A 42,870-nucleotide genomic window follows, 5' to 3' on the forward strand; every position below is an offset into this window, starting at 1 on the left:
ATGACCGCTTGTCCGGGGCCGGTCTTCTCCACGCTCCAGCCCGCAGTGTGGATGCGGCCGTGGTGGAACCGGCACAGCAGGATCAGGTTCTCAGCCGTGGTCGGCCCGCCATCGGCCCAATGCTGGATGTGGTGCGCTTCAGTCCATGCCACCGGCCGGTCACAGCCCTGCCAAGCGCAGCCCTCGCTCTGTTCGAGTTCGAGCTTGCGGCGCAGGGCCGCATTCGGCAGGCGCTCAGCACGGCCCAGTTCGACCGCTTCGCCCTTGGCGTAGTCGAAGACCGAGGGGATGATGGCGGCTTCGCAGGCCAGGAGGCGGGCGCGGGCGACCGAGATGGGCTGGCCCTCGAGGAGGGGCAGGCGGCCGGTGTCCTTGCCCTGCAGGGTCTCGATATCCACGGTCAGGTCGAGGGTGGCGGTGTGGCCGTGGCGGGTCGCGGCCTGCGGGGAGGACCCGTACCCGGCAAGGAGCTGATGGAGAGCCTCGGCATTGCGGTTGGCCTGCGCGGGCAGCAGACCCCCACCGTCGGCGTCCTCGTCCTCGCTCTCCTGGTCTTCTTGGCGGGGTGGCGGGCAGGCGGTCTTCAGGTACTTGTCGAGCAGGCGGCCGGTCGCCTCGCACAGTTGGCCTTCCAGAGCCCACATGCCGTTGCCCTGCGGGGTGAGTTCGAGGCGCTGCATCGACTGCTCGCCCAGTGCATCGAACAGTTCGGTCGCTTCGGCGATCGAGGCCCAGAGTTCATCGAGGTGACGGCGCAGCTCGGTGAAGGTGGCGTGCGCGCAGTACTGGGCGACCATGGCCTCAGGCGTCGCACACAGGGTCTCAGGGTCGAAGGGGGAGGGGGCCGGGGTCTGGAAGGGGGTGCGGGCGAACAGGCGCATGGCCGGGGTCTGCTCGAGCTGGCGGATAGCGTAGGCGACCTGGTCGATCCTCGCTGTCCCGGACACCGCCGCTTGGGTCAGGAGGCGGAACTTGCCTGACAGGCGGGCGATGGCCGCGATGTCGGCGGCGGTGCGGTTGTGGAAGTCGAACTGGGAGACCAACAGATCCCGCAGGGCGGAGAACCCGAACGCCGAGCGGTGCAGGCCCTGCTCCTTCATCTCGATCACCGAGGAGAGGACCTGGGCGTGCTGGGCGTTGATCAAAGAGGCGGCGTCATCGAGAGCGGAGCGGATAGCGGCGGCGCGTTCGGAGCCCGGGGTGTGGGTGTGGGTGCAGCTGTTCATCGGGGGCTCGCCTCCTTCCACTGTTCTCGAATGGACTGCTTGTTTTCGCTTGCGTGTTCGTAATTCAATGATGACAGGCGAGCGTATCGGTGTCATCACTCAAAGGGGTGATTTATCCATGAGGGACACTCACGAGGCGCGCCGGACCCGCTGCGGCCCAGGGTGAATCGCGGGGAGGCGCGCGCTGCCTGGCGGCCGCACTGCAAACCCGCGCCTCCCTCAGACCCTTTTGTCGCTGCCCGCCTGAACCGCGTCCGAATCAGGGCTGGCAGCCGGAACAGCGCCTCGATCTGGTGCTGCCTCGTTGTCGCTGCCCGCTTGAACCGCGTCCGGATCGGGGCTGGCGGCCGGAATGGTGGCCCCAGTGTGGCGCTGCCTCGTTGTCGCTGCCCGCCTGAACCGCGTCCGAATCAGGGCTGGCAGCCGCACTACCGGCCGAGGCCGCCCAGACCCTTTTATCGCTGCCCGATTGAACCTCGAAGGCATCCGACCAGACGGCCGCATGCAGGCAAAGCGAAATGTGACCCCCTTTGTCGCCGCCGCTTGAACCCCGGCCGAGAACGGCCGCATACAGATTCAGGCCGGGCCTTGTGTCGGCCCGGCCCGTCTCTCTCGGTTCTCGATCAGGTGATGGTGACGTTGTCCAGCTCGGCGTAGCCGGTGCCGCCGCTGAAGTACGGCGAGCCCTTCGCCAGGCGGATCACGTTGTAGCCCGCCTTCAAGTTCACCGTGACATTCACCGTGCCGAACTGGCCCCAGCCCGCCGTCGGCGGATAGGTCACTGTGGACCAGGCGCTGCCGTTGTAGGCCAGGCCGTGCGTCGAGTTCGCACCCGTGCCGTTCGCGTACCGGATGGTCATCGTGTACGAGCGGGCGGTGGGCACGTTCACCGTGAAGTCCACGAAGGACTGCGAGCGCATGTCGGCGCTGCCGTCGATGCCGCCCACGTAGTAGCCGTTCGACGCGCCGCTCGAACCGCGCGTCTGCGCGTTCACCACGGTCTGGTTCTCCGCCTCGTACACCTGCTGCCACGAGGTCGTCGGACCGCCCACGGGCGTGACGATCAGCTGGTAGGCGGCCTCGGCGCTCATGTTGCCGACCGGCACCGAGACCGCGCCGTTCGACACCGCCATCGTCGTGGTCGAGATCGCGGTCGGCGCCGCCACCGCCGTGTGCCGGCCCGAGCCCGGGGTCGACAAGAGCTGCACCTGCACCTGCGAACCGAACGAGCCGAGCCCTTCGACGCGGACCGTGTTGTTCCCCGAGTCGCCGCCGAAGACCGTGTTCACGATCTTCCGGGTCGAGTCATAGGAAGCCACACCGTCCAACCAGGACTGAGGGGTGGTCTCCACGATGTTGCCCGTCATCGCGCCGTACCAGCGGTACAGCCAGTACGAGGCCGTCGGCTGGTTCTGCAGCGTGAACAGGCCGTCGAACGTGCCCGCCTCGAACCAGTAGGCGCGGTGCGCCTCGCGCGCGCCGTGCCGCTCCAGCACCGCCATCCAGTGCAGCGCGACGGAGGGGATGTCCATCTGGTTGAGGCTGTTGTACTCGTTGATCGCGATCGGCCGGTCCGCGATCCCCAGCGAGTCCTCGATCGCCCGGTAGTCGGCGACGTGCTCGTCGAAGCTGTTCCAGTCCATGTCGCCCAGCTCGTGCCACACGATCACGTCCGGCACGGTGTTCGTGTTCTTGGCGTGCGTCATGAACGACAGCATCCGGTCGTGGTCGTACCATGACCAGCTCGGGCCCACGATCGGCGTCACCGGGTCGAGCGAGTCGACGAGCTTGTACGTGCGCGCCCAGCCCTCGTTGAACGACCCCGCGGCACTGGTGTTCCACGTCCAGTCCGGCTCGTTCCACAGCTCCCAGCCGTGGATGTTCGTCATGTCGGTCTCGGCCAGCCGGGCCTGGACCTGCTGACGCACCTTCGACTCCCAGTCCGCCCAGCCCTGCCACTGGTAGGGGAAGGACGGGTAGATGTCGGGCATGCGGATGAACTGCTGCGCGCCGGCCCGGATGAGGTTGTCGCCCACGTCGAGCGAGTCGCAGCACGGCTCGGTCGCGCCGTTGCCCAGGTGCGTCGTGCCCGGCGCGGGCTGCGTGAAGCTGGTCGGGTTGAGCGGCAGCAGCATCGCGGTGGTCGGCTGCGAATCGGAGCCGACGCCGTAGAGGCCGCCCGCGGCCACCTGCGTGGCCGGGCGCACGACATCGGCGATGTTCACCGTGAGCGTGAGCCCCGCGGCCTGGGACGGGACCGCGGTCCCCGCGATCACCGCGCCGAGGGCGAACGCGATCACGCCCGCCCGCGTCGCGACTTTTCTGAGGGTGGATGGCATGAGTGCTCCTAGTCGAAAGGTCGAACCGGTTCGACATGACAATGGAGGTCCGACGCTAGTTTCGAACCCCGTTCGATGCAAGATCTTCGATATAACAAAGGCGTATACACGGGAAACATCAACATCGGTCACTTGCGTCAGGCGTGTCACCGGGTTATGCTCCGAACCGGTTCGACAATCAACCCGACGATCGAACCGGTTCGGAGGAGAGAGCACATGGTCAACATCGGCGACGTCGCCCGCGCCGCGGGCGTGGCCCGCTCGACCGCGTCGTACGCGATGACCGGCAAGCGCGCCGTCTCCGACGAAGTGCGGACGCGGGTCCGCCAGGCCGCCAAGGAACTCGGCTACACCCCCAACGCCGGCGCCCGCGCCCTCGCCACCTCGCGGTCGAACGTCATCGGCCTCCTCGCCCAGTTCCTCCCCGACGAGTTCGCGCCCGCGATGCTCCAGTACCTCCAAGGCGTCACCGACACCGCCCGCGACCTCGGCTACGACATCCTGCTCAGCACCGACGCCGACGGCCGCAGCGCCCTCAAACGCATCACCGACTCCCGCATGGTCGACGGCGTCGTCCTCCTCAACGTCGCCGAAGACGACGACCGCCTCCCCGTGCTCCGCGCCGCCGCGCAGCCCGGCGCGCTCGTCGGCCTCCCGCGCGACTGCACCGGCGTCGACGTCTTCGACCTCGACTTCGAAGAGGCCGGCCGGTTCATGGTCGAGCACCTCGCCCGCCTCGGCCACCGCGAAGTCATCCTCGTCTCCCAGCCCGAGCACGTCGTCGAACGCGGCGGCGCCTACGTCTGGCGCCTCCAGAACGCCGCCGTCGAGACCGCCGCCAAGCGCGGCGTCACCCTCCACACCGTCTTCGGCGCCGCCACCCAGCCCGACATCGGCCGCGACCTGCACGCCGTCCTCGACGCCCACCCCGGCGCGACCGGCCTGCTCCTCAACAACGAGGCCGCCGCCGCCGCGCTCCCCACCGTCATGCGCTCCCGCGGCCTCGAATCCCCCGCCGACCTCTCGGTCATCGGCCGGTACTCCGACGAGTTCGCGCGCACCTTCTCCCTGCCCTACTCCTCGATCGAGAGCGCCCCGGACCGCCTGGGCAGCATGGCCGTACGCCAGCTCGTGCGCCGCATCGAGCAGCAGATCCCCGAAGGCGACCCGTACGTGGTGCGGTTCGTCAACCCCGAACTCGTCGACCGGGGCAGCACGTCCCGCCCCGCGGCGGCCGAGACCCGGCAGTAACCCATCCCTCAAGCACCGCAACTGTTCAAGGAGGAACACGAAATGCAACAAGGAAGACCCCTCGTCAAGGCCGCGGCCGCAGGCGCCGCCTGCGCCGCCCTGGCCCTCGCCACCGCCTGCTCGTCCGGCGGCGGCACCGACCAGGACGCCGACACCTACACCTGGTGGGACCCCTACCCCCAGCACGCCGAGGACTCCGACTGGGCCGAGCGCGTCGCCGCCTGCGGCGACGCGGCCGGCGTGACCATCGAACGCACCCCGTTCGACACCACCGCCCTCACCAACCAGGCGCTGCTCTCCGCCCAGGAGGGCACCAGCCCCGACGTGATCCTCCTCGACAACCCGGCCGTCTCCACGCTCGCCGACACCGGGATGCTGACCACGGTGGACGAACTGGGGCTCGACGTCTCCGGCGTCGACGAGAACCTGCTCGCGGCCGGCGCCGTCGACGACCAGACCTACGGCATCCCCGTGGGCGCCAACACGCTCGCGCTCTACTACAACGCCGACGTGCTCACCGCCGCCGGCGTCGACCCGGCCTCCGTCACCGACTGGGCCTCGCTCACGGCCGCGCTCGCGCAAGTTACCGATAACGGCGCCAAGGGCATCACCTTCGCCGGCATCGGCACCGAGGAAGGCTCCTTCCAGTTCCTGCCCTGGTTCTGGGGCGCCGGCGCCGACCTCCGCCAGCTCGACTCGCCCGAAGCCGTCGCCGCCCTCGAACTGTGGACCGGCTGGCTCGACGCGGGCTACGCGCCCGACTCCGTCATCACCAACTCCCAGAACACCACCTGGGAAGAGTTCCTGACCGGCGAGTACGCCTTCGCCGTCAACGGCACCTGGCAGGTCAACAGCGCCGCCGAAGCCGGCTTCGCCACCGGCGTCATGCCGCTGCCCGCCCAGAACGGCGGCACCGCACCGGCCCCCACCGGCGGCGAGTTCATCGTCGCCCCCGTCCAGACCGACACCGAGCGGTACGACGTCACCCGCCAGATCGTGGAGTGCATGACCACCCCCGAAGGGTTCGTCGAGACCGCCACCACCTTCGCGTACTACATCCCGCCGACGGCCGACGGCCAGGCCGCGCTCCTCGAAGCGCAGCCCGAACTCCAGCCGTGGGTCGACGCCGTCCGCGGCGCCAAGGGCCGCACCAGCGACAACCTCGGCACCGACTACCCGATCATCTCCGAGGCGCTCTGGACCGCCGTCCAGAACGCCCTCTCCGGCGCGGCCACCCCGGCCGACGCCCTGGCCCAGGCGCAGGCCGACGCGGCCGCGGCCACCGAATAAGACGGAGACGCCATGACCACGACCTCGGTCACCACGACCGGGCGTGCGTCCGGCACCGGTGCGGCGGGCCCCAGGCCCGCCGCACCCGGCCCGGGCGCCCGCCGCCGGCCCCGAGGGGCCTCACGCTGGACCGCCCTCGGCTTCGCCGCGCCGCTCCTCGCCTACCTGCTCGTCTTCTACGCGTACCCGCTGTGGCGCAACATCGAGCTCAGCGTCCACGACTACACGGTGCGCGCCTTCGTGCAGGGCGACCCCGAATTCGCGGGCTTCGCGAAGTACGCGGAGGTCTTCGGCTCGGACTCCTTCGGCACCGCCGTGCTCAACACCGCGCTGTTCACCGTCGTCTCCATCGCGTTTCAGTACGCGATCGGGCTCGCGCTCGCGGTGTTCTTCCGCAACAACTTCCGCCTCTCGGGCGTGCTCCGCGCCCTGTTCCTCGTGCCGTGGCTCCTGCCGCTCATCGTCTCCTCATCGACATGGGCATGGATGCTCAACAGCGAGAACGGCATCGTCAACTCCGTGATCGAGGCCTTCGGCGGGCAGCAGGTCAACTGGCTCACCTCGCCCGACACCGCGCTCACCGCCGTCATCATCGCCAACATCTGGCTCGGCATCCCCTTCAACCTGGTGATCCTCTACTCAGGACTCCAGCAGATCCCGTCCGAGACCTACGAGGCCGCCTCGCTCGACGGCGCGAACGCGCGGGAGCAGTTCTGGCACATCACACTGCCCCTGCTGCGCCCCGTCTCCGCCATCACCCTCCTCCTCGGATTCATCTACACCCTCAAAGTCGTCGACGTCATCTGGATCATGACCACCGGCGGCCCCGGCGACGCCTCGCTCACCCTCGCCGTGTGGTCCTACCGCGAAGCCTTCGGCACCGGGCAGCCCGACTTCTCGCCCGCCGCCGCGATCGGCAACCTGCTCATCGTCATCGCGCTCGTCTTCGGCTTCGTCCACCTGCGCATCCAGCGGAACGGAGCACCACGATGACCGCGTCAAGGGCATGGTGGAAGACCGGCCTCGGCCTCGTCTTCACCGCCGTCATGCTGTTCCCCGTCTACTGGATGGTGAACGTCTCCCTCACACCCACCGGCGAACTGCGCCAGACCAACTGGTTCCCCGCCCACCCCACCCTCGAAGGGTTCGAATCCGCGCTGGCCCAGCAGCTCCCGGCCCTCGGCACCAGCCTCGCCATCGGCGCCGGCTGCGTCCTGCTCACCATCGTCATCGCCGCACCGGCCGGGTACGCGCTCGCGATCCTCAACCTGCGCGGCGGGCGGGCGCTGAACTTCCTGCTCCTGGTCGCCCAGATGATCCCCGCGGTCGTCATGGCCATGGGCTTCTACGCCATCTACGTGCGCCTCGGCATGCTGAACACCGTATGGGGACTCATCATCGCCGACTCCACTGTGGCCGTGCCGTTCGGCGTCCTGCTGTACACGACCTTCATGGCGGGCATCCCCAAGGAGCTCATCCAGGCCGCCCGCGTCGACGGCGCCGGCGCCTGGGGCACCTTCACCAGGATCATCCTCCCGGTGAGCCGCAACTCGACGCTCACCGTCTCGCTCTTCGCGTTCCTGTGGGCCTGGTCGGACTTCATCTTCGCCTCGACCCTCAGCCGCTCCAGCGAGTACGTCCCGATCACCCTCGGCATCTACCAGTACATCGGCAACAACACGACACAGTGGAACGCGATCATGGCCACCGCCGTCGTCGCGTCGCTCCCCGCGGCGATCCTCCTGGTCGTCGCCCAACGCTATGTGGCCGCCGGCGTGACCGCCGGAGCCGTGAAGGACTGAACCAGTGCTCGACGACACCGCGACCGTCCCCGTCGACCCGCCCGGCGGCCCGCGGGGCCTCGGCCTCGGCGAATTCCGCCTCGACGGCGGCTTCTGGGGCGGCCTGCAGGACACCAACACCGCCGCCACCCTCCGGCACTGCCTGGACTGGATGGAACGGCTCGGCTGGATCGCGAACTTCGACCGCGTCGCCCGCAGCGACACCGGCGGCGAACGGCCCGGCTGGCAGTTCTCCGACTCCGAGATCTACAAGCTCATGGAGGCGCTGGCCTGGGAGCACGGGCGCACCGGCGAAGCCTGGGCCGACGAGGCCCTCACCGCCCTCACCGAACGCGTCGCCGCCGCGCAGGACGACGACGGGTACCTGAACACCTGCTACGGCCATGCGGGCCAAGCGGACCGGTACACCGACCTGTCCTCCGGCCATGAGCTGTACTGCACCGGCCACCTGCTGCAGGCCGCCGTCGCGCGCCTGCGCACGGTCGGCGAGGACAAGCTCGTCGAGGTCGCCCGCCGCGCCGCCGACGAGGTCTGCCGGACGTTCGGCCCGGACGGGCGCGACGGCATCTGCGGCCACCCCGAAATCGAAGTCGGCCTCGCCGAATTCGGCCGCGCCCTGCGCGAACCCCGCTACACCGAACAGGCCCGCCTCTTCATCGAACGCCGCGGCCGCGGCACCCTCAGACCCGTCACCCTCCTCGACGCCTCCTACTTCCAGGACGACATCCCGGTCCGCGAAGCCGACGCCTGGCGCGGCCACGCGGTGCGAGCGCTCTACCTCGCCGCCGGAGCCGTGGACGTCGCCGTCGACACCCGCGACACCGGACTGCTCGACGCCGTCGCGCGCCAATGGGGGAGCAGCGTCGAACGCCGCACCTACCTCACCGGCGGCATGGGCTCCCGGCACCAGGACGAGGGCTTCGGCGAGGACTGGGAACTCCCGCCCGACCGCGCCTACTGCGAGACCTGCGCCGGCATCGCCTCGAACATGGTGTCCTGGCGGCTCTACCTCGCGACCGGCGACGTGAAGTACGCGGACCTGATGGAACGCACCTTCTACAACGTCATCGCCGCCTCCCCTTCCGAAGACGGCAAGGCCTTCTTCTACGCGAACCCGCTCCACCAGCGCAGCGCCGCAGCGGCCATGCGCCCCGACGACGTCAACCCGCGCGCCGAAGGCGGCGTCCGCGCGCCCTGGTTCGACGTCTCCTGCTGCCCGACCAACCTGGCCCGCACCCTCGCGAGCTGGCAGGCCTACGCCGCCTCGGTCGACGGCGACCAGGTAACCCTGCTCCAGTACGCCAACGGCGACATGCGCATCGCCGTCGGCGGCGCAGCGCTGGCACTGCGGATCACCACCGCGTACCCGAAGACCGGTGCGATCCGCATCGAGGTCCTCGCGGCCCCGCCCGGACCGGTCGAACTGCGGCTCCGCGTCCCGAACTGGGCCGAAGGCGCAACGCTGACCGCCGACTCGACCACCGCCGCGGTCGAACCCGGCTGGGCGATCGTCCACGCGCCGCTCAGGCCAGGCGCGACCGTGGTGCTCGATCTGCCGGTCGCACCGCGCTTCACCTGGCCCGACGATCGCATCGACGCCGTGCGCGGCTGCGTCGCAGTCGAACGAGGACCCCTGGTCCTCTGCGTGGAGTCGATCGACCTCCCCGAAGGGCACGTGATCGAGTCCCTGCGCGTCGACCCGGCGCACCCGCCCCGCCTCGAAGCGGACGGCGCGGTCGTCCGCGCGAGCTCGGGTCCCGGACTCGCCACATCGGGGCTCCCGTACCGGTCTGCCATGCGGCCCAGAGCGGTTGTGCCGGAGACGGATCTCCGGCTCATCCCGTACCACCGCTGGGCCGGGCGAGGGAGCACAGCTATGCGGGTCTTCCTGCCCGTGGCGTGAGACGAGCGGCCCTTGGCTGGACGACCCCGCGGCCAAGGGCCGCTACAACGGCTCGTGCTCGGCGTCCCAGTCGGCGCGAGCGGTCGCGATGGCGTCCTTGTGCTCGCGCGACCAGTCGGCGAGGCCCGTGATGACGCCCGCCAGGCTGCGCCCCGTCGGCGTGAGCCGGTATTCGACCTGCGGCGGGATCGTCGGGTGCACGGTGCGCTCGACCAGGCCGTCGCGCCACAGGCGCTTCGTGGTCAGCGTGAGCATGCGCTGCGAGATGCCCGGGATGGCCCGCTCGAGCTCTCGGAAGCGGCGCACGCCCTTCGCGAGCTCCACGACGACGAGCACACTCCACTTGTCGCCCAACCGGTCGAGCACGTCCCGGATCCCGCAGTCGTCGTCGCCACAGGGGCCGTGGGGATCAGGGGCCGCGACCTGGGTGCTTACCGCCGTGTTCGTGGCTGACACCGAAGTGCCTCCTTTCGGAACCGCAGTCTCCCGCCGATACTCGGACTGCACCCGAACCCTACCGCGCAAGGAGCACCCCGATGATTCTCGTGACCGGCTCGACCGGCGGCCTTGGCAGCCTCATCCTCAAGGGCCTCAACGATATCGACGACGTCAAGGTCGTGGCCGGAACGCGCGGCGGCGACGGCGTCGCGGCCCGGCGCATCGACTTCGACGACCCCGCGTCCCTCTCCGAGGGCTTCAAGGACGTCGACGTCCTGCTCTTCATCTCGGCCGGATACGCCGAAGACGACGTCGTCCTGGACCGCCACGGAGCGGTCCTCGGCGCCGCCGCCGCGGCCGGGGTGAAGCACGTGGTCTACACCAGCCTTGCGGCCTCCGGCGAGCGCATGACCATCGCGCTCCCGCACCGCTGGACCGAGGAGCGCCTCGCCAAGGCGCCGTTCGATGTCACGATCCTCCGCAACGGCCTCTACACCGAGATCCCCGTCGGTCTCGCCGTGGCCGGGGCGGCGGCCGCCGCGGCGACCGGCGTCTTCGCGGCCCCGTTCGGCGAGGGGCGGATGTCGGTCGTAGCCAAGGAGGACCTGGCCGACGCCGCGGTCCGCGTCGCCGCCGAATCCGACCGCGACCTCTCGACCGGCACTCGGAGCCGCCACGCGGACCGGACCTACGAGCTCGAAGGCCCGGCCGCCGTCGGCGGGGACGAGCTCGCCGAAGCGCTGGCCGCATCGCTCGGCCGCCCCGTCGAGTACCGCTCAGCGTCGCTTTCGGAGGCACGGGCGGGCCTGCAGGGCACCGGACTTCTGCCGTACCAGGCCACCCACACGATCTCGATCTTCGCCAACATCAAGGCCGGATGGGCCGAGGCCTCGCACACGGACCTGCGCGCCCTCCTTCCGGCCGGTCCACGCCCGATCCGCGACGCCATCGCGGCCGCCGTCCAGGCGGGCTGCCGATCCCAGTCGCTCGACGCCGGGGCGAGATGAACCGGCGCCGAGACGACCGCGACGGCCATGCTCGTCCACCCGACGGCGCAACCGGTCTCGCCCGGCCGCCGCGCAATCCGGCGCGACGCCGCGGTCCTGTCCCGCCCGGAGACCGCCCGCGGGGATTGTCCGCCCGCGAGACGGGAGGACCTCCGCGCCGCATCCGGGCCTCAGGCCCCGAAGGCCGCCTCGACGGCGTCGAGATTCGCTGTCCACCAGGACATCAGGAGGTCGTCGCTGAAGAAGAGGTCGTCGCAGGAGCCGTCGCCGCGGTCGTAGTGGAAGTCCAGGTGCCAGCAGTGGGAGAGCATCTTCCACCAGCGCCGACGCGCCGCCTCGGCCAGCGCCGCCCCGTCGATCGGCTGCACCGAGCGGTACCCGGCCAGGAACGCTGCGACCTTGGCGAGGTCGATGCGGCCGTCAGGCTCATTGAACTGCCAGGTCGCCGCCCGCACCAGTTCCTCCGCATAGGCGCCGAAGCGGATGCGGTCCCAGTCGATCACGGCGCGGACGCGGTCGCCGCTCCAGATGAGGTTCCAGTCCTGGCAGTCGCCGTGCGTCCAGCCGTGCGGTCCCGGCACGACTCCCGGCTCCGGGCGCAGCGGCGCGCTCGCGGCGATGAGGTCGAGGCGGCGTCGCAGCACCGGGGCCGCGGCGCGGTCGAAGCCGTCCTGGTCGGGTCGCTCGGCGGCTTTGAGGAAGCGGCCGGTTTCGGCGAGCGCGGCGTCAGGGTCGTTGACCGGCGCTGAGCCGGGTTGCAGCGCAGGGAGTCCGAGTCCGGGATCGGCCAGCGCCCGGTGGACGCGGGCGATCACGGTGCCCATGTGCTCGGCCTGCGCGAGGCTCATCTCCGCGCCGACGTGCTCGCCTTCGATCCATTCGCACAGGTAGTAGTGGTTGCCGCCGGTCTCGCACACGAGGTCGCCGCCGGCGGTCGCGATCGGTGCGGCGAGGGGGATGCCTTTGGCGGCGAGGTGTCGGAGGAGTTCGAGGTTGCGGCGGACGGTGCCCGGGTCGCGGTCGGTGAGGTGCTTGAGGGCGAAGCGGCCGCGGTCGGCGGCGACCTTCCAGTTCCGGTTCATCCGGCCGTCGGGCAGGTAGCGGATCGCGTGGATCTCGCCGAGCCGGTAGGCGTCGGTCAGGGCGTCGAGGTCGACGGGGAGTCGCGGATCGGGTGTCACCGGGGGAACCTACCGGGAGGCGCGGGCGGGCGCAACGGATATCGGTTTGCGGCGCGGCGGTGGGGGTGCCAGGCTGCGGTCATGGCTTCCCAGTACGAGATCCGCGCCGACTTCGACGCCCGCACCATCGTGGTGTACCAGGCGTATTCGTCGGCGATCGCCGACGCGGCGCTGGGGGCCGGGCGGTTCATCGCGCCGTTCTCGTTCAACCGGATGACGTGGATCAAGCCGTCGTTCCTGTGGCTGATGCACCGCAGCAACTGGGCGCGCAAGTCCGGGCAGGAGCGCATCCTCGCCGTGCGGATCACCCGGGAGGGCTGGGAGAGGGCGCTCGGGGAAGCGGTGCTCACGACCGGGGATCCGGCGGCGCTGGCGCATGCCGCGGTGCATGTGCAGTGGGATCCGGAGCGGTCGGCGCGCGGGGCGGCGCTCAACCACTACTCGATCCAGGTGGGGGTGGGCCGCCATCTGATCCGGACGTTCGCCGAGGAGTGGGTCGTGGAGTTGACCGACCTCACGCCGCGGGTGCGCCAGGCCGCCGATCTGATCCGGAAGGGCGGCGCGGCGAAGTCGCAGCGGCTGCTGCCGCCCGAGCGGGTGTATCCGCTGCCGAAGGAGCTCGAGCGGCGTATCGCCCGGCCCTAGTGGGCGGCGGCGCGGTAGCGCTCCAGGGTTTCGACCGCTTGGCGCAGCGACTTGGGCTTGCCGAACCAGCGCAGGCATTTGAGTGCGCTCGGCCGGTGGTTCGCGGTCGCGGTGCGGACCTCGACTTCCCAGGTGTGGGAGTCGCCGCCGACTTCTATGGCGGTGATCTCGTTCCAGGCGAGGCGGATCTCGCCCGCTGATTGGACGAAGGTGACGCCTTCGTCGTCGAGGATCATCTTGCAGCGCAGACCGAAGGCGTTGCCGATGGCGGCGGCGGCGATGACCAGGTAGAGGCAGCCGCCGAGGAGCGTCTCGATAATGCCTTCGTCGTTGCCGTTGAGCACCAGGTAGACCGGGACGGCGATCGAGAAGTAGCCGAGCAGGACCACGGCGGCGAGCTTGCGTGCGAACGCGGCGCGGCAGCGCAGGGTGAGAGGTTCGTTCACAGCCCCGAGCCTAGGTGCCCAAGGTGAACGGCGCCGCCGGCCGCGCTCTCCAAAGCGCGGCCGACAGCGGTTTCCCGGTGTTGCGTGCAGTCTGCACGGTCAGACGTCGGAGCGCTTGAGGCGCCAGGCGGCCGCGCCGATCAGGGCGGCGACGTAGCCGGCGAAGACGCTCAGCCCGGCCCAGGGGGAGAGGTCGCCCTCCTGCTGGGTCACTTCGGTGAAGGCGCTGGCGGCGCTCTGCGGCAGGTACCGCACGACGTCGCTCCAGCTCTCGGGGATCAGCAGGGCCGCGATCCCGCTGAGCAGGAACATGACGCCGAAGTGGGTGGTGATCGCGCCGGGTGTGGAGCGCATGAGCGCGCCGAGGCCGATGCCGAGCAGGCCCGAGCCGGTCAGGACGACCGCGGTGCCGATCACGGCGCGGGCGACGCCCGGATCGGACCAGGACGCGCCGTTGTCGCCGATGATGGCCTGGCCCGCGGTGAAGACGACCGCGGCACCGGCGAGCGCGACGGTGAAGACCACTGCGCTGAAGACCGCGATCTTGGCCCACAGCACCGGGAGCCGCTTCGGGACGGCCGTGGCCGAGGAGCGGATCATGCCGGTGCCGTACTCGCCGGCCATGAGCAGCACTCCGAGGGTGCCGAACGCGAGCATCGCGAAGTTCGTGCCGGTGAGACTGGCGCTCACCGGGTCCGTGGGCTCGTTGCCGGGAGGACCGCCCGGCTCGGAGCCGTCGCCGAACATCGACGAGGCCAGGAGGCCGAAGCCGACGAGCAGGAGGACCCCGACGACCAGGGTGATCCAGGTGGAGCGCACGGACCAGAACTTGATCCATTCGCTTTTTACGACGCGGGCCTGGCTGACCCGCTTGCGGGGACGGGCGGCGACCCCGACCGGTTCGAGCGTTGCTGCAGTGGTCATCGTGCTTCTCCGATCAGCGTGGACTGGTATTCGACGGCGTCCTTGGTGAGTTCCATGAAGGCCTCCTCGAGCGAGGGGCGGACGACGGTGAGTTCGTGGAGGGCGATGCCGGCGGCGGCGGCGCGGTCGCCGATGGTCTCGGCGGTGAGGCCGGTGACCTCGAAGAGGCCGCGGTCGACGCTGAGCACGGTCGCGCCGGGCCCGGCGAGGAGGTCGTGGAGGGCGTTGGCGTGGGGCGAGCGGACGCGGACGCTCTCGTTGGCGGCGTTCTCGATGAAGCCGCTCACCGAGGTGTCGGCGATCATGCGGCCCTTGCCGATCACGATCAGGTGCTCGGCGGTGAGCGCCATCTCGCTCATCAGGTGCGAGGAGACGAACACGGTCCGGCCCTGCGCGGCGAGGTCCCGCATGAGGTTGCGGATCCACAGCACGCCTTCGGGGTCGAGGCCGTTGGTGGGTTCGTCGAGGATGACCACGTCGGGGTCGCCGAGGAGCGCCGAGGCGATCCCGAGCCGCTGGCCCATGCCGAGCGAGAACCCGCCGACCCGCTTGCGGGACACCTGGTGGAGGCCGACGATGTCGATCACTTCGTCGACGCGGGACTTCGGGATGCCCGTGGTGGCGGCCAGCGCGTGCAGGTGGCGGTACGCGGACCGTCCGGTGTGGACGGCCTTCGCGTCGAGGAGCGCGCCGGCCTGGTGGAGCGGGTCCGCGTGGTCGGCGTAGGGCCGGCCGTTGACGGTGGCGGTGCCGGAGGTCGGCCGGTCGAGGCCGAGGATCATCCGCATGGTGGTGGACTTCCCGGCGCCGTTGGGGCCGAGGAAGCCGGTGACGATGCCGGGCTTGACGGTGAAGGTGAGACCGTCGACGGCGGTCTTGTCGCCGTAGCGCTTGGTGAGGTCGTGTACTTCGATCATGCGGTCAAGTCTCGGATCCGGCGGTCGTAATCGTCGTCCTCCGGCGGCGGGCCGTTGGCCTACTGCGGTTGCGGTAGTCGCGCGGCCCGGCGTTACTGCGTGCGGACGATGACCTGCGTGTAGGCGGGCGGATACGATTTCGCCATGGCATGGGGGCAGGTTCGGGCGTGGACGCGCAGGCACGCGGCGCTCGTCGACGCGGTCTTCTCGGTCGTGTTCACCGGGCTGTTCTTCCTCGGTTACTTCCTCGGGGACGAGAAGGGGGAGCACGGTCCCCGTCCCGACCAGATCGACTTCCCGATCGCAGTGCATGTGATGGTGGGCGTGACGGCGGTGGTGTGCCTGTCGCTGCGGCGGCGCTGGCCCGAGCGGCTCCTGATCGCCGACACCGTGGTGCTGCTGGGGATCATCGCGGCGACCGGGAACCGTCATCCGCTGCTGCTGTTGACCTGGTTCATCGTCGGGTACACGTTCGCGCGGCGCACGAACCGGCGCCGGGCGTGGCTGGTGGCGGGCGCGTGCATCGCGGCCATGTACGTGGCGGCGGGGCTGTTCGGCGACGCCGCCTGGACCGCGCCGGACAATCTCGGGTTCGCGGCCTGGTCGATCGCGGTCATCGCGGTCGCGGACGCGACCCGCAGCCGCCGCGCCTACATCGACTCGGTCGAGGAGCGGGCCCGCCGCGCCGAGGAGTCCCGCGAGGAGGAGGCGCGCCGCCGCGTCGCCGAGGAGCGGCTGCGCATCGCGCGGGAGCTCCATGACGTTGTGGCCCACCACATCGCGGTGATCAACGTGCAGGCCGGGGCCGCCGCGCACGTCCTGCGGACCCGGCCCGAGGCGGTCGGGCCCGCGCTCGCGCACATCCGCCGCGCCGCCGACACGGTGATGCAGGAGCTCGGCTCGGTCGTCGGGGTGCTCCGCGGCGAGGACGAGCCGGACGCGCCCACCGAGCCGACCCGGGGCCTCGCGCGCCTCGCCGAACTCCTCGACTCGTTCGCGGCCGCCGGGCTCCAGGTCGAGCACCGCCAGAGCGGCACCGTCCGCGACCTGCCCGCCGTGGTCGACCTGGCCGCGTACCGCATCGTCCAGGAGTCGCTGACGAACGCGCACAAGTACGGCACGGGCCGCGCCGCGCTCGACGTGGCGTACACGCCGAGCGCGGTCACGATCGACGTCGGCAACGCGATCGGCCACGGCGCCGAGGCGACCGGGTCGGGGTACGGCCTGGTCGGCATGCGCGAGCGCGCCGCCGCCGCGGGCGGCACCGTCACCGCCGGACCCGTGGACGGCCGCTTCGCCGTCCACGCCGAACTGCCCGCCACCGCGAAGGAGACGCCGTGACCATCCGAGTCCTGCTGGCCGACGACCAGGCGCTCATCCGCGCGGGCTTCTCCATGATCATCGGCTCCGAGCCGGATCTGGAGATCGTCGGCGAGGCCGCGAACGGCCGCGAAGCGGTCGAGCTCGCCCGCTCCGAGCGCGCCGACGTCGTCCTCATGGACATCCGCATGCCCGAAGTGGACGGCATCGAGGCCACGAAGCGGATCGCCGCCGACGAGGACCTCGCGGGCGTGCGCGTCCTCGTCCTGACCACGTTCGAGAACGACGACAACGTGGTCCTGGCCCTGCGCGCGGGCGCGAGCGGGTTCCTCGGCAAAGGAGTCGAGCCCGCCGACCTCGTGCGCGCCATCCGGGTCGTCGCGGGCGGGGAGGCGCTGCTGTCGCCCAAGGCGACCCGCGGCATGATCGGCCGCTTCCTCGGCCAGAACGGGCCCGGCCCGCTCCCGAGCCCCGAACCCCTTGCGGCCCTAACCGAACGCGAACGCGAAGTCCTCGCCCTCGCCGCCCACGGCCTCTCCAACGACGACATCGCCGCCAAGCTCTACCTCTCGCCGCTCACCGCGAAGACCCACGTCAACCGGGCCATGACCAAGCTCGGCGTCCGCGACCGCGCCCAGCTCGTCGTCATCGCCTACCAGACCGGCCTGGTCCGCCCCGGCGACCCGCTCCCCTAGGACGGTCCGACCCCGGCGGGGAAGCGGTGGCGGACTTCAGCCGAGAACGCATTGACGTGTCGGTGGCCTGTGGCAAGGTCTGGGCAGCGATCCTCGACGAAGGAGCCGAACATGGCCGCGACAATGCCGAACGGCGCACCTGCGTGGGTGGATTCGGTCTCCACCGACTTCAGGCGCGACCGCGACTTCTACACAGGGCTGTTCGGCTGGTCCGCGGTCGGTTTCGGAGCTGAGGTGGAGTACTACGTCGACTTCCACCTCGGCGACACCGGAGGGAGCGGTCGGGCGATCGCCGGGCTCGTAGGCGCGTCGCCTGCGTTTCTGCCGGGCGTGCCCAGCCGCTGGACGGTCTACTTCCGCGTCGCCGAATGCGCGGACGCCGTTGCGCGCGCGATCGGACTCGGTGCCACCGTCGTCATGCCCGCTTCGCCGGTGGGTGAGGACTTGGTATACGCGCTCCTCGAAGACCCGGCGGGCTTCCACTTCGGACTCTTCGAGATCCGTTCCGACGGCGCTGGTCTGCAAGCATCGGGAGTGCGGGACGCACCGGTGTGGTACACGTTCGCCGCGGCCGACCTCACCGGTCCGCTCGACTGCTACCGGCGCCTGCTCGGCTGGACGATCAGCGGAGGGGAGGACGCGGACGAACCCCTCGCCGCTGCCTCCATAAGCGCACCGGGAGCCAGTGCCCCGTTCGCCGGCGTGAGTTCCGAGGAGGCGCCTGTGGGGTGGACCGTGTTCTACGGGGTCGACTCGGTCGAGGCGACCACTGCTCGCGCGGTCGCGCTCGGCGGAGCAATCGTCAAGGGCCCGTACGAGTCCGCAGGCCGCAACCTCGCCGAGATCGCCGCGCCCTCAGGTGCCCGTTTCGGCGTCGCCGCCAAGATCTGAGCAGCGGACCTTGCCGAGGGTCGGGAACGCCGGTGCCGCGCCCGATCCGGGCCCACGACTCGTCATCGATCTCCCATGGCTTCGCACTCCTGCCAACGAGGAAACCCGCGACCGCGCTTCGGCCAACCAGCCGGACCGCTCCGGAATGGAAGCGAGCGCTGGGGCGCAGCGGTGCCGGCCGCGGCTGTCAGGCCGCGGCCGGCGCTCGCTGCGGCGGGCGTCAGACGGCCGCGAGCTCCGGCTCCGGCGCGTCGGCCTTGCGGCGCAGGTTGAACGAGCCGATGACCACGGCCGTGACGGCCGCCGCGAGGGGCACCAGCATCGCGGCGCGGTAGCCGTCGAGGAGCGCCCCGGGCCCGCCCGAAGCGGTCGCGGCGACGTTCACCGCCGCGACCCCCGCGAGGCCGATGGCCGCGCCGAACTGGAACGACGTGTACAGGAGCCCGCCGGCGAGGCCCTGCTCCGACTCGTCGATCCCGTTGGTGGCGATGATCGTCAGCGGCCCGTAGGCGAGCGTGAACGCCATCCCGGTGGACACCAGGCTCGGCAGCAGCTCGAGGTACGACGCGTCTGCGCCCGCGGTCAGGAACAGCGCGTACGACAGCGCCGCGAACCCGAGGCCGGCCAGCAGCACCGGGGCGTTCCCGAAGCGCCGCACCAGCTTCGGCGTCAGCATCGGGGCGAGGACCACGTCGACGCCGAGGACCAGCATCGCGAGGCTCGCCTCGATCGTCGACCAGCCGCGCAGCTCCTGCAGGTACAGCACCACCAGGAACTGGAAGCCGAAGAACCCGGCCATGAACAGCATCCCGACCAGGTTGGCGCGCAACAGCGACGGCGAGCGCAGGATGCCCAGGCGCACCAGCGGCGCCGGGTGCCGCCGCTCGACCGCCCAGAACAAGGCGAACAGCACCAGGCTCGCCGCGGCCGTCCCGGCCGTCCATGCCAGCCCCACATGGGAGGCGCGTTCGACGCTGAGCACGAGCAGCACCACCGCCGCCGTGATCGTCAGGCCCCCGAGCAGGTCGAAGCGCCGGCCGTCCCGTTCCGGGCGGGCCGCCTTCGGGATGAGCAGCGCCGCCGCGACCAGCAGCACCAGCGACAGCAGCACCGGCATGAAGAACACCCACCGCCAGTCGAGCGCCGTGAGCAGGCCGCCGATGACCATGCCGAGTGTGAAACCGCCCGCGCCGATCGCGCCGTAGATCATCAGCGCCCGGTCGCGCTTCGGCCCCTCCTCGAACCCGGTGGTGATGATGGAGAGGCCGGCCGGGGTCATGAACGCGGCGGCCAGACCGGTCACGAACCGGGCCGCGATCAGGGTCGCCCCGTGCTCGGCGAGCCCGCCGAGGCCCGAGAACAGCAGGAACACGAACAGCGCGGCCAGGAACACCCGGCGGCGGCCCAGGATGTCCGCGGCCCGGCCGCCCAGCAGCATGAAGCCGCCGTAGCCGAGGACGTACGCGCTCACGACCCACTGCAGCGACCCGGTGGACAGGCCGAGGTCGGTGCGGATCGAGGGCAGGGCGATGTTGAGCATGGCGATGTCGATGCCCTCCAGGAAGATCGCTCCAGAAAGGACGAGCAGCACACCCCATTCACGGGCTTTCACAGGACACTCCTCAGGTCGGTTGCAGTGGCCCGGCAATCGTCGGCCCTGAGGCGGGCGGGAACAACGGCGAAGGCCGCAACGTTCGGTAAGTCAGGCTTACCGATGCGGAGGAACCCGATGGAACGCGACGAACTCGAGTGCTTCCTGATCCTGGCCGAGGAACTGCACTTCGGCCGCACGGCGACGCGCATGCGCCTCTCCCGCGCCCGCGTCAGCCAGCTCGTCCAGCGCCTCGAACGCCGCATCGGCGCGCCGCTGTTCGAGCGCACCAGCCGCACCGTGCGACTCACCGACCTCGGCGCGCGCCTCCGCGACGACGTCGAACCCCACCACCACGCCATCGAACGCGCCCTCGCCCGCACCGCCGCGGCCGCCCGCGGCCTCGGCGGGACCCTCCGCGTCGGATTCGCCGACTCGCTCACCGGCGAGATCGCCATCCGCGCCGTCGACGACCTCCGCGCCGCCCACCCCGAACTGGCCGTCGAGATCTGCGAGATGTCCTTCACCGATCCGTTCGCGCAGCTGCGCGAACGCTACTACGACGTCCAGTTCATGGAGCTCCCCGTGCGCGAAGGCGACCTCGCCAAAGGCCCGACCCTGCTCACCGAGGCCCGCGTCCTCGCCGTCGCCGCCGGCCACCCGCTCGCGTCCCGCCCCTGGCTGACCATGGACGACCTCGCCGAGACCCCCCTCCTCGCGATCGAGGGCGACATCCCCGACTACCGCCGCCCGCCCCGTACCACCCCCGACGGCCGCCCGATCCCCGCCGGACCCGGCATCACCAGCCTCCAGGAAGCCCTCATGCTCACGGCCGCGGGCAAAGGCGCGCTCCTCACCGGCGCCCACACCGCCGCCCACCAGCCCCGGCCCGGTATCGCCTACCTGCAGATCCTCGACGCCCCGCCGGTCCGGTACGGCCTGGCCTGGCGCGCCGACGAGCGCACCGCCGCCGTCGAAGCCTTCGCCGCCCGCGTCGCCACCGCCATCGAGGCACGCGAGCGGCCGCAGGCGCCCCAGGGACTCTCGGCGGCCGCCGCCTGAGATCGGCCGAAAGACCGAGGCCCCGGCCCCGGAATCGACCCGAAGGCCGACGCGGCCCGCCCGCGCCGGTGCCAGAATCGGGCCGGTGACCGAACCGATCCCGGGACCGAGCATGTCCCCCTTGGAGATCCTGGCCGTGCTCGGGGCGCTCGCCGTCGTACTCGCCCGCTGGCTCCCGCACCGGACCGCCGTCCTGCTCAACGGCGCGGCGACGGTCGCGGTCGCCGGGACCGCGCTCGCGGCCACCGGCCTGCGCTGGCAGCTGTACCCGGTCCTCGCCGTGGCCGCGACCGTCGCGGCCGTCGCGGTGGCACGACGCGGCCGCAGGCGGGTGCGCCGCCGGTTCGCGATCCCCGCGACGGCCGCCTGCCTGCTCGTCCTCGCCGGCGCGCCCGTCGCTGCCTGGGCGCTGCCCGTCCCGGTCTACCCCGAGCCGACCGGCGCGTACGCGGTCGGCACCGCGGTCTACCAGTGGACCGACGACACCCGACCCGAACCGCTCTCCGCGGACCCCGACGACCACCGCGCCGTGGTGGTCCAGCTCTGGTACCCGGCCGAGCCGCGGCCCGGCGCCGCGACGACCATCGGCGGCAGGCCCTCACTCGAAGCGTCCCAAGCGGTCACCGCGGCCTCCGCCGACTTCTTCGGCATCCCCGCGTTCCTCCTCGCCGAGGCCGCCGCAGCCCCCTCGCACGCCGTCGCCGACGCGCCGGCCGCCCCCGGCGACTTCCCGGTCATCGTCTTCTCGCCGGGCCTGAGCGCCACCCGCACCGCCAACACCGTCCTCGCCGAGGAATGGGCCAGCCGGGGGTACGCCGTCGCCGCCCTCGACCACCCCTACGACGCGGCGATCACCTATCTCGACGGCGAACCCGTCCACTCCCGCAACATCCTCACCACCACCGACGAGGACGAGATCGCCGCGATCAACCGCGCCAACATCGAGACCCGCGCCGCCGACCTCAGCTTCGTCCTCACCCGGCTCGAGACGATCGGACTCGCCGACCACCTCGACACCGACCGCGCCGCCGTCGCCGGCCACTCCCGCGGCGGCGCCGCCGCCCTCGCGGCACTGGCCGCCGACCCCCGCTTCGACGCCGCCGTCCACATCGACGGCGGCCTCGAACCGACCCTGCCGCCCGGCCCCTTCTCCCAACCGGCCCTGTCGATCACGAGTCCGATCTCCGCGGCGCGGAACCCCGACTACCTGCCGACGCTCGACACCGCCCTCGCCCTGGGCCCCGCCGGGACCTACCGCCTCTCGCTCCCCGGCGCCGGCCACTTCTCCTTCACCGACGCCGCCCTCTACTTCCCGCCGGTCCCTTCGGCGGTCGGCACCATCGGCCGCACCGAAGGCCTCCGCGCCACCGCCGACGCCGCCATGCTGTTCCTCGACGCCGTCCTCCGCGACCGGCCCGCGGACCTCCCCGCAGCCCTCGAGCGGTACGGCGACCTCGCCTTCCCCGCGTGAGGCCGCCGCGGGTCCCGTTCGGCCGCCTTGGGAAGCATTGACTTGAAATTGATTGAAATCTATACTTTCTCTCGTGTGAGCGCTACCACAGTTGGCGTGCGCATGTACCGAAAGGGTTGGGACTCAAGCAAACACATCTACCGGCGGGGTGACCTATGCCTGCAATCGACTACACATGGCAACAATACGACTACGTCAAGCAATCGAACGGAACGGCGCTGCTCGGCGCCCGCGGGGCTCCAATCGGATTGGAGGAACGGGACCAGCGCCTGTTCCGCCAGTTCGGATGGGGCCCCGCCCGCGCCGTGCCCCGAGTCGCGATGCACCAGCGCATCGAGCACTACGCGGCGACCACGCCCGACGCCGCCGCGGCGGCGCACCGCGGCCGCCGCCTCACCTACGGAGAACTCGAACGGCACGCCAACCGGCTCGCCGCCCACCTCATCGGCGACGGCGTCCGCCCCGGCGACCGCGTCGCGCTCGTCGTGCGCCGCGGCCTCCCCATGGTCGTCGGCATCCTCGCGATCCTCAAGACCGGCGCCGCCTACGTGCCGCAAGACGCCAAGATGGTCCGGACCCCGGCACTCCGGCACATCCTCGCGACCGCCCGCAGCACCATCGTCCTCACGCAATCCGATGCGCCCGTGGAGCTGCCGCAAGGCTGCACCGGCATCGACATCGACGAGGTCATGGCCGAGACGACCGACGTCCCGGCCCCGCGCGTGCCCGCCGACCCTCACGGCGCCTGCTACGTCCTGTTCACCTCGGGCACGACCGGCGCCCCCAACGGCGTCGCGGTCACCCACGCCAACCTCGCGAACCTCCTCCTGACCGACCCCGGCGACCTCGGCATCCGGCCGGGGACGACCGTGGGCCAGATCCTCAACATCGCCTTCGACATGGCCGCCTGGGAGATACTCGGCTGCCTCACCCACGGCGGCACGCTCCTCATCCGCGGCGACGACATCGCCGCCACCGCGCGCGAAGCCGAGGTCATCATCGCGACCCCGACGATCCTCTCGCGCCTCGATCCCGAAGCGTGCGAACGGGTCCGGACCGTGGCCGTCGCCGGAGAGCCGTGCCCCCGCGCGCTCGCCGACCGGTGGGCGCGGCGGTGCGCGTTCTACAACGGGTGCGGTCCGACCGAGACCACCATCGTCAACACGATGCAGCGCCACCACCCCGGGGCCGAGCGGCTGACCATCGGCCGCCCCACCCCCAACAACACCGTCTACATCCTCGACGAGCACGGGAAGCCCTGCCCCATAGGGGAAGTGGGGGAGATGTGGGCCGGCGGCGACGGCGTCTCCGCGGGCTACCTCGCCAACCCCGAGCTCAACGCCGAGCGGTACCGGCCCGACCCGTTCCTCGGCGGCGGCCGCACCATGTTCCGCACCCGCGACCTCGGCCGGTGGACCCCCGACGGCGAACTCGAGCACTTCGGGCGCACCGACGACCAGGTCAAGATCCGGGGCTTCCGGGTCGAACTCGACGCCGTCTCCGCGGTGCTCGAGAGCGTGCCCGGATGCGCCAGGGCCGCGACGGTGAAGCTCGACGACCGCTCGCTCGCGGCGTTCGTCCAGCCCGCCACCGTGGACGCCGATCTCGCGCGCAAGATCGTCGCCGAAGCCCTCCCGTACTACTGCGTCCCGGCCGCCATCCACCTGCTGGAAGCGCTCCCTCTCACCGATCGCGGCAAGATCGACAAAGCCCGGCTGCTGCGCCTCGCCCGGCTCGGGCGGGAGGCCACGGCATGACCCAGCTCAAGCACGCGCCGCTGGACGACGTCACGCTCCCGCCGCTCCTGCCCCTGGCGCGCCGCGTCTTCAAACACCCGGTCCTGATGCACTTCAACCGGCTCGCCGCCGCCGTGATCGCCGTCAACGCGATCGTCCTGGCGACCGCGCTGCCCGGCGTCGACGCCGAGTTCGCCTCGCGCGCGGCGCTGTTCAACTTCGCCCTGGCGATCCTCATCCGCCGCCAGCGCCTCATCAACCTGCTCTTCCGCATCGCCACCTCGGCGCCGGTCACCTGGCCGCTGCGGGTGCGGTGGACGCTGGCGAAGGTCTACCACTTCGGCGGCCTGCACGTCGGCGGCGCTGTGGCGGGCTCGCTGTGGTTCGCCGCGTTCGTCGCACTCGCCACAGTGGAGCGCGCTACGGCGGACGTGCTGCTCTTGGCGTATGCGCTCGTGGGGCTCTTCGCGGCGATGCTGGTGACGACGATCCCGAAGCTGCGGGCCGAGAACCACAACCGGTTCGAACTCGTGCACCGCTTCGGCGGGTGGTCCTCCCTGGTCCTGCTCTGGGCGCTCACCGTCGCGCAGATCGGACACCGGGAGCTGCTCGCCTCGCTCGAGTTCTGGGTGCTCGTCGCGCTCACCGCGGCGGTCGTCGCGCCGTGGACCCGGCTGCGCCGCGTCCCGGTCGACATCAAACGGCCGTCCTCGCACGTGGCGATCGCCCGGTTCACGCACGGCCGCAAGCCGTTCGCGGGCTCCTCGACGGCGATCAGCCGGTCGCCGCTCCTCGAATGGCACTCGTTCGCGAACATCCCCTCGCCCGACGAGCACGGCTTCCGCCTCACGATCTCGCGGGCGGGCGACTGGACCGGGAGGTTCATCGACGACCTGCCGTCCCACGTGTGGGTCAAGGGCATCACGACCGCGGGCGTGGCGAACATCGAGGTCCTGTTCCGCAAGGTCGTCTACGTCGCGACCGGCAGCGGCATCGGCCCCTGCCTGCCGCACCTGCTCGCGCAGGAGGTCCCGGCGCTGCTGGTGTGGTCGACGCGGTCGCCGCGCCAGACGTTCGGCGACGAGCTGGTCGACGAGATCCTCGCCGTCCAGCCGGAGGCCCGGATCTGGGACACGGCCCTGCACGGCAAGCCCGACATGGTCCGCCTCGCCGCCGCCGCCCACCGCGACTTCGGCGCCGAGGCCGTCATCTGCATCTCCAACAAGAAGCTCACCTGGCAGGTCGTACACGGCCTCGAGCGCCGCGGCATCCCCGCGTACGGCGCGATCTGGGACTCCTGAGAAAGGCGCGCGACATGCGACTGAAGATCGAACGCACCGGCCGGGTCGTGCGGGTGCGCCTGCACCGGCCCGAGGTCCTCAACGCCCTCGACACCGCGCTCATGACCGAACTGGTCGGCGCGCTGACCCCGCTCGACACCGACCCCGACGTGGGCTGCATCGTGGTCACCGGCTCGGAGCGGGCCTTCGCGGCGGGCGCCGACATCAAGGAGATGAGCGGGAAGTCGGCGGCGGACATGATCGCCGAGGACTACTTCGCGGGCTGGGAGGCCTTCGCCGCCCTGCGGACCCCGAAGATCGCGGCCGTCTCGGGGTACGCCCTCGGCGGCGGCTGCGAACTGGCGATGATGTGCGACATGATCATCGCGGCCGACACCGCCAAGTTCGGGCAGCCCGAGATCACGCTCGGCGTCATCCCCGGCATCGGTGGCACGCAGCGGCTGACCCGCCTGGTGGGCAAGGCGAAGGCGATGGACCTCATCCTCACCGGCCGCCTCGTCGACGCCGAAGAGGCCGAGCGGATCGGCCTGGTCTCCCGGGTCGTGCCCGCCGACCGGCTCGCGGACGAGGTCAACGCGGCCGCCGAGCAGATCGCCGGCTACGGCAAGCTCGCCGCGATGGCCGCCCGCGACTGCGTCGACCGGGCGCTCGAGACCGGGCTCGCCGACGGCATCCGCTACGAGCGGCGGGCGTTCCACGCCCTCTTCGCGACCGAGGATCAGAAGGAGGGCATGCGCGCCTTCCGCGAGAAGCGGCAGGCGGTCTTCACCGGGAAGTGAGGCACGGGGGCGGCGCTCACCGCGCCGCCCTCACCGCCGCAGGTACGCGTCGACCAGGCCCCACTCGTGCAACTGCGCGACCTGAAGCCGCGACCACGGCGAGAGGTCCGAGTCCGGGCGCGCCGCGCGGGCGACGTACGCGGCCCAGTCGACCCACGCGCACTCGCCGACCTCGCCCGCGTCGGGCGCGGGCTCGCCCTCGACGCGGCACAGGTACACCGGGCAGATCTCGTTCTCGACCACGCCGTTCGACTCGGCCCGGTACCGGAAGCTCGGCAGCGCGCACACCAGGTCCCGCGCCTCGACGCCCAACTCCATCGCGAGGCGCCGCCGGATCGCCGACTCCATGAACTCGCCCGGCCCCGGGTGCCCGCAGCACGTGTTCGTCCACACCCCCGGGAACGCCCGCTTGACCGCCGCCCGGCGGGTCACGAGCAGCCGCCCCGCGGCGTCGAACCCGTAGCAGGAGAACGCCAGGTGCAGGGGCGTCGCCGCGCCGTGCACCCGGTCCTTGCGTTCGCTGCCTATCGGCGCGCCGTCGTCGCCGAGCAGCACGACCATCTCCGTCGCTTCCCCCACACGAGCCCCCGTAGTCGATCGAGCACCGATGGTATCGCGGCCCGGAGATCAGCGCCTCCGCCAGAACGGGCCGCTCGGCGAACCCGGAGCTAGCATTGGGGGCCTTGCCCTGGTTCCTTCAGAAAGACGCCCGCCCATGCGCCGCCTGTTCAGCTTCCCCAACCCCGTGAACGAGGTCTCCGCCCGCCTCGTCGCCGCCGGCGTGGTCGCCATGAGCGCGGCCGCGCTCGTCTTCCAGCTCGAATGGCTCGTGGTCGTCATCGCGCTCGGCTTCATCGCCCGCGTCGCCACCGGCCCGAGCCTCAGCGTCCTCGGCCAGGTCGTGACCCGCGTCGTCACGCCCCGCCTCCCCATCGCCCCCAAGCCCGTCCCCGGCCCGCCCAAGCGCTTCGCGCAGGGCATCGGCGCGGCCTTCTCGATCGCCTCGGCGCTGCTGCTCCTCGTCTTCGACCTCGACCTCGCCGGCTGGATCGTCCTCGGCGCCCTCACCGCGGCCGCCGCCCTCGAGGCCTTCTTCGCGTTCTGCCTCGGCTGCAAGATCTTCGCCCTGCTCACCCGCGCCGGGCTCATCCCCGACACGGTCTGCGAGGCCTGCAACGACATCCGGGCCCGCACCGACGCCGCCCTCGAACGCGTCTGACCTCAGCCCGACTTCTCGGTCGTGTCGTGCGAGGTGCCGACCGGCTTCGAATCGGGTGAGCCGCGCTGGCGCCAGTAGACGCTGAAGACCGCGAGCGAGCCCACGGCCAGCAGCTCCGACTGCCAGTTCTGCAGCGTGCGGTTCCAGAACTCCGCCACGCCCAGGTACGCCGGCCAGCTCACCGGGTCCTGGAGCTCGGCGATCTGCTCGGCGTTGTACACGCTGAGGCCGGCCACCGACTGGGCGAACCACGACAGCAGGAAGATCACGGCCATCGCGATGCCGAGCGAGCGGGAGAACACCGCGGTGCGCCAGCCGCCCGCCTGCGCCCACTTCGGGGAGTCCTCGTCGGCGTACCGCCCGATCTCCTGCTGCTCGTCCGACTCGGTGCCGATCTGGTCCATCGGCTTCGACTCGGGCGAGCCGCGCTGGACGAGCCACACGGTCGCGAACACGTACAGGAAGAACTGCAGGTACTCCGACTGCCAGTTCTCCGCGACGTTCACCGCGAAGTCGCTCGAGGCCAGGTACTGCAGCAGCGTGACCTCGGGGCCGCCCTGCGAGAGCTGCCGGTCGTTGAAGTCCGCCTGCCCGGCGAAGGCCTGCCCGACCAGTGCGGCGAGGAACATGGCGCCGAAGCCCACGCTCAGGCCGTTGTCCCGCAGGAAGCGCTTCATTTCCCCTCCTCAGAGTCGCAGGAGGCCCACGGCGATGAAGTACGCGAGCCCGCCGAAGACCACGACCAGGTAGGCCGCGAACATGCTGCGCCGGTCCATCAGCCACCCACCTCGCACATGTAGGGACGCTCGCCCTGCGGCTCGCATCCGGCGGCGACGACCTTCCAGCCGTCCTCGAGTTCGACGAGGAACAGCACGTCCGAGTCGGTGCGCACCTGGGCGCGGTCGCCCCACACCTGGACTTCGCCGACCTCGCCGCTCGGCAGCTCCTCCGGTTCGAGCGAGGCCTCGCACGCGTCCCCCTCCGAGGCGACGAGCGCCGCGACGGTCTCCGGCGCGAGCGCTTCGCACGCGGCGGCCGCGTCGCCCCGGCCGACCGCTGCCGAGAACGTCTCGGCCGCGGCGGCCGCGCCCGACTCCCGCTGGCCGGTCCCGCAGCCCGCGGCTCCGGTGAGCATCACCAGGCCACAGACGGTGGCCAGCGTCGCGCGAAACATCTCCCCATTGTTCCCTCTGTCCGGCTCGCGCAAACGCCACTTGACGCGACCGCTAGATATTGACAAACTCCGATATAAAGTTGGGAGCGCTTCCCATCGAACCGGCATTCGACGAAGGGCAGAACATGCAACCCGGTAGAAGACGAAAACTCACCGCGATCATCGGCGCGGCCGCCGCGGCGCTCAGCGCCGGGGCCGTCAGCCTCGTCGCGTCCCAAGGCGCGAACGCCGCCCCGGGCTGCGAGGTCGACCTCAACGTCGTCAGCAGCTGGGGCTCGGGCTTCCAGGCCAACGTCAGCATCACCTCCGCCGAGGCCGTCGGCGACTGGACCGTCGAATGGGACTTCACCAGCGCTGTCTCCGGCATCAGCGCCTGGAACGTCACCGGCCAGACCCTCAGCGGCTCGCACTTCACCGCCGCCGATGCGGGCTGGAACGCACGGATCGAGGCCGGCCAGACCCGCGAGGTCTTCGGCTTCACCGCGAGCGGCGCCCCCGGCGACATCGCCAACGCCGAGGTCAACGGCATCGCCTGCGGCGACGGCGACGGCGAGCAGACCACCGAGCCCGAGCCCACCGAACCCACCCCGACCGACCCCGACCCCACCGACCCCGCGCCCGAGGGCACCCCGGTCCAAGAGCACGGCAAGCTCAGCGTCTGCGGCACCAAGATGTGCGACGCGTCCGGGAACCCGGTGCAGCTCAAGGGCGTCTCGAGCATGTGGCTGCACTGGCAGACCCAGCCGTACGCCCAGAACCTCTCGGCGCTCGAATGGATGCGCGACAACTGGAACATCGACGTCTTCCGCGTCGCCATGGGCGTCGAGCCCGAAGGCGCCTACCTCGACGACCCCGCCCGCTGGAAGTCCGAGGTGGAGACCGTGATCGACAACGCCGCCACCGCCGGCGTCTACGTGATCGTCGACTTCCACGCCCATGCGGCGCACCAGCACCAGTCCGAGGCCGTCGAGTTCTTCAGCGACCTCGCCGACCGCTACGGCCACCTCCCGAACATCATCTGGGAGACCTACAACGAGCCCGAGCAGGTCTCCTGGAGCGGCCAGGTCAAGCCGTACCACCAGGCCACCGTCGCCGCCATCCGGCAGCACGACCCTGACAACCTCATCATCCTCGGCACCCCGACCTGGTCCCAGGACGTCGACGTGGCCGCCGCCGACCCGGTCGCGGGCACCAACCTGATGTACACGCTGCACTTCTACTCCTGCACCCACGCCCAGTGGAACCGCGACAAGGCGAACACCGCCATCAGCCGCGGCCTCCCGATCTTCGTCACCGAATGGGGTGCCAGCGCCGCCGACGGCGGCCTCGACGGCCGCCTCTGCCTCGACGAGGCCCAGCGCTGGGTCGACTGGATGGAGGCCAACGGGATCTCCTGGGCCGCATGGAAGCTCGACGTCGGCAACGACTCGACCAACCTGCTCTCCGCAGGAGCGCCGCTGAACGGCGGCTGGAACAACCACCTCCACGGCCACGCCCCCTTCGTGGTCGAGAACCTCAAGTAGACAGGGAACGCGGCCCGGACCGAGCGGTCCGGGCCGCGTCGCGCCCCGCGCGGGACTTGACAGCACCGGGTCGGGAACGAGTAGAGTGATGCGACTTTACCGATAAAGACGCCGGGAAGGCGAGACACCATGACCCAGCGAGTCGACCTCCGAGTGGGCGCCGCCGTAGCCGACGCGGCCCCCGAGCTGTGGGGCCTGTTCATCGAGGACCTCAACGACGCCCTCGACGGCGGCCTCAACGCCGAACTCGTCCGCAACGGCGACTTCGAGTTCGCCCCCACCGACCGCGAAGGCTTCCACCCCCTCACCGGCTGGACCGTCGAAGGCACCGCCGCCGTCGCGACCGACGACCCGCTGCACCCCAACAACCTGCACTACACCGCCCTCACCGGCCCCGCCGCCATCACCAACGAAGGCTGGGACGGCATCGGCGCCACCGCGGGCCGGCGCCTCCGCCTTACCTTGTTCGCCCGCACGGCGGCACCCGTCCGCATCGGCGTCCAGTTGGGCGACCTCGCCGAAGCCGAACTCGAGGTGGAGGCAGGCGGCTGGCAGCGGCTCGAGACCGACCTCACCGCCACCGCGACCGGCCGAGGCGAACTGCGCCTCAGCGTCCCCGACGGCGCGGCCGTCGACATCGACGCCGTCTCCCTGCGCCCCCTCGGCGACGACGGCGAACCCCTCACCTTCCGCCCCGACCTCCTTGCGGCCCTCCAGGACCTCAAGCCCAGCTTCATCCGCTTCCCCGGCGGCTGCCTCGCCCACGGCCACGGACTCGACAACGTCTACCACTGGAAGCACTCGGTCGGCCCCCGCCACGAACGCGTCCACGCCCGCAACACCTGGAACTACCACCAGAGCCGCCAGATCGGGTACACCGAGTACTTCGAGCTCTGCGAGGCCACCGGCGCGACCGCCATCCCGATCGTCGCCGCCGGCGTCTGCTGCCAGAACTCGCCCGGCGGCCAGCACGCCATCCTCGAGTCTGAAATGGACGACTACATCCAGGACGTCCTCGACCTCGTCGAATACGCCAACGGCGGCACCGACACCCCTTGGGGCGCCAAGCGCGCCGAGCACGGCCACCCCGAGCCGTACGGCCTGCGCCACCTCGGCCTCGGCAACGAAGACCAGATCACCCCGGGCTTCCGCGACCGCTCCGCCCGCATCGAGGACGCCCTCCGCGCCGCCCACCCCGAGATCACCGTCATCGGCACCTCCGGCCCCATGACCTCCGGCGCCGACTACGACGCCGGCTGGGCCTACGCGCGCGAACGCGGCTTCGCGGTCGTCGACGAGCACGGCTACCAGAGCCCCCGCTGGCTCCACCAGAACCTCGACCGCTACGCCGCCTACGACCCCGACGGCCCCGAGGTCTACCTCGGCGAATACGGCAGCTGGTCCAGCAAGATCCGCTCGGCCCTCGCCGAGGCCGCCTACATGATCGGCCTCGAACGCAACCCCGTCGTCCGCCTCGCCTCCTACGCGCCCCTGCTCGCCCGGGTCGGGCACTCGCAGTGGACGCCCGACCTCATCTACTTCACCGCCGAGGACGTGCGGCTCACCGCCTCCTACTACGTCCAGCGCGCCTTCGCCGCCGAACGCGGCGAGCGCATCCACGAGGTCGAACTCGAAGGCGCGCAACCCGTCGCCCGCGATCTCCCGAAGGAGGGCGCGGCGGTCGTCCAATCGACCCGCGCCGCGATCGCCTTCAGCGACATCGTCATCGACGGCAACCCGATCTGCGATTCACGCACCGGTGCCGGAGGCGACGGCGTCGTCCTCGCCCAGATCGACCCGACCGCCACCGAGCTCTCGTTCACCGCCGTTCGCGAAAGCGGCACGGACGGCTTCGGCGTTCGCCTCGGCCCCGCCGACCCGCACACCCACATCCGGGTCGACTTCGCTCCCTGGCAGAACAAGAACACCTCGGTCTTCCGCCACGACGACGGCATCGGCAACCACGAGTCCGACCACCTCTGGCCCGGCATGGAAGACGGCGTCCCCGTCCACGTCCGCATCAACCTCGACGGCCCCCGCATCCGAGTCTGGGTCGACGGCGAACCCCACCACGACCACGCGCTCGACACCCGCCCCGAACACCGCGTCGCCGCCGGCGTCCTCTCCCGCACCGCCCCAGGCGGCCTCGAATACGTCACCCGCCTGGTCAACGCCGAAGACACCCCCAAGACCGTCCACATCGCCCTCGACCCCGGCGCCTACACCGCCGACATCGAACTCCTCACCGGCACCGGCCCCGACGAAGGCGCCCTCTTCGAAGCCTTCCCCACCCCGCCCACCCGCACCCAGGCCACGGGCGACGACGGCATCGCCATCACCCTCCCGCCCTGGACCTTCGCCGCAGCGGTAATCCGCGGAGCCTGAAAGCAGCGGGGCCCGGCGAAAGCCGGGCCCCGCCGTCCAATCTCGATGGCGGCGCATGGTGAGCCGGCAGTAAGGTGAGCGGTGCCGACCGCGGGACTCTGGTGCGACTCCCGGATCCGTTTCGTTAGCGCTAATTCGCCTTCGTGCCACTCTTTCCCCGGTCGGCGCCCCTTCCCCTCGAGACCCCGGACGCCCTATGGAACTCGTCGCCGACCGCACCGCCGCTGAGGACGTGCTGCTGTTCGTGAACGCCGCCATCGCCTCGACCGGGCAGCGCGAGTTCCACTCCAATGCCGACGCGCAGCAGTGGTCGATGGAGTTCCTGCACGAGTACATGCTCGTCAACTACCGGGACCTGTACGCCGCCACGCTCACACTCGGCGTCAACGATCGCAACGCCGCAGCGATCATCATGCGGCTCTTGCAGACCGGACGGGACGCAAGCGCAGCCCAGCGAGCCGTCGAAGGCGGGCTCATCGCCAAGTCGCTCGCCGAGATGCCGACGAACCGGGTCTACCACCTGTTCACGGCCCTGCGGAAGGCCCGGGTCAACAACCGGCGGACCCGCGCGATCATGCGCGAATGGCTCCTCAACCGCCCCGACCCCGCGTTCGAGGCCGTCAAGTACCGGTCCGCGTTCCAGGGCACGGTCCGCCACGCGCACATGAAAGTGGAAGACCTGCCCGTCGGCGAGCTGGACGCGTTCTTGTTCGGCTGGCAGGCGGCGGGGCGCTTCACCACGCCGCTGTTCGAGTCCTGGCGGCGCGCCCACTTCGACCGGCGGGCCGTGTTCGAGCTGCCGTATACCGTGGCGGAGGGCTTCGCCGCCAAGCACCGGATCACCCGCGCCGAGTTCTTGGAGAAGATCGCGCCCCAGCTCACGCGCGGCGAACGGCTGCGCCTCCAGCGGTCGGCCGCGCGGATCGGAGCGACCCACCTCGTCTCCGGCGTCACCGACCTCTCCCGGATGCCGCTCACCCGCCTCGCCGCGTACGCACTCGCACTGCCGGTGGAGGAACGCGAGGAGCGGCGACTCGAGCTGACCGACGCGCTCCGCGGGGCCGCGCTGCGCGTCGCGGGACTGCGGGCCGGGACCTGGGGACGGGTCGCGGCGGTGCTCGACGACAGCTACTCCGCGAGCGGGTCGAGCGAGAAGCGCAGGCGGCCGCTCGTCGTGGCCCTCGCCGCGCACTTCCTCCTTCAAGAGCTCGCCACCGACTACCGTCCCTTGTGGCTCTCGGGCGGCGACGATCCGCTCATGGTCCGCGCCCGCGGCGTCACCGCGCTCGGCGAGCGGATCCTCGACGGGCTGGAGACCCGCCCCGACCTGCTGGTCGTCGTCTCCGACGGCTGGGACAACGCGCCCGTCGGCATGGCCGCCGAAGTGCTGCGCGTCTGGGGCGAACGCCTCGACCCCGAGGGCACGACGGCCGTCGCGCACCTGAACCCGGTGTTCGACGCCGCGGGCCTGGAAGTGCGCCGCCTCTCGCCCACCACCCCCACGGTCGGCATCCGCGACGCCGAGGACCTGCCTGAACTGGTCGCGTTCGCCCGCTTCGCCACCGGCCGCACCGGGCTCGCCGAACTGCGCGAGCACATCGAGACGCGGGTCGCCCGCTGGCTCGCCGAGGAGACGCCTTGCAGCACCTGACCTTCGACGGCCTGCAGACCCGCCCCGGCCAGGTCTGGGGCGGCATCCGGCTCGTGCCGCTCGTCCGCGACGAGCCCATCACCTCACTGCGCCTGCACCCCAACGGCTTCTCCGAGGAACCGGCCCGCCGGTACGAGCCGCGCTGCTGCTACTCGCCGCACGGCCTCGCCGCCGAATGGACCGACGACGGCACCGCCGTGCCCGCCCTGGGCACGGCCCTGCGCATGCCCTCCAAGACCGTCCGCAAGTCCCTGCGGCCCAAGACGAAGCACGAACGGCGCACCCGCGTGCACTTCGTCCCGCACCAGATCGCGCTGGAAGCCTTCCTGCCGCTCACCTTCAGGTTCCCGGCGATCGCCTGGAAGGAGTGGTCGACGAGGGCGTTCCGCGCCCTACCGCGCGTCCCTGAGAATCACTACTCGGGCTACAACGTCGAAGGCCTCGCCGACGCCCTCCGCATCTTCGAAATCCACCATGGACAATGCGGGGTCCTGCTGTACGTCGCCGACGCGCTCGCCGCCGCCGTCGTCACCCCCCACCCCGACGACTACCGCGCCCTCCACCCGACCCTCGTCGAGGACGCGTTCGGCGAACTCATCTGGCGGTACGCGCACCTCCACGGCGACATCCCCGACTTCCGCGTCCATCTCGACGCGGACGCCGTCGACACGATCGCCGACCTCCGCGCCGCGATCGACACCGCCCGCCGCGACTGGACCGCCTTCCACGACGGCGTCATGGCCGCCGGCCTCCTCGACGCCGACTACGTCTTCACCGCCGAGTACCAGATGGAGCGGTACACCCTCCAGCGGTTCCGCCCCCGCTTCGAACCCGGCCGCGAAGCCCATGTGGGCGAAGCGATCACGGCCGACGACGGCCGCCTCGCCTACCTCCGCACCTTCCGCCTCTCAGAGAGCCAGTCCCGGCGGGGACGTCTCCTGCAGACCCTCGCCGAAAACGACTGGAACCTCGAAGCGTCAGCCGCCACCATGGGCATCGTGGTCCCCGCCCTCGCCGCACGCCTCCACGCCGCCGGCTACGGGCACCTCTTCCGCCAAGACCACCTCGACCACCACCTCGCAGCCAACCGAAAGGGCACGCGATGACGACGACGACCACCCTGTGGCGCCCCTGCGGCCCCGCCGAACTCGACCTCGTCCGCAAATCCGGCTGGACCGCCTGGCCGCCCCGCCTCCCCGAGCAGCCGATCTTCTACCCCGTCCTCAACGAGGACTACGCGACCCGCATCGCCCGCGACTGGAACGCCCCCCGCGACGGCGTCGGCTACGTGACCCGCTTCGCAGTCGACACCGCCTTCCTCGAGCGCTACCCCGTCCAGCAGGCCGGCGGCAGCACCATCCTCGAACTCTGGGTCCCCGCCGAAGAACTCGACGACTTCAACCGCCACATCGCCGGCACCATCGAAGTCACCGCCGAAATCCGCGACCCCGCGATCAAGCCATGAACCGGGTCGAATTCATCGTCGCGCCCGACGGGTCGACCTGCCTCGACATCAAGGTCGACGGCGTTCGGCTCCAAGAACTCGCGCGACGAGTCGAACTCGCATGTGCCACCGACGAAGAAGAGGCGGAAATCGCCGGCGGCTACGACGGCCTCACGCCGCTCCACGAAGTCTGCTGGCCCAGCCGCCACTTCCTCGGCGAACCGGCGCTCTCCGCGACCGACGACGGCGACACCGTCCTCCTCGGCTGCGACTGCGGCCTCTGGGGCTGCTGGCCGCTCGTCGCCCGAGTCGAAGTCGCCGCCGCCACCGTCACCTGGCGCGACTTCAAGAACCCATACCGCGAAGCCTGGGACCTGAGCGGCATCGGCCCCTTCGAATTCCAACGCGCCCAATACGAAGCGTCGCTCCGCGCCACCGAACAGGTGTGACGGCGGCGGGACCCCTCCCGCACGGGTGCCGGTACCAATGAGGAGGTACCAGCCCCCTGGCGAGACGGAGACCCCCGTGCAGCAGAAGACCCGCGACGAAGTCAGGCGCATCGCGCACGACGTCGCGAAGCAGCAGCTCGACCGCCGCGACCACGACCTCGCCGGCCTCGCCGAGAAGGCCGCGGCGAAAGCCACCCGAGGACTCCTGTCCATCCCGCACCAGACGATCAAGCGCATGGTGGAGAACGAGACCACCGCATGGACCGACGAGCAGGAACGCCAGATCGCGCTCGCCCGCGACGAGCACGAGGCCCTGCTCGAACAGCACCGGCACGACTACTACACCGAGATCGAGGAAACCCGCGCCGAGATCGTCGCGAAGCTCGCCGTGCTCGTCCGCGCCGAGATCGAATCGCAGCTCCCGGGCCTCCTGCCCGAACCCGTGCAGGTGCTCCTCCCCGAAGCGCCCCGGCCCATCGACATCGAAGGCGCCGCGCACCACATCCTCCCCGAACTGCTGCTCGCCCTGCGCGCGCGCTGCCACGTGCTGCTCGTCGGCCCGGCCGGCACCGGGAAGTCCATGCTCGCCAAGCAGGCCGCCGAAGGACTCGGGCTCGGCTTCCACGCCCTCTCCCTCGGCCCGACCACCCCGATGAGCAAGGTCTTCGGCTACTACGACGCCCACGGCAACTACCACGGGACGCCGTTCCGCCGCGCCTTCGAAGAGGGCGGCGTCATGCTGCTCGACGAACTCGACAACGGCCACCCCGGCCTGCTGGGGGAGTTGAACCAGGCGCTGGCCCTTCGGGTCTGCGCGTTCGCCGACACGATGGTGACCGCGCACCCGGACTTCCACCTGATCGCGACCGCGAACACCTTCGGCACCGGAGGCGACCAGCGGTACGTCGGCCGGCAGAGCCTCGACGCGGCCACATTGGACCGCTTCACCATGATCGAGGTCCCGATCGACCCGAAGCTCGAACGCCGCCTCGCCCACGCGCACGCCCCCTCGAAGTCGAACGAGGTGAAGCGGCTCCTCAAGGAAGTGCAGCGGCTCAGGGGCATCGCCGAACGCAAGCACCTCCCGCTGGTCTTCTCGCCGCGCGCGAGCATCGACGGGGCGAAGCTCCTCGAAGCGGGCGCCACCTACCAGCAGGCCCTCGAATGGCGGGTCCTCAGAGGACTCTCGGACGCCCACCGGAACGCGCTCGGAGTGCAGTAGATGCCCGTCATCAAGCCGCTCCACTCCTGGCGGGAGTTCCTCGAAGCCTCGCAGCAGCCGCCCTCCGTCTCCTACGGCTCCGGCCGCAACGCCGAGACCCATTGGGCCGGAGCCACCTTCGAAGAAGCCCAGCGGCTCGGCGTGGACGGCTGGCACGTCGACCTCCCCGACACCGACGTGGCCGTCGGCGAACTCCGCGAACGCGCGGGCCTCAGCCGCACCGTCACCGCCCTCGAACCCAGCTGGGACGTCACCGGCAGCGAAGTCGACGTCGGCGTCTACCTCTCAGGCGTCCCCGAATGCATGGTCGACGCCGTCCCCCGCAGCACCTCCGTGCGCGGCCGCGTCGTCACCTTCCTGGTCCCCGCCACCTACTCAAGCTCCACACCGCACCACTACATCAGGAACCGCGGCCTCGCGCTCGCGGCGCTCTGCTCGGCCATCATCGAAGTCGGCCACAGCGTCGAGATCTGGAGCGGCTACGCCGCGAACCTCCCGAGCACGGGCCGCTTCTCAGCGGTCGCCCGCGTCATCGCCGCGGGCGAACCGCTCGACATCGGCCGCCTCTGCTTCGCGACCGCCCACCCGGCGATGCTCCGCCGCCTGTGGTTCTCCGTCCTCGACACCGAGGACCGCGACTTCGTCCTGCGCCTGATCCTGGCGAACTACGGCCGACCGCCGTTCTCCTGCAAGGCGACCGACCTGCCCGACGGCATCAGCGACCCCTACGTCTTCCCCTACCTCGACGACCGCGAATCCCAGTGGCGCACCCTCGACGCCTCCCTCGAATGGAGCCGCACGACCTTCGAAGACCTCGGTCTGCTCCGCGACCACTAGCGCCGATAGGCCCTGAGGAACGCCCGCACGCCTTCGACGATGAGCGGCCGCACGCGGGAGTCCTTCTCCGCGTTCGCGGCACCGAGCCGGCTGAGCGTGACGCCGAAGGTCAGCGCGATGAAGTGGTCGGCCGCGAGCCGCGGATCGGGGACCTCGAGCAGCCCCGCCTCGGCCAGAGCGGCGAACCGCTCGCCCATGGCCTCCTCGGGCGCGTTGGTGAGGGCGCGGTCGTCGGGGTGGGGGAGGTGCCCGGACGCGGTGTTCACGAAGCGCTGCAGGGTCGTGTACTCCGCCGAGTCGAGCATGTCGGTGGTGATCCGCATGGAGAACTCGACCAGGGCCGGCTCGAGCTCGGCGGGGTCGGTGAGGCCTTCGAGGGTGTCGGTGAGGGTGCGGCGGACGGTGGCCAGCAGCGTCTGGCCGACCTCGTCGAAGACCGCGTGCAGCAGGGTCTGCTTGTCGCCGAAGTAGTCGTAGACGGTCCGCTTCGAGACCTGGGCGCGAGCGGCCACCGCGTCGACGCTCGAGCGGTCGAATCCCTCTGTGAGGAACAGCTCACGAGCCGACGTGAGGATGGCGGCTCTCTTCTGTGCGGACCCCGCACGCAGCGTCTTCTCTGTCGGCATAGGCGCATCCTAACGGACCGCGCGCGCGGCCCGGTCGTTCGCCGCCTCGAAAATGCACTACACCGTGTAGTGTAGTCTCTGAAACCATCGGCCCGAGACGATCGCCAGACCGCTTCTGGCGCTGGGTGATCGGTGCTGAACGAGGAACCGACCCCCGCGGGAACCGGCATCCACCGGCGTCTCGCAACCGACGATGAAAGGAACGTTCATGGTCGTAACGCTGGACTCCCCGGTCCGCATCGGCAAAGCGGCGATCGGGGCCCTCGGCACCCTTGCCCTCGCACTCGGCACACTGCAAGCGGTCGTGGAGCCTTCGCTCCCGCTCCTGCAGCACGACCTCGGCATCGGCCCCGCCGAGGGCTCGCTGATCTTCATCACCCTGCTCATCACCGGCGCGGTCGTCGCACCGATCGCGGGCAAACTCGGCGACCGCTACGGCGGCAAACGGGTCCTCGTCGCGCTCATGGTCGCCGTCTCGGCGGGCGGCGTGCTCTCCAGCCTGGCACCGAACCTGCCCGTGCTCCTGCTCGGCCAGATCCTCCAAGGCGCGATGGTCGGCGCGCTGCCGCTCTCGTTCATCCTGGTGCGCAAGCACCTCCCGCCGGGCCGCACGCAGGTTGCGGTCGGCCTCGTCAGCGGACTCTTCACCGGCGGCGGCCTGGTCGGCATGCTCGTCGCCGGGCCGATCGCGGAGCACCTCTCCCGACACTGGATGTTCGGGATTCCCACGACCGCGATCATCGCCGCGACCCTCCTCGTATGCCGCCTGATGCCGGACGACCCGCCCACCGCCTCCGACGCCACGATCGACTGGCTCGGCGTGATCCTGCTGAGCTGCACACTGATCGCGCTCGTGCTCGGCGTCATGGTGGTGACCGGCGGCGGCCTGCCGACCCTGGCGATCGTCGCGATCACCGTCGCCGTGGCGGCGCTCGCGACCGGATGGGTCACGGTCGAACGACGCGTCGCCTCGCCCATGGTCGACCTGCGCATGCTCGCCATGCCGGCGATGTGGAGTTCGGCCGTCGCCACCCTCCTCATGAGCCTCGGCTTCGGCATGGCGGTGTACCTCATCCCGCAGCTGCTCTCCGTGTCCGCCAACGGATACGGCTTCGGATCCGACCTGTCCGACATCGGCCTCTACCTCCTCCCGGCGACCATCGCCGGAGTCGTGGCCGGAACGATCGCCGGGATCGCCTCGCGGCGCTTCGGCACCCGCGCCGTGATCACCGTGGGCGCCATCGCCACGGCCGCCACCCTGATCGCCCTGGGCTCGACGCACGACGCCACCTGGCAACTGGTGGCAGCCCGCGCGCTCATCGGGTTCGCCGTCAGCGTCAGCGCGGTGGCGCTGCTCGCGGGCACCGCCACCACCGTCGACGCCAAGGACACCGGCATCGCCACAAGCCTGCTCGTGGTGACCCGCGTCGTGGGCGTCGCCCTGGGCGCCCAAACGGGCGGCGCGATCCTCGACGCCAGCACCGACCCGACCGGCCTGCCCAGCGAGACGGCCTTCACCACCGGCTTCATCATCGCCGGCGTCATCGCCGCCCTGTCCCTCCTCGTCGTCCCCGCCATGAAGAAAGGAACCAACGCATGACCGCCACCCATCGACCGCGCACTGTCCTGATCTCCGGGGCCAGCATCGCAGGACCCGCGCTCGCTTTCTGGCTGCACCGGTACGGATTCGAGGTCACCGTGGTCGAGAAGGCCAGCGCGCCGCGCACCGGCGGCTACCCGATCGACCTGCGCGGCACCGCGATCGAAGTCGCCAGGCGCATGGGCGTCCTGCCGCTCCTGCAGCAAGCGCACATCGACACCAGGCGAATCACCTTCCTCGACCCCGTCGGCCGCGAGATCGCCACGATCGCCCCGCACACCCTCGCCGGCAGCGTCGAGGGCAGGGACCTCGAGGTAGCGCGCGGCGACCTGACCGCGATCCTCTACTCGAAGGTCCGCGACGACGTGGAATTCCGCTTCGACGACACCATCGAAACCCTCGACCAGTCCGCCGACCAGGTCGACATCACCTTCCGCAGCGGCGAACAGCGCACCTTCGATGTCGTGATCGGCGCCGACGGCATGCACTCCCACACCCGCGGCCTCCTTTTCGGCCCCGAAGCGCCCTTCCACCGCGACCTCGGCTACCGCTTCGCCGTGTTCACCATGCCCAACACGCTCGGCCTCTCCCGCGAACTCGTGATGTGGAACGCCCCCGGCAAGTCGGCGGCCCTCTACGCCACCGGCACCAGCGACGACGAACTCCACGCCTTCCTGAACGTCCACCAACCGCAGCAGGCAGGCCGAAGCCAAGAGGCCCAAGCGAACCAGATCGCCGAAACCTTCAAGGGCTCGGCCTGGAAAGTCCCCGAGATCATCCAGGCGATGCGCAACGCAGACGACCTCTTCTCCGACACTGTCGGCCAGATCCGCATGCCCACCTGGTCAAGCGGCCGAGTCGCCCTCGTCGGAGACGCCGCCTACGCACCCTCATTCCTGACCGGCCAGGGCACGAGCCTCGCCCTGGTCGGTGCCTACATGCTCGCCCACGCCCTGGCCACGCACCCAGACCACCAAACGGCCTTCGCCGCTTACGAACAATCCACCCGCGACTTCACCTCAGCGAACCAAGCCCTAGTCGACCACGGTACGGCCGCACTCTTCCCCACCACCGCCCACGACCTGGAGCAACGCAACGTGAGACTCCGTAGCCTCACCACCATCCCCACACCAACCCCACGACCGGCCTACACGGCCCTCACCCTGCCCGAAGACCCGGCGGTAAATTCTTCAGCGAAAATCCTGGAATAGAGCATTCCGTTCTGATATGCTTGAGGTACCAGAGGGGGACCGGCCCCCGAAGGGCAAGTGAGAGGAAGACGGCAATGGCTCAGCACGAGGCGATCAAGTCCTTCACCATCGACATCCCGCAGTCCGAGCTCGACTACCTCCGGGACCGCCTGTCGCGGGCCCGCCGCGCCCAGGAGATCGCCGGCGTCGGCGACGAGTACGGCGTCACCGTCGACCGCGTCGACCACCTCACCGATTACTGGCTCAAGGGATACAGCTGGCGCGACACCGAGGCCCGACTCAACGGCTTCCCGCAGTTCGTGACCGAGATCGACGGCCAGCGCGTGCACTTCCTCCACATCGAGTCGCCCGACCCCAACGCCGTGCCGCTGCTCCTGCTCCACGGCTGGCCCGGCACGATCATGGAGTTCGTCGACCTCATCGAGCCGCTCACCCGCCCGGCCGACGGCCCCGCCTTCCACCTGGTCATCCCCTCGCTGCCCGGCTTCGGCTTCTCCGGCCCGACCACCGAGACCGGCTGGGGTGCCGCCCGCACCGCGAAGGCCCTCGCGACGCTCATGGCGCGGCTCGGCTACGAGCGCTACGGCGCCCACGGCAACGACGGCGGCGCGTTCATCGCCCCGGAACTGGGCCGGATCGACGGCGAGCACGTCATCGGCGTCCACGTCGACCAGATCTTCTCGTTCCCCTCGGGCGACCCGTCCGAAATGGAGGGCATGACCGAAGAGGAGATGGGCGCCCTCCAAGTCCTCCAGTGGTTCTACGAGAACAAGAGCTCCTACGACCAGCTCCACACCCAGCAGCCCCAGACCCTCGCCCACGCCCTCGCCGACTCCCCCCGCGGCCTCCTCGCCTGGATGGACCAGCTCTTCGGCGACGCCGTCGACGACCGCTTCGTCATCGACAACGTCATCATTCACTGGCTCAACTACACCATCGCCTCATCGATGCGCTTCTACTTCGAGAACAAGCACAACCCGATCGACACCACACCCGCGAACTTCCCGATGGCAAACTCCAGCTTCGCCGGCGACTTCCAGTCCATCCGCCGCTTCGCCGAACGCGACTACACCAACATCACCCAGTGGCGAACCCACGACACCGGCGGCCACTACGCCGCCCACCAGGCCCCCGCCCTCCTCGCCACCGACCTCCGCGACTTCTTCACCACCCTCGCCTGAACCCGAGGCCGCGCAAACACGAAAGGCCCGGATCCTTGCTTGGGTTCTAGGAGTCGTTGCAACACCTTGATCTACAAGGGATTGCGATGGATTTCGAGATCCGGGCGGACCGGAAGCCGCAGGGGCCCAGGAA

General features: G+C 70.7%; 39 protein-coding genes. 27 read left to right on the top strand and 12 right to left on the bottom strand.

The genetic code is table 11. The annotated features are described in order from the left end of the window. Both AB0K52_RS24420 and AB0K52_RS24425 read right to left on the bottom strand, forming a co-directional pair. A partial coding sequence (locus AB0K52_RS24420; protein ID WP_363536721.1) for a DUF222 domain-containing protein occupies nucleotides 1-1,226 on the bottom strand: 1,226 nt, incomplete at its 3' end. A 623-nt stretch (nucleotides 1,227-1,849) separates the two neighbouring features. Beyond that, nucleotides 1,850-3,565: a hypothetical protein gene (locus AB0K52_RS24425; RefSeq protein ID WP_363536724.1), complete on the bottom strand. Its 1,716-nt coding sequence runs from the start codon at nucleotides 3,563-3,565 to the stop codon at nucleotides 1,850-1,852. 216 nt (nucleotides 3,566-3,781) lie between these two features. Here AB0K52_RS24425 and AB0K52_RS24430 point away from each other — a divergent pair, with 216 nt between their 5' ends. From AB0K52_RS24430 to AB0K52_RS24450, 5 genes are read left to right on the top strand one after another with little or no spacing between them, the layout of a single operon-like run. Next, the gene (locus AB0K52_RS24430) at nucleotides 3,782-4,816 is read left to right on the top strand and encodes a LacI family DNA-binding transcriptional regulator (protein WP_363536727.1); all 1,035 of its coding nucleotides are present in this window, start codon (nucleotides 3,782-3,784) and stop codon (nucleotides 4,814-4,816) included. A gap of 42 nt (nucleotides 4,817-4,858) precedes the next feature. Beyond that, nucleotides 4,859-6,106: an extracellular solute-binding protein gene (locus tag AB0K52_RS24435; RefSeq protein ID WP_363536730.1), complete on the top strand. Its 1,248-nt coding sequence runs from the start codon at nucleotides 4,859-4,861 to the stop codon at nucleotides 6,104-6,106. 12 nt (nucleotides 6,107-6,118) lie between these two features. Further along, entirely contained in the window at nucleotides 6,119-7,099 is a 981-nt protein-coding gene (locus AB0K52_RS24440) for a sugar ABC transporter permease (RefSeq protein WP_363536733.1), read from the top strand. Further along, entirely contained in the window at nucleotides 7,096-7,908 is an 813-nt protein-coding gene (locus AB0K52_RS24445; RefSeq protein ID WP_363536736.1) for a carbohydrate ABC transporter permease, read from the top strand. Before AB0K52_RS24440 ends, AB0K52_RS24445 begins: the two co-directional genes overlap by 4 nt. Nucleotides 7,909-7,912: 4 nt before the next feature. Beyond that, nucleotides 7,913-9,811, top strand: coding sequence for a beta-L-arabinofuranosidase domain-containing protein (locus tag AB0K52_RS24450; protein ID WP_363536739.1), 1,899 nt, complete (start codon nucleotides 7,913-7,915; stop codon nucleotides 9,809-9,811). Nucleotides 9,812-9,853: 42 nt separating this feature from the next. On the opposite strand, the gene AB0K52_RS24455 is transcribed toward AB0K52_RS24450, so the two are convergent. Then, nucleotides 9,854-10,267 (bottom strand): helix-turn-helix domain-containing protein, encoded by a 414-nt coding sequence (locus AB0K52_RS24455; protein WP_363536742.1) that lies wholly within the window; start codon nucleotides 10,265-10,267, stop codon nucleotides 9,854-9,856. An 80-nt stretch (nucleotides 10,268-10,347) separates the two neighbouring features. Here AB0K52_RS24455 and AB0K52_RS24460 point away from each other — a divergent pair, with 80 nt between their 5' ends. Next, nucleotides 10,348-11,256, top strand: a complete 909-nt coding sequence (locus AB0K52_RS24460; RefSeq protein WP_363536745.1) for an NmrA family NAD(P)-binding protein — start codon at nucleotides 10,348-10,350, stop codon at nucleotides 11,254-11,256. 170 nt (nucleotides 11,257-11,426) lie between these two features. Here the strand turns inward: AB0K52_RS24460 and AB0K52_RS24465 are convergent, their stop codons facing one another. Beyond that, a complete protein-coding gene (locus AB0K52_RS24465; protein WP_363536748.1) occupies nucleotides 11,427-12,437 on the bottom strand; it encodes a phosphotransferase in 1,011 nt (336 codons plus the stop codon). Between the two features lie 81 nt (nucleotides 12,438-12,518). Here AB0K52_RS24465 and AB0K52_RS24470 point away from each other — a divergent pair, with 81 nt between their 5' ends. Beyond that, nucleotides 12,519-13,082: a DUF4291 domain-containing protein gene (locus AB0K52_RS24470; protein WP_363536751.1), complete on the top strand. Its 564-nt coding sequence runs from the start codon at nucleotides 12,519-12,521 to the stop codon at nucleotides 13,080-13,082. On the opposite strand, the gene AB0K52_RS24475 is transcribed toward AB0K52_RS24470, so the two are convergent. The 3 genes from AB0K52_RS24475 to AB0K52_RS24485 form a co-directional block, all read right to left on the bottom strand. Further along, a complete protein-coding gene (locus AB0K52_RS24475) occupies nucleotides 13,079-13,528 on the bottom strand; it encodes a hypothetical protein (protein ID WP_363536754.1) in 450 nt (149 codons plus the stop codon). The genes AB0K52_RS24470 and AB0K52_RS24475 overlap by 4 nt on opposite strands. A gap of 99 nt (nucleotides 13,529-13,627) precedes the next feature. Beyond that, complete coding sequence (locus tag AB0K52_RS24480; RefSeq protein ID WP_363536756.1) at nucleotides 13,628-14,452, bottom strand: ABC transporter permease; 825 nt, start codon at nucleotides 14,450-14,452, stop codon at nucleotides 13,628-13,630. Beyond that, nucleotides 14,449-15,369 (bottom strand): ABC transporter ATP-binding protein, encoded by a 921-nt coding sequence (locus AB0K52_RS24485; RefSeq protein WP_363536759.1) that lies wholly within the window; start codon nucleotides 15,367-15,369, stop codon nucleotides 14,449-14,451. The genes AB0K52_RS24480 and AB0K52_RS24485 overlap by 4 nt, the downstream gene beginning before the upstream one ends. 144 nt (nucleotides 15,370-15,513) lie before the next feature. Here AB0K52_RS24485 and AB0K52_RS24490 point away from each other — a divergent pair, with 144 nt between their 5' ends. The 3 genes from AB0K52_RS24490 (at nucleotide 15,514) to AB0K52_RS24500 (ending at nucleotide 18,275) form a co-directional block, all read left to right on the top strand. Further along, complete coding sequence (locus AB0K52_RS24490; protein WP_363536761.1) at nucleotides 15,514-16,710, top strand: histidine kinase; 1,197 nt, start codon at nucleotides 15,514-15,516, stop codon at nucleotides 16,708-16,710. Further along, complete coding sequence (locus AB0K52_RS24495; protein ID WP_363536764.1) at nucleotides 16,707-17,384, top strand: response regulator transcription factor; 678 nt, start codon at nucleotides 16,707-16,709, stop codon at nucleotides 17,382-17,384. Before AB0K52_RS24490 ends, AB0K52_RS24495 begins: the two co-directional genes overlap by 4 nt. Before the next feature lie 111 nt (nucleotides 17,385-17,495). Further along, nucleotides 17,496-18,275 carry a VOC family protein gene (locus tag AB0K52_RS24500; protein WP_363536767.1) on the top strand — a complete coding sequence of 260 codons (780 nt, stop codon included), beginning with the start codon at nucleotides 17,496-17,498 and terminating at the stop codon, nucleotides 18,273-18,275. A gap of 220 nt (nucleotides 18,276-18,495) precedes the next feature. Here AB0K52_RS24500 and AB0K52_RS24505 read toward each other — a convergent pair whose 3' ends face one another. Continuing rightward, the gene (locus AB0K52_RS24505) at nucleotides 18,496-19,887 is read right to left on the bottom strand and encodes an MFS transporter (protein ID WP_363536770.1); all 1,392 of its coding nucleotides are present in this window, start codon (nucleotides 19,885-19,887) and stop codon (nucleotides 18,496-18,498) included. Nucleotides 19,888-20,004: 117 nt separating this feature from the next. Here AB0K52_RS24505 and AB0K52_RS24510 point away from each other — a divergent pair, with 117 nt between their 5' ends. The 5 genes from AB0K52_RS24510 to AB0K52_RS24530 all read left to right on the top strand — a co-directional run bounded on the left by AB0K52_RS24510 (nucleotide 20,005) and on the right by AB0K52_RS24530 (nucleotide 26,215). Further along, nucleotides 20,005-20,928 (top strand): LysR family transcriptional regulator, encoded by a 924-nt coding sequence (locus AB0K52_RS24510; RefSeq protein ID WP_363536773.1) that lies wholly within the window; start codon nucleotides 20,005-20,007, stop codon nucleotides 20,926-20,928. Between the two features lie 85 nt (nucleotides 20,929-21,013). Continuing rightward, entirely contained in the window at nucleotides 21,014-22,399 is a 1,386-nt protein-coding gene (locus AB0K52_RS24515; RefSeq protein WP_363536776.1) for a hypothetical protein, read from the top strand. A gap of 155 nt (nucleotides 22,400-22,554) precedes the next feature. After that, the gene (locus AB0K52_RS24520) at nucleotides 22,555-24,156 is read left to right on the top strand and encodes an amino acid adenylation domain-containing protein (protein ID WP_363536779.1); all 1,602 of its coding nucleotides are present in this window, start codon (nucleotides 22,555-22,557) and stop codon (nucleotides 24,154-24,156) included. Further along, the gene (locus AB0K52_RS24525; RefSeq protein WP_363536782.1) at nucleotides 24,153-25,436 is read left to right on the top strand and encodes a hypothetical protein; all 1,284 of its coding nucleotides are present in this window, start codon (nucleotides 24,153-24,155) and stop codon (nucleotides 25,434-25,436) included. The genes AB0K52_RS24520 and AB0K52_RS24525 overlap by 4 nt, the downstream gene beginning before the upstream one ends. 14 nt (nucleotides 25,437-25,450) lie before the next feature. Beyond that, nucleotides 25,451-26,215 carry an enoyl-CoA hydratase-related protein gene (locus AB0K52_RS24530; RefSeq protein WP_363536785.1) on the top strand — a complete coding sequence of 255 codons (765 nt, stop codon included), beginning with the start codon at nucleotides 25,451-25,453 and terminating at the stop codon, nucleotides 26,213-26,215. A 30-nt stretch (nucleotides 26,216-26,245) separates the two neighbouring features. Here the strand turns inward: AB0K52_RS24530 and idi are convergent, their stop codons facing one another. Continuing rightward, entirely contained in the window at nucleotides 26,246-26,794 is a 549-nt protein-coding gene (gene idi / locus AB0K52_RS24535; protein ID WP_363536788.1) for an isopentenyl-diphosphate Delta-isomerase, read from the bottom strand. Nucleotides 26,795-26,930: 136 nt separating this feature from the next. Here idi and AB0K52_RS24540 point away from each other — a divergent pair, with 136 nt between their 5' ends. Continuing rightward, a complete protein-coding gene (locus AB0K52_RS24540) occupies nucleotides 26,931-27,434 on the top strand; it encodes a DUF4395 domain-containing protein (RefSeq protein ID WP_363536791.1) in 504 nt (167 codons plus the stop codon). Nucleotides 27,435-27,436: 2 nt separating this feature from the next. On the opposite strand, the gene AB0K52_RS24545 is transcribed toward AB0K52_RS24540, so the two are convergent. Then, the gene (locus tag AB0K52_RS24545; RefSeq protein WP_363536794.1) at nucleotides 27,437-28,111 is read right to left on the bottom strand and encodes a DUF6766 family protein; all 675 of its coding nucleotides are present in this window, start codon (nucleotides 28,109-28,111) and stop codon (nucleotides 27,437-27,439) included. A gap of 98 nt (nucleotides 28,112-28,209) precedes the next feature. Then, the gene (locus AB0K52_RS24550) at nucleotides 28,210-28,608 is read right to left on the bottom strand and encodes a hypothetical protein (protein WP_363536797.1); all 399 of its coding nucleotides are present in this window, start codon (nucleotides 28,606-28,608) and stop codon (nucleotides 28,210-28,212) included. Between the two features lie 125 nt (nucleotides 28,609-28,733). Here AB0K52_RS24550 and AB0K52_RS24555 point away from each other — a divergent pair, with 125 nt between their 5' ends. The 8 genes from AB0K52_RS24555 (at nucleotide 28,734) to AB0K52_RS24590 (ending at nucleotide 38,119) form a co-directional block, all read left to right on the top strand. Beyond that, nucleotides 28,734-30,131, top strand: a complete 1,398-nt coding sequence (locus AB0K52_RS24555; RefSeq protein ID WP_363536800.1) for a cellulase family glycosylhydrolase — start codon at nucleotides 28,734-28,736, stop codon at nucleotides 30,129-30,131. 129 nt (nucleotides 30,132-30,260) lie between these two features. Next, nucleotides 30,261-32,516: an alpha-L-arabinofuranosidase C-terminal domain-containing protein gene (locus tag AB0K52_RS24560; RefSeq protein ID WP_363536803.1), complete on the top strand. Its 2,256-nt coding sequence runs from the start codon at nucleotides 30,261-30,263 to the stop codon at nucleotides 32,514-32,516. Between the two features lie 196 nt (nucleotides 32,517-32,712). Further along, the gene (locus AB0K52_RS24565) at nucleotides 32,713-34,167 is read left to right on the top strand and encodes a hypothetical protein (RefSeq protein ID WP_363536806.1); all 1,455 of its coding nucleotides are present in this window, start codon (nucleotides 32,713-32,715) and stop codon (nucleotides 34,165-34,167) included. Then, nucleotides 34,155-35,273 (top strand): hypothetical protein, encoded by a 1,119-nt coding sequence (locus AB0K52_RS24570; RefSeq protein ID WP_363536809.1) that lies wholly within the window; start codon nucleotides 34,155-34,157, stop codon nucleotides 35,271-35,273. The genes AB0K52_RS24565 and AB0K52_RS24570 overlap by 13 nt, the downstream gene beginning before the upstream one ends. Further along, entirely contained in the window at nucleotides 35,270-35,632 is a 363-nt protein-coding gene (locus tag AB0K52_RS24575) for a hypothetical protein (RefSeq protein WP_363536812.1), read from the top strand. The genes AB0K52_RS24570 and AB0K52_RS24575 overlap by 4 nt, the downstream gene beginning before the upstream one ends. Next, nucleotides 35,629-36,060, top strand: coding sequence for a hypothetical protein (locus AB0K52_RS24580; RefSeq protein WP_363536815.1), 432 nt, complete (start codon nucleotides 35,629-35,631; stop codon nucleotides 36,058-36,060). Before AB0K52_RS24575 ends, AB0K52_RS24580 begins: the two co-directional genes overlap by 4 nt. A gap of 76 nt (nucleotides 36,061-36,136) precedes the next feature. Beyond that, on the top strand, nucleotides 36,137-37,282 hold the full coding sequence (locus tag AB0K52_RS24585; protein ID WP_363536817.1) for an AAA family ATPase: 1,146 nt from the start codon (nucleotides 36,137-36,139) through the stop codon (nucleotides 37,280-37,282). Beyond that, the gene (locus tag AB0K52_RS24590; RefSeq protein ID WP_363536820.1) at nucleotides 37,283-38,119 is read left to right on the top strand and encodes a hypothetical protein; all 837 of its coding nucleotides are present in this window, start codon (nucleotides 37,283-37,285) and stop codon (nucleotides 38,117-38,119) included. It begins immediately after the preceding gene. Here the strand turns inward: AB0K52_RS24590 and AB0K52_RS24595 are convergent. Then, nucleotides 38,116-38,745, bottom strand: coding sequence for a TetR/AcrR family transcriptional regulator (locus AB0K52_RS24595; RefSeq protein WP_363536822.1), 630 nt, complete (start codon nucleotides 38,743-38,745; stop codon nucleotides 38,116-38,118). The two genes, AB0K52_RS24590 and AB0K52_RS24595, sit on opposite strands and share 4 nt — an antisense overlap. Nucleotides 38,746-38,953: 208 nt before the next feature. Here AB0K52_RS24595 and AB0K52_RS24600 point away from each other — a divergent pair, with 208 nt between their 5' ends. From AB0K52_RS24600 to AB0K52_RS24610, 3 genes are all read left to right on the top strand, one after another. Continuing rightward, nucleotides 38,954-40,345: an MFS transporter gene (locus AB0K52_RS24600; protein WP_363536825.1), complete on the top strand. Its 1,392-nt coding sequence runs from the start codon at nucleotides 38,954-38,956 to the stop codon at nucleotides 40,343-40,345. After that, complete coding sequence (locus AB0K52_RS24605) at nucleotides 40,342-41,556, top strand: FAD-dependent monooxygenase (RefSeq protein ID WP_363536828.1); 1,215 nt, start codon at nucleotides 40,342-40,344, stop codon at nucleotides 41,554-41,556. Before AB0K52_RS24600 ends, AB0K52_RS24605 begins: the two co-directional genes overlap by 4 nt. A 74-nt stretch (nucleotides 41,557-41,630) precedes the next feature. Further along, the gene (locus AB0K52_RS24610) at nucleotides 41,631-42,737 is read left to right on the top strand and encodes an epoxide hydrolase family protein (RefSeq protein WP_363536831.1); all 1,107 of its coding nucleotides are present in this window, start codon (nucleotides 41,631-41,633) and stop codon (nucleotides 42,735-42,737) included. Nucleotides 42,738-42,870 lie beyond the last annotated feature (133 nt).

It is taken from the genome of Glycomyces sp. NPDC049804 (assembly GCF_040674615.1).
GTDB classification, from domain to species: Bacteria; Actinomycetota; Actinomycetes; order Mycobacteriales; family Micromonosporaceae; genus Glycomyces; species Glycomyces niveus.

Bases quoted from the DNA above. Each gene is read 5' to 3' on its own strand.
- AB0K52_RS24425 (WP_363536724.1), bottom strand. From the start codon at position 3,565: ATGCCATCCACCCTCAGAAAAGTCGCGACGCGGGCGGGCGTGATCGCG.
- AB0K52_RS24430 (WP_363536727.1), top strand. From the start codon at position 3,782: ATGGTCAACATCGGCGACGTCGCCCGCGCCGCGGGCGTGGCCCGCTCG.
- AB0K52_RS24435 (WP_363536730.1), top strand. From the start codon at position 4,859: ATGCAACAAGGAAGACCCCTCGTCAAGGCCGCGGCCGCAGGCGCCGCC.
- AB0K52_RS24440 (WP_363536733.1), top strand. From the start codon at position 6,119: ATGACCACGACCTCGGTCACCACGACCGGGCGTGCGTCCGGCACCGGT.
- AB0K52_RS24445 (WP_363536736.1), top strand. From the start codon at position 7,096: ATGACCGCGTCAAGGGCATGGTGGAAGACCGGCCTCGGCCTCGTCTTC.
- AB0K52_RS24460 (WP_363536745.1), top strand. From the start codon at position 10,348: ATGATTCTCGTGACCGGCTCGACCGGCGGCCTTGGCAGCCTCATCCTC.
- AB0K52_RS24470 (WP_363536751.1), top strand. From the start codon at position 12,519: ATGGCTTCCCAGTACGAGATCCGCGCCGACTTCGACGCCCGCACCATC.
- AB0K52_RS24480 (WP_363536756.1), bottom strand. From the start codon at position 14,452: ATGACCACTGCAGCAACGCTCGAACCGGTCGGGGTCGCCGCCCGTCCC.
- AB0K52_RS24485 (WP_363536759.1), bottom strand. From the start codon at position 15,369: ATGATCGAAGTACACGACCTCACCAAGCGCTACGGCGACAAGACCGCC.
- AB0K52_RS24490 (WP_363536761.1), top strand. From the start codon at position 15,514: ATGGCATGGGGGCAGGTTCGGGCGTGGACGCGCAGGCACGCGGCGCTC.
- AB0K52_RS24500 (WP_363536767.1), top strand. From the start codon at position 17,496: ATGGCCGCGACAATGCCGAACGGCGCACCTGCGTGGGTGGATTCGGTC.
- AB0K52_RS24510 (WP_363536773.1), top strand. From the start codon at position 20,005: ATGGAACGCGACGAACTCGAGTGCTTCCTGATCCTGGCCGAGGAACTG.
- AB0K52_RS24520 (WP_363536779.1), top strand. From the start codon at position 22,555: ATGCCTGCAATCGACTACACATGGCAACAATACGACTACGTCAAGCAA.
- AB0K52_RS24525 (WP_363536782.1), top strand. From the start codon at position 24,153: ATGACCCAGCTCAAGCACGCGCCGCTGGACGACGTCACGCTCCCGCCG.
- AB0K52_RS24530 (WP_363536785.1), top strand. From the start codon at position 25,451: ATGCGACTGAAGATCGAACGCACCGGCCGGGTCGTGCGGGTGCGCCTG.
- AB0K52_RS24540 (WP_363536791.1), top strand. From the start codon at position 26,931: ATGCGCCGCCTGTTCAGCTTCCCCAACCCCGTGAACGAGGTCTCCGCC.
- AB0K52_RS24545 (WP_363536794.1), bottom strand. From the start codon at position 28,111: ATGAAGCGCTTCCTGCGGGACAACGGCCTGAGCGTGGGCTTCGGCGCC.
- AB0K52_RS24550 (WP_363536797.1), bottom strand. From the start codon at position 28,608: ATGTTTCGCGCGACGCTGGCCACCGTCTGTGGCCTGGTGATGCTCACC.
- AB0K52_RS24555 (WP_363536800.1), top strand. From the start codon at position 28,734: ATGCAACCCGGTAGAAGACGAAAACTCACCGCGATCATCGGCGCGGCC.
- AB0K52_RS24560 (WP_363536803.1), top strand. From the start codon at position 30,261: ATGACCCAGCGAGTCGACCTCCGAGTGGGCGCCGCCGTAGCCGACGCG.
- AB0K52_RS24565 (WP_363536806.1), top strand. From the start codon at position 32,713: ATGGAACTCGTCGCCGACCGCACCGCCGCTGAGGACGTGCTGCTGTTC.
- AB0K52_RS24575 (WP_363536812.1), top strand. From the start codon at position 35,270: ATGACGACGACGACCACCCTGTGGCGCCCCTGCGGCCCCGCCGAACTC.
- AB0K52_RS24580 (WP_363536815.1), top strand. From the start codon at position 35,629: ATGAACCGGGTCGAATTCATCGTCGCGCCCGACGGGTCGACCTGCCTC.
- AB0K52_RS24590 (WP_363536820.1), top strand. From the start codon at position 37,283: ATGCCCGTCATCAAGCCGCTCCACTCCTGGCGGGAGTTCCTCGAAGCC.
- AB0K52_RS24595 (WP_363536822.1), bottom strand. From the start codon at position 38,745: ATGCCGACAGAGAAGACGCTGCGTGCGGGGTCCGCACAGAAGAGAGCC.
- AB0K52_RS24600 (WP_363536825.1), top strand. From the start codon at position 38,954: ATGGTCGTAACGCTGGACTCCCCGGTCCGCATCGGCAAAGCGGCGATC.
- AB0K52_RS24605 (WP_363536828.1), top strand. From the start codon at position 40,342: ATGACCGCCACCCATCGACCGCGCACTGTCCTGATCTCCGGGGCCAGC.
- AB0K52_RS24610 (WP_363536831.1), top strand. From the start codon at position 41,631: ATGGCTCAGCACGAGGCGATCAAGTCCTTCACCATCGACATCCCGCAG.